This window comes from Corallococcus sp. AB018 (genome assembly GCF_003986945.1).
GTDB classification, from domain to species: domain Bacteria; phylum Myxococcota; class Myxococcia; order Myxococcales; family Myxococcaceae; genus Corallococcus; species Corallococcus exiguus.
On record NZ_RAWR01000054.1, the window covers coordinates 1 to 45863 of the forward strand.

Below are 45863 nucleotides of genomic sequence, written 5' to 3' on the forward strand. Positions count from 1 at the left end.
CCCCTCTCCCCCCGTCCGACGCAACCCCCGAGGACCTGCGCGCCGTCGAGGAGCTTGCCCAGGCCCGCAACGCCATCGTCGAGCAGATTGAAAAGCGCGTCGTCGGCCAGCGGGACGTGGTGGAGCACCTGCTGATTTCGCTCTTCAGCCGCGGCCACTGCCTCTTCGTGGGCGTGCCGGGCCTGGCGAAGACGCTGCTCATCTCCACGCTGGCGGACGTGCTCAACCTGTCCTTCAACCGCATCCAGTTCACGCCGGACCTGATGCCGTCGGACATCACCGGCACGGACATCCTGGAAGAGGACAAGACCACGGGCCGCCGGTCGTTCCGCTTCATGCAGGGCCCGCTGTTCGCGAACATCATCCTCGCGGACGAGGTGAACCGCACGCCGCCCAAGACGCAGGCCGCGCTCCTCCAGGCCATGCAGGAGTACCGCATCACCGCCGGCGGCCGCACGTACCCGCTGGAGCTGCCCTTCCTCGTCTTCGCGACGCAGAACCCCATCGAGCAGGAGGGCACCTATCCCCTCCCCGAAGCGCAGCTGGACCGCTTCATGTTCCTGGTGGACGTGGGCTACCCCACCGCCGAGGAGGAGGTGCAGATCGTCAAGAGCACCACCGCCGGCGCGCCGCCGAAGCTGGAGAAGATTCTGTCCCCCGAGCGCATCCTGGCCCTCCAGGAGCTGGTGCGCCGCGTGCCGGTGCCGGACCACGTGGTGCGCTACGCGGTGGAGCTGGTGCGCCACACGCGTCCCAAGGAAGCGGGCGCGCCGGACTTCGTGGCGAAGAACGTGTCCTGGGGCGCGGGCCCTCGCGCGAGCCAGTACCTGGTGCTCGCGGCCAAGGCGCGCGCCATCCTCAACGGCCGCTTCGTGGCCACGGTGGAGGACGTGCGGGCGCTGGCGAGGCCCGTGCTGCGCCACCGCGTGCTCCCCAACTTCACCGCGGAGAGCGAAGGCATCACGTCCGTGAAGCTCATCGACCAGCTCCTCACGGTGGTGAAGGGCTAGGCGCTTCCACCCCATGTCGCTGCTCGACGCCCAGACGCTGTCCCGCCTCCAGGGCGTGAAGCTGCGCGCCCGCGCCGTGATGGAGGGCGTGCTGTCCGGCCTCCACAAGAGCCCCCATCAGGGCCAGAGCGTGGAGTTCGCCGAACACAAGGAGTACGCCCCCGGCGACGAGCTGCGCCACCTGGACTGGAAGGCCTACGGCAAGTTCGACAAGTACTACGTCAAGCGCTTCGAGCACGAGACGAACCTGCGCTCGGTGATGGTCGTGGATGCGTCCGCGTCCATGGGCTACCAGAGCGGCGCGATGTCCAAGCTGGAGGTGGCCAAGACGCTCGCGGGCGCGCTCAGCTACCTGCTCGTGCGCCAGCAGGACGCGGCGGGCCTGGCCGTCATGGTGGGCGGCGCGTTCAAGGACGTCCCGCCCCGAGCCTCCGCCGGACACCTCAACGTGCTGCTGGACGCGCTGGAGCACACGGAGGCCAAGGGCCCCACGGACCTGGGCAGCGCGGCGGATCACCTCGCGGAGGTGCTGCCCCGGCGCTCCACGGTCATCGTGCTGTCGGACCTGCTGGATGAACGGCAGGAGGCGCTCAAGCGCATCCTGGCCCTGCGGCAGCGCAAGAACGACGTGGCGGTGTTCCACCTGGTGGACCCGGCGGAGCTGACGTTCCCCTTCGACGACCCCACCCTCTTCCTGGACATGGAGGGCGAGGGCCGCATCGAAGTGAACCCGCGTGAAATCAAGCAGAGCTACCTGGAGGAGTTCGGCGCGTTCCTCGCGGACGTGAAGGCGAAGTGCGCCGAGGCCGACGTGGACTACGAATTGGTACGCACCGACGAGCGGCTGGATGAGGTGCTGCTGCGCTTCCTGGGACGCCGAGGGAGGCGCCGGTGACGTTCGGCAACCCGTGGTTCCTGTTGGGCGCGCTGGGTGCGCTCATCCCCGTGCTGGTGCACCTGTTCGACCGGCGCCGGCCGAGGGCGCATCCGTTCGGGCCGCTCGCGTTCGTGTTGCGCAGCCAGAAGCGCACGGCGAGCCGGCTCAAGCTGAAGCGGCTGCTCCTGTACGCGCTGCGCACGCTCATCCTGCTGGCGATTCCCATCGCGCTGGCGCGACCGGAGCTCACCCGCGACGCGCAGGCGGCCACGGTGACGCGCGGCCCTGCGGCCACTGCGGTCATCCTGGACGCATCGCTGTCCATGCGCTGGTCGGACGGCACGGCGAACTTCGAGAAGGGCCGCGACGAGGCGCGCGACGCGCTCAAGGACCTGCTGCCGGAGGAGCCCGCGACGGTGATGGTGTGCACGGCGTCCCCGGAAGCGCCGCCGCCGCCGGGCTTCGACCGGGCACGGCTGCGCGCGTTGGTGGACGAGGCGAAGCCCACCTACGGCACGGCGGACCTGTCGCGCTGCCTGGACATGGCCGCGCGGTCGTTGGAGGAGAACCCGATGCCGGGCAAGCGCCTGGTGGTGGTCTCCGACATGACGGTGTCCGGATTCCGGCTGGAAGCGCCGCCGCCCACGGTGAAGGGGCCCACGGGCGCCATGGTGAAGCCGGAGGTCGTGCTGCGCGACGTGGCGTCCGGGCGCGAGTCGCTGGACAACCACGCGCTGGTGGACCTGCGGGTGGAGCCCGCGCTGCAGGCGGGGCCGCGCGCGTACCAGTTCACCTTCACGGTGCGGAACTTCGGCGCGAAGGCGGCCAAGGACCTGGAGGCCGCGGTGCGCGTGGGCGAGTCCACGCTGGCCAAGGGCTTCGTGGACGTGCCCGCGGGCGGCACGACGCAGAAGACGCTGACGGTGCGCTTCCCGCAGGGCGGCACGGTGGTGGGCCAGGTGACGCTCGCGCCGGACTCGCTGGCGGAGGATGACCGGCGGTCCTTCGTGCTGCCGGTGCCGCGCGGGTTGAAGGCGCTGGTGGTGAACGGCTCGCCGCACGCCACGCGCTACCGGGACGAGGCCTTCTTCGTGGACGCGGCGCTCACGTCGCCGGGCTCGCCGGTGGACGTGGCGGTGCGCGACGCGGAGGTGGGGCTGCGCGAGGACTTCAGCGCGTATGACCTGGTGCTGCTGCTCAACACGACGGCGCCGTCGGCGGAGGAAGCCCAGAAGCTGACGGCCTTCGTGGAGAACGGCGGCGGCCTCTTCGTGAGCGTGGGCGACCACGTGAACCCGGAGGCGTACAACCAGCGGCTGGGCACGCTGCTGCCGCGCCCCCTGCGCCTGGTGCGCACGAGCGCCGAGCGCGAGGACCCGGACGCGGAGACGAAGACGGCGAAGCTGGCGCAGGTGAAGGTGGACCATCCGCTGTTCGCGCCCTTCACGGGCCGCGCGGAGGAGGGGCTCATCGGGGCGCGCTTCTACAAGTACATGCTGCTGGAGGCGGACAGCCCGTCCGCGCCGGGCACCAGCCAGGTGCTGGCCACGTACGAGGACGGGGCGCCCGCGGTGGCGGTGGCGCGCCGGGGCAAGGGGCGCGTGGCGCTGTTCACCAGCACGGTGGACCGCGACTGGAGCGACTTCGCCATCCGCACGAGCTTCCTGCCGCTGATGCAGCGCTTCGCCGCGTACCTCACGGGCTCACTGGAGGAGCGCGAGGAGGTGCGAGTGCGCGTGGGCGAGACCGTGACGCTGCGCCCGGAGGGCACGCAGAAGGTGGCGGGCGTGCGCGCGCCGGACGGCAGCGAGCTGCCGGTGAAGGCGCAGCCGGACGGTTCGTTCGTGGCGGGGCCCACGGTGGAGCCGGGTGTGCACGCGGTGCTGGGCTCGGACGGGAAGCCCGTGGCCGCGCTGGACTTCGCCGCCACGCTGGATCCGGCGGAGAGCGACCTGACGCGCGTGCCGCCGGACACGCTGACGGCCTACTTCGGCGAGGACACGGTGAAGGCCTCCACGGGGGACGCGGACAAGCCCGCAGTGCCGCTGTGGACGTGGCTCATCCTGGCCGCGTGCCTGGCGTTCTTCTTCGAAGGCACCCTGCTCCGGAAGTAGCCCCGGCCGCTCCGCGCCCTGACAGGCAGCCGACGCTCGGGGAACGCATCCACTGCCCCATGGGCGGCGGGCTCTGCCACACTGCGCGGCCGTGAGCCCTGCTTCCGCCCTCTATCGCGACTGTGCCCGCCTCTTCATGGTGGGCTTCCCTGGCACCCGCATCGACGCCGACTTCGCGGCGCTGATGGACGATGGCATCTACGGCGCCATCCTCTTCAAGCGCAACGTGGGCACCGCGGCGGAGACCGCGGCGCTGTGCCGTGACATCAAGACGCGTGCGGGCCGGCCCTTCATCCTCTCCGTGGACCAGGAGGGTGGCCGGGTGGCGCGCCTTCGCGGTGAGCCCTTCACCGCCCTGCCTCCCATGCGTGAGCTGGGACAGCGCGGCGACGAAGCCCTGGCCGAGCGCGTGGGCAGGCTGCTCGCGCACGAGCTGCGCGCCGTGGGCTTCGACTGGGACTTCGCCCCCGTGCTCGACGTGGACACCAACCCGGCCAACCCCGTGATTGGCGACCGCAGCTTCAGCCGCGACCCCGTGGAGGTGGGCCGGCTGGGCGTGGCGCTCGCCAGGGGCCTGGAGGCCGGCGGCGTGGCGTCCTGCGGAAAGCACTTCCCCGGCCACGGCGACACGACGACGGACAGCCACCTCACGCTGCCGAAGCTGCCGCACGACCTGGAGCGCCTGCGCCGCGTGGAGCTGGTGCCCTTCCAGGCCTTCGCGAAGGCGGGGCTCGCGTCGCTGATGACGGCGCACGTGCTGTTCGACGCGCTGGAGCAGGGCGTGCCGGCGACCATGAGCCACCGCGCGCTGCACGACCTGCTGCGCAAGGAGCTGGGCTTCGACGGCGTGGTCGTCAGCGACGACCTGGAGATGAAGGCCATCGCGGACCACTACTCCGTGGCGGAGGCCGCGGTGCAGGGCACGCTCGCGGGCGTGGACCTGTTCCTCGTGTGCCACCAGGCGGACGTGCAGCGCACCGCCATCGAAGCGCTGGTGAAGGCGGTGGAGTCCGGCCGCGTCCCGCGCGAGCGCATCACCGAAGCGCACCGGCGCCTGGACGCGCTCGCCGCCCGCTTCGCGCACCCCGCCGAGGACCGGCTCGCCACGCTGGGCGACGCGGAGCACCGCTCGCTGGCGCAGGGCCTTGCCAGTGCCTTCACCGGCAAGGACCCCACGGAGGTCATGCTCGCGTCGCGTTAGTGGGTGGCCCTCCTGGAGCCCAGCTCGGAGCCCTGCCCCATGGGGCCCTGGAAGCGGTCCGCCCCGCCCCGGTCTCCGGGCACCGGCTCCTGGGGCGTGCTGAAGCCGGGGGCGCCAATCTGGTTCTGCTGGCCCATGTGGGCTCCGGTGCCGGCCGGTTCCGGCGCGGTCGCCTTCGCGTTCGTGGACTTGCTCGCGCCCGAGCCACCCGTTCCCGGCGGCGCGGGCTGCTGCGTGTTGGCGACGCCTTCGTAGCGACTCCCCGCGCGCGGCATCGTGGGCTTGTCACGGTTGCAGCCGGGGCCGACCAGCGCGGCCGTCGCGGCGCACACCGCCACCAGCGTCCAGTGATGAAGCGTTCTTGAGTGCATGGCCTGCTCCTCCCGGAAGCCATCACGGCCTCGACAGAAGGAGTGACCACCCCAGCGCCCCACCGGGAGTGGCGGGGCTGGAGGACGGACGCCCGTTGGCACGCTGGCCCGCGGGCGCCCCTGGACTTCCGTCCAACTACCGGTCGTGCAGGTAGACGGGCGGGCTGACGTAGGAGTACGGCGCCTCGAAGCCGCGCGTGGGCTCGTTCGCGGTGGAGACGTGCCAGCCGCCCAGTCCTTCGGCCGCGGGCGAGTAGGTCGCCCCGCCGAACAGGCCATAGCGGTGCGCCATCATGCCGCCCGCGTCGTCCCACTTGGAGTTGTCGGACTTGCCCGACTTCGCCGGCGTGCGCGGGTCGATGCTGGAGCCGATCTTCTCGATGGTGGAGTTGTAGCCCCGGTCCACCGTCAGCACGTGGGCGGGCAGCTTCGCGGCCGCGTCACCGTGGTGCGCGTCGGCGGGGTTCTCGTGCCCCTGCTGCTCGGCCACGTTGTAGACGGCCTCCGGCTGCGTCCCACGCTGCGCGAAGGCATTGCCCCGCGGCTCATCCGGCTGCTTGCCGCCCGTCTCCGGCAGCCCGCCACAGGCCGTGCCCAAGAGCACGCCCGCCGTCAGCGCCGCCGCTCCCATCCACCGCTGAATGCCTCGCTCGCGCATGTTCGTCGTCTCCGCCATCCCCGAGGAATGGTCATGCCGACCTCGCCTACCACCGGGCATCCACCCGAGGGCAGGCCCTGCCGGCCGCCCGCTGTCCGGCCCAAGGGCCGACAGGGCTTCATCGTGAACGGCCAGCCCCGCCCGGAAGGAGAGGAGCCAGCCACGGGCGCAGGCATACACGGTCCCGGCCTCCCTGTCCCGCCAGGAGTGCGCCGGCGCCCGCCCCGCTTCAGGCGCGCGCGCCCTTCCGGGCCGTCTTCGCCGCCGGGGCCTTCTTCGCCGCCGGTTTCTTGACAGTCACCGGCTTCGCCGCCGCAGGAGCCTTCTTCGCCGCAGGGGCCTTCGCCGGAGCCTTCACCGGAGCCTTCGCCGGAGCTTTCGGGGCCGAAGCCGCGTCGGAGGACGCTCCGCCCTGGAGCGTGGCCAGGACCTCCGCGACGTGGCCGGCCACCTTCACCTTGGGCCACACGCGGACGACCTTGGCGTCCGGGCCAATGAGGAAGGTCGCGCGGATGAGGCCCATGAACTTGCGGCCGTAGAGCGACTTCTCCCCCCACACGCCGTACGCGTCCGCCAGCGCGTGGTCCGGATCCGCCAGGAGCGAGAACGGCAGCCCCTGTTTCGTGGCGAACTTCTGGTGGGACGCGACGCTGTCCGGCGACACGCCCAGCACCACCGCTCCGGCCTTCACCAGCGCGGAGTGCTCGTCGCGAAAGTCGCACGCCTCCGTGGTGCAGCCGGGGGTCGCGTCCTTCGGATAGAAGTAGAGGACGACGTGCCGTCCCTTGAACTGCGAGAGGGAGACGGTGGCGCCGCTCTGGTCGGGGAGCGAGAAGCCGGGGGCCTTGTCACCTGCTTGGGGCATGGGCATGTGTCGGCTCCATACCCAGACCCCGAGGGCTTCTCAACTCCGCGCGCGTCAGGGACTTCAGCGCGCGCCCTCGTCCGGCGCATGGACCTCTTCGCCCGGCGGGTGGTCGTGGGCCTCCAGCCGGACCAGCTCCGCCTGGCAGCTCTCCAGCACCTTGCGCAGCACGCTGCGCGTCGCGTCCGTGTTGGCCTCGCCCATCTTCTTCGCGAGCGATTCACACGCGGCGCGCTTGGCCTCCACGTCGCTGGCGCCCTTGCCCGTCGCACCGGGCCGGGCCAGGGGGCGCGGTGGAATCTTCTCCTGGGCGGCCTTCAGCGCGGCCAGGCGCTTGTCGGCCTCCGGACGGGCCTTGGAGTCCTTGGGGACGGCCTCGAACTGGGCGGCGACCTCCGTCCACGCCGGGTCCTGGGCGCCGAGGTTCTTGTTGATCAACTCCTGGTAGCGCGCCTCGGCCTGCTTCAGCTGCTCCGGACCGGGGTCGGTGGAGCAGCCCGACAGTACGAGCAGACCCGCGAGCAGCAGCGCGGCGGAAGTTCGGGGATGGGCAATGCGCATGGTGTGGGACGTCCTCCTGCTGGCCACAGGGTTAAACCACGGCTAGGGTGCGCCGTCGTGGCTCCCATCCTGCTCGCCTTCCTGCTCGGCCTGACTCAAGGCCTGCTCCACGCCCTGGGGCCGGACCACTGCGCCGCCATGGCCACGCTCGGCACCCTGGGTGGCGGCCGGCGCCGCGTCGCCATCATGACGGCGCTGCGCTTCGCCCTGGGCCACGCGGCCATGCTGGGCGGCATCGCGGCGGTGTGCCTCTTCGCGGGCGTGGGCCTGTCGGAGACCTTCGAGCGGTGGGCGGAGGTGTTCGGTGGCGCGGTGCTGGTGGCGCTGGCCGTCACCGCCCTCATCTTCCCGCACAGCCTGGACCACGGCCACCCGCACCTGCCCGGCCACGACCGCGAGCCGCACGAGCACGTGCACACCGTGAGCACCGCCGCGGGCGCCTTCATGGCCGTGAGCGGCGTGCGGTCGCTGCTCATCGCGCTGCCCCCGCTGCTGGTGGGCGGCAGCATGAGCCTGTCCGCGTGGACGTACCTGCCCGGCTTCGCGCTGGGCATCCTCATCGGCATGGGCGCGGTGGGCCTGCTGTTCGCGGAAGGCCTGTCGCGGGCGAACGCGCGCATCAGCCTGTGGATCCAGCGCGGCGTGGCGCTGGGCTCCGGCGCGCTGGGCCTGTTCTGGATCGGCTCGCGGCTCGTCTGAAGAAGCACCGCGGGCCCGGAAGCACTCCAGGCCCACTTCCAGGCACCGGACGCGCTACGAGCGCTTGTCCAGGATGCCCAGCGCCATCATCGACACCAGGAAGCCGTAGACGACGTGCTCCGGGCGGTTGGCGAACGCGAGCAACTCCGCCACCACGCGGTTGCCATCGATCTTCGGCAGCAGCTCCGCTTCCCAGCGCTCCAGCTCCACCTCGTTGAGACCGTAGGCGGGGGCGACGGCGGGGATGAGCCGGTCCTCGGGCTGGAGCAGGCGGCGCAGGCGCTCCGGCTTGTAGAGCTTCTTGATGCCCCGGACGATGAGGTTCGCCGGGTGCACGTCCAGCTTGATGGACTCCGCGGAGGCCTTCTCCTTGAAGCTCATCACGTACGTGCCCTCCTCCCAGGAGAAGAGCGAGTAGATGATGGCCTTCACCTGCTGGCCCACGTAGTACAGCCGCTCCGTGTCCTTGAGCAGGGCGCGCTCCACCAGCACGTCACCGGTGCGCCGGTGGCTCTGCGCGGCGACGGCGGACGCGTCCTGGAGCTGCTCGGGTTTGATCTTCCCCACGCGCACCAGGAACTGCCCGAAGCGGTCCGCCAGCAGGTTGGAGAGCGCGAACACCGGGGTGCCGTTCTCGAAGTAGACGACCTTCTTCACCTTGCCGCGCTGCACGCCCAGCTCGCCCGTCTCGCGCGACAGGTAGAAGGCGGTGAGCAGCGAGGGCAGGTTGTCCTTCAGCTCGCCGCGGCGGCTGCCCGGAGCGCCCGCGCCCACCGGCAGCGGATCCGGCGGGCGGCCCGGCGTGGGGGGCCGCACCTGGGTGGTGGACACCTTCTGCATGGGCGTGGCGGTGAGGTTGGCGCCGCGGATTTCGGCCGTGAGGTTGCCGCCGCCGGTGACCTTGATGCGGCCGGTCAGCTCCATGGCGTCCTGCGGGCCCTCCTCCTCCACGTCGATGTCCAGCTCCACCTCGAAGGCGTCGGCCATGGAGGCGGCGGGGACCTTCTTCTCCGCGGGCAGGACCTTGGCCACGGCCTCCAGCAGCTTCTGGGCCTCGAAGGGTTTCTCGAAGTAGCCGGCGGCCTGGTACTTCTGGCGCGCTTCGGTGGCGTGCTTGCCGCCCTTGAAGACGCCGGTGATGAAGAGCAGCGGCAGCTGGGGGTTGTCCTTCCGCAGCGTGTCCGCCAGGTGGTAACCCATCATGTCCGGCAACAGGATGTCCAAGACAGCACAGCCGGGGGGCTGGGCGCGGGCGGCCTCGATGGCCTGCTTGCCACGGCTGGCGCCCACCACCTCATACCCGGCGTCCTCGAACAGCTGCGTGAGGAGGGAGAGGAGCTCCTGGTTGTCGTCCACGACGAGGATTCGAGGCGCCATCGCGGGGGGACCGTAGCAGATTCGGACGCCGGGGCGGCCAGCGTTTCCAGGGAACCCCGGAAGGCCGCCCGCTGCAGACGATGGATGCAAGCGCCCCGCTGGGGCGTTAGGGTGTCGCCCGCCTCATGTCCTCCCTTCTCGCCCGCATCCCCCCGGCAGCGCTCCTGGCCGGACTCCTCCTGTTCTCCCCCCTGGTGGCGTTGGGCCAGGAGGGCCCGCAGCAGGACGCGGGCCAGCCGGACGATCCGAACTCGCCGGAAGGGGACGACAACACCGGACGCGTGCCCACGGACTGCCGCAGCACCAGCGACTGCGCGCCGCGCTTCAGCTGCAACGCGGGCAAGTGCAAGTACACCGGCATCCGCCAGGCGGAGACGCAGGGCTGTCTGCTGGGCCCGCAGGCCGCGCTGATGGTGCTGGGCGTGGCGGCCGTGGCAGGCTCGCGGCGCCGCCGGTAGCCGGCAGGCCCCCACTCCAAGGAGCGACGCGCGATGCGGCTGGGCCTGAAGGCAAGCAACCTCCTGGAGCGGGTGGCGGACTTCCTCAACCTGGCGCCCCAGCCCCTGGCGCACGCCTTCTTCGGGATGATGGCGTCGCGGACGCTGATGGCCGGGGCCCGGCTGGGCGTCTACGCGGCGCTGGCGGACGGCGCGGCGACGGCGGAGGCGCTGGCGGCGCGGCTCAAGACGAGCACGGAGGGCATGCGGGCGCTGCTGGAAGCGCTCATCGCCTGCGAGGTGGTGGAGCTGAGCCGGGGCCGCTTCCGGCTGGCCCCCCGTGCGCGGCGGTGGCTGGACCCGCGCTCGCCGCAGGCCATCACGGCGTTCCTGGAGTTCAACTACGCGCAGTGGGACTGGTGGGGGCAGCTGGAGAACGCGGTGAAGAGCGGGCAGTCGGTGGACATCCACCAGTTCGCTCCGGACGACCCGCGTTGGCGCGACTACATCCAGGCCATGTACCAGCTGGCGCGGCTGGCCTCGCCGGAGGTGGCGGCGGCCATTCCCCTGCCCCGAGGCGCGAGGCACCTGTTGGACCTGGGCGGCGCGCATGGCTGGTACGCGGCGGAGCTGTGCCGGGTGCACCGGGGGCTGAAGGCCACGGTGGTGGACCTGGAGGGCAGCGTGCGCGTGGGGCGGGACATCATCGCCCAGGCGGGGCTGTCGCACCGGGTGACGCACAAGGAAGGGGACGTGCTGACCGCGGAGCTGGGCGGGCCGTATGACGGCGCGCTGCTGTTCCAGGTGATGCACCACCTGACGCCCGCGCAGAACGTGGCGCTCCTGCGGCGCGTGCGCGGGGCCATGGTGTCCCGGGGCACGCTGGCGGTGCTGGAGTACCTGCGCGAGGAGCGGGACACCGAGGGCACGTCCGCGCCGCTCATCGGGTTGCACTACTTCCTCACGTCGGGAGCAGCGTCCTACACGCCCGCGGAGGTCGAGGGCTTCCTGGATGACGCGGGTTTCAAGGTCCAGAGCACGCGGCCCATCCGGCATCTGCCATTGCAGACGTTGATCATCGCGCAGCCGGACTGACGGTCCCGGCGCCGGCTTGTCAGACGGTGGAGGTAACTCCACACTCCAGGCATGGCCTATGGCGCGAAACCACTCGGGGGTCCGGCGACCCTCGCTGACATCGAGGCCCTGCCCGAGGGCGTGGTGGGCGAGATCATCGATGGGACGCTGTATACGCATGCACGGCCCCGGGCCGGGCACATGGACCTGGTGGGTGCGCTGATTGAAGGGCTGCGAGACCCCTTCCAGCGCGGCCAGAATGGCCCGGGCGGTTGGTGGGTGTTGGTGGAGCCGGGCATCCAGATGGAGGGGGCGCCGGAGTTCAGTCCGGACCTCGCCGGGTGGAGGCGCGAGCGAGTGCCCGTGCTCCCCGGCGGAAGATGCAAGATCGCACCAGACTGGGTCTGCGAAATCCTGTCGCCGTCCACGCGGGCGTATGACCAGCGAATCAAGCGGCCGTTCTACGCGCGCATCGGCGTCCAGCACCTGTGGTTCATCGACCTGGAGGTGCGCACGCTCACCGTGAGCGAGCTGCACGATGGGCGCTGGGTGGAGATGGGCGTGTACGGAGAGGACGACATCATCCGAGCAGCACCGTTCGACGCCATCGAGCTGCGGCTCGGTGAGTGGTGGCCGGTGACCGAAGCGTCCTGAGCGCCTGGCCGGCCTGCTTGTCAGACCGCGCTGCTAACTCCACACTTCGGGCATGGCCTATGGCGCGAAACCACTCGAAGGTCCGGCGACCTTCGCTGACATCGAGGCCCTGCCCGAGGGCGTGGTGGGCGAGATCATCGATGGGACGCTATATACGCAGGCGCGGCCACGTGTCGCGCATGGCTATTTCGGGCTAAGGCTCTTCCGGGAGTTGGATGAGCCCTTCCAATTGGGCGGGGAAGGACCGGGCGGCTGGTGGCTCATGACTGAGCCCGGTATCCGGGTGGGTGGCTCTCCGGAGTTCATCCCGGACCTCGCAGGCTGGCGGCGAGATCGGGTGCCCCTGATGCCCCAGGGGCAGTGGACGGATGTTCCCGACTGGGCGTGCGAAATCTTGTCACCGTCCACGCGGGCCTACGACACGCGCATCAAGCGGCCGTTCTACGCACGCATCGGCATCAAGCATCTGTGGTTCGTGGACCTGGACGCGCGCACGCTCACCGTGAGCGAGCTGCGGGACGGGCGCTGGTTGGAGATGGGCGTCTACGGCGAGTCCGATGACCTCATCCGAGCCCCGCCCTTCGAGGAGCGGGACCTGCGGCTGGGCTGGCTCTGGAAGTCCCTTCCGCCTCCGGGCTAACGCGGCTTCGGCCTGCGCGCGGCCCGCTCGCGTTCGAGTTGCAGCTCGCGTTCGACGACTTCGCGGTGGAACTTCGCGAAGTTCACGGGCTCCATCAGCCGCCGTCCCGGGTTCGGGCCCGCGTGTTCCAGGATGGCGTCAATCGCGCCCAGCGCCTCCGGGAGCAGCTCTTCTCGGAGCAACACGAGGGCACGGCCCATGAGCGCGGTGGACACCAGGGCTCGCATCCTCGGGTCCGCGTCCTCGCAGTAGCGCACGTCGATTTCGTCGAACGCCTCCAGCGCTTCGTCTACGTGCCCCAATCCATGGAGCGCGGTGGCCCGCCCCAACATCGCCACCGCGGTCTGCTCCACCAGGAACGGCTCGGTGTTTCCGTCGTACTCCTTCAGGAGCGCCTCGGACTGGCTCAGCGCTTCCTCGAAGCGCAGCCCCTGGTTGTGGGTGGCGACCACCACCGTTCGCGCCATCTCCACCGGGATGCGCAGGTCGGGCCGCTGCGCGAACGCCTTGAAGCGGCTCAGCATCCGCTCCAGCCAGTTGCGGCTCATGTCCTCCTGGTCCATCTCCAGGAGCACGCGGGCCCGGTACAACATCCCCCACGCGACGCCCTCCCAGAGCTCCGGCTTGCGCGGGCTCCAGAAGCGGCGCTCCACCTCGTCGAAGTGGACCAGCGCCTCGTTGAACATCCCCTTCTCCGCGATGGCCGCACCCCGGTGCCCCAGCGCCCGCGCCACCTGGACCTGGAGCGCCGGCACCTTCGACAACGTGAAGCGCCGGTACACCTCGTCGCAGAGCGGAATCGCCTCTTCCACCTCGCCTGCGCGGATGCACGCGCGCGCCCGGTCCATCTTCTCCTTCGCCTCCACCTCCGGCGGTACCGCGCCTTCAGCGTCCGGCATCGGCACGCCCGTCATCCCCCGACGCGAGCGGCGGCACGTCCCGGCCCTCGCCGAAGCCGAGCGCCCAGAAGCGCGGCCGCACCTCCTCCTTCAGCAGGAGCCGCAACAGCAGGTACTTCGCTTCGTCCTGGCCGTCCCACGCCATGGGGAAGGTGCCGTAGTGCATCGCCACGGACGTGCCCGAGCGCAGCACGTGGTGCGCCTTCAGCGCGTCCTCCGGCCCCATGTGCACCGGATGCAGGACGCGCGGACGGAACGCGCCGATGGGCAACACCGACAGGCGCATGGGCCCGAAGCGCTCCGCGATGCGGTCGAAGTGCGGCCCCAGCCCCGTGTCACCCGCGAAGAGCACCGGGCCTCCGGACGTCTCCAGCACGTAGCCTGCCCACAGCGTCTCCTCCTGGTCCGTCAGCCCCCGGTTCGACCGGTGCTGCGCGGGCACCGCCCACACCTTCAACGCCTGGGGCCCGCTCTTCGCGGACTGCCACCAGTCCAGCTCCTCCACGTGCTGGAAGCCCTCGTCCACGAGCAGCTCGCGGTTGCCCAGGCCCACGAGGAAGAGCGGATGGTGCGCGGCCTCCAGGCGCCGCAGCGTGGGCAGGTCCATGTGGTCGTAGTGGTTGTGGCTCACCACCACGACGTCGATGGGCGGCAGGTCCTCGAAGCGGATGCCCGGCGGCCGCACGCGCTTGGGGCCCACGAAGGACACGGGGCTCGCCCGCTCCGAATAGATGGGGTCCGTCAGCACGTTCACCCCGTCCGCCTGGAGCAGCACCGTGGCGTGGTTGATGAACGTCACGCGCAGCGCTCCCGGGCCCACGCGCTCCGGCGGCTTCGGGCCGGCGGGCTCCTCCGCGTAGTCGCGCCAGGGGCCGCGCCGCTCCTCCATCACGGCGGATATCAGCGTGAGTGGGGACAGCTTCGGCGCGTCACCGATGTTCTGGAACGACTCGCCGTTGAAGTGGTCCGTCACCGGACCCCGGTGCACGGTGCCGGCGAAGCAGCCGGTGAACAGCGACAGGGCCAGCACCGGCCACAGCCGCGTCACTTGATGACGATGGTCCAGTCGCATTCGAAGGGGTCTCCGTCGAGGGTGGGCAGCGCGTAGCGCGAAGCCTGGATGCTTGTGAGCGCCTGCGCCAACAGGTCCGGGGGCAACGTCGCTTCCCGCACCTCGCATTGCTGGGGCACGCCGCCCTGCACCAGCCGGCACGTCACGCGCACGTGGTGCTTGCGGCCTTCGCGCCAGTGCGCGAAGGCCTCCTGGAACACGGGGTCGTCCGGCGGGCCGCCGCGCACGCGCCGGGGCTCCTTCACGTGCTGGGACAGCCAGGAGCAGGCGTCCTTCACCTGTCCGTCACAGGCCTTGCCCATCAGGGACACCGCGCGCAGCCGCTCCGGGCCTTGCGCGTTCGTGGCCAGCAGCGTGAGCGCCTGGTCGAAGCACTGCTTCGCCGTGCGCACCGTGCAGTCTTCCGTGGAGACGGGAGGCGTGCCCGCGGCGAAGGCTCCCAGGGGCGCGGGGCGCATCAGGTCCTCCGCCACGCGTGCGGGGTCGCTTCGTCGCTGCCCGCATGCGGACAGCAGCACCAGCGAGAGGAGGAGGGAACGCCAGGTCATGGCGCCATCGTAGACGGCCCGCGCCCGGGAAGGGATGTCAGCGCGACTGGATGGTGGCTGGGGCTTCGTACAGCCACGAGTCCAGCGCAGCCAGCATCTTGGACCACCCCTTCTGGGTGCTGTCCTTCCACTTCTCGCCGTCCGGGCCCATCTCGTGGGTCAGGGTGAGCACACAGTCTTCTCCGTCAGGGACGATGTCCACCGTCACCCGGTCGTAAGCCTCCGAGTACTTCGGCACCGCGAAGGTGAACACCAGCCGGCGCGGCCGTTCGACCTCCAGGTACTCGCCCACATGCTCCACCGCTTCGCCGTCGCGCAGGTCCGACAAGCAGAACCGGCCGCCCACCCGCGCATTGATTTCCGCGCGCACCAGCGACCTCTCCGGCGCCGCGACAAAGAGCCAGCAGCTGGCCCTCACGGGATGAGTCCAGGCATCGAAGACGCGCTGGGCGGAGTCCTTGAAGCGGTGGGTGACGGTCAGCTTCACGGGGAGGGAGTCGCTCATCGGGTGCGTCCTTTCCATTGGGGAGGGCGGAGGCGCGCGGCTTCGAGTGCCCGGGCCAGCGTGCGAGTCCCTTCGCGGAGCGCGTCCGGGCGCACGCCGCCGAAGCCAAAGATGAGGCCGGACTCGCGGCGTCGGCCAAGGAAATAGTCGGACAGGGCCGCGACCTCCACGCCCAGACGCGCGGCCTCATCGCGCACGCGCAGGTCGGACAGTGGGGAGGCAAGGGATGCGCACACCTGCATGCCGGTGTCACAGGGACGAGGCGTGAGGACGCCCGAGCAGTCTGCGTGCAGGGCTTCGAGCAGGGCTTCGCCACGCTCCCGATAGGCCGCGCGCATGCGGCGCAGGTGACGGGCGAAGTGGCCCTCCACGAGGAACAGCGCGAGCGCGGCCTGCTCCAGCGTGGAGGCGGGCGCGGGCGCGGCGGCGCGAGCGGCGGAGAAGACGTCCACGAGCGAGGGCGGCACAACGAGGAAGCCCAGGCGCAGGCCGGGGAACATCGACTTGCTGAACGTGCCCACGTAGACCACGCAGCCGGCGTCATCGAGTCCCTGGAGCGCGGTGAAGGGACGGCCGCGGTGGCGGAACTCGCTGTCGTAATCGTCCTCGATGATCAGCGAGCGGGTGCGTTCGGCCCACTGGAGCAGCGCCATCCGCCGCGCCAGGCTCAGCGTGACGCCCAGCGGGTATTGGTGCGAAGGCGCCACCAACGCGACCCGGGCCCGAGGCGCGTGAGCCAGGCCCTCGCCCACGTCGAGTCCGTCCCCATCCACGGGGATGGGCACCGGCCGACCTCCAGCGGAGAGCACGGCGCGACGGGCGCCGGGATAGCCAGGGTTCTCCACCCAGACGGAGTCACCCGGATTCAGCGCGAGCCGGAGGACCTCATCGAAGGCCTGCTGGGTGCCCGCCGTGATGAAGACCTGCTCCGAGGAGCAGCGCACGCCCCGCGACACGGACACATGGATGGCGACGGCTTCGCGCAGTGGCGCATGGCCCGAAGGGTCACCCCCGTCGAGCAACCCCGTGCTCGCGCGAGCATGGACGCGGGACACCGTGCGGGCCCAGAGCGCGGTGGGGAACAGGTCCAGCGCGGGCACACCCGGCCGGAACGCGCGAGGCGCGGCCCCGAGACGCGGAGCACCGACCGGAGAGGCCTTCAACGCCCGTGTGGAGGCAGCAAGCCGAGGCCCCTTCCCAGAGCTTGAAGCACGTGCGGCAGCAGCGAGCCCGGGTTCACGGCTCCGGTCTCCGGAGAGGATGGGCAGCTCGGGTGCGACGCGTGTGCAGGAACCCGCCTGGGCTACGAGGTAGCCCTCCGCAGTGAGCGCGTCCATCGCCTGGAGGACGGTGCTGCGGGCCACATCCAGCTCGGTGGCGAGCTGACGGGAAGAGGGAAGCCGCAGGCCGGGAGCCAGCGCCCCCGCGAGGATGCGCGCCCGGATGCCTTCGAAGAGCTGCTCATGGAGCGGCGTGGGACTTCGCGAATCGAGCCGCAAGAGGAGCGATGACGCGACGCCGGTGGAGGTCTTCAACTGGTATGGCCGATTCTGGCGGAAGTGGTCTTCATGACCCTACCAGTTCCCTGGCAAGAAGCCTCCATGCCGTCTCCGTCTCCCTGCTGCTCGGTCCTCGAACTGCGCCAGTACACGCTGCATCCCGGTCAGCGGGACGTCCTCATCTCGCTCTTCGAACGGGCCTTCATCGAGTCGCAGGAAGCCACCGGCATGCACCTCGTCGGTCAGTTCCGCGACGAGGACCGTCCGGACCGGTTCGTGTGGCTGCGAGGCTTCCGCGACATGGCCTCACGGCGCGAAGCCCTGGGCGCGATCTACGGCGGCCCGGTGTGGAAGGAGCACCGCAACGCCGCGAACGTGACCATGCAGGACTCCGACAACGTCCTGCTCCTGCGGCCGGTGCGACCGGACACGGGCCTCGTGCATCCAGGCACGCCCCGACCGCCACCGGGCGCGGACGCACGTCCGGACTCCCGGGTGGAGGTGACGCTCTGCTACTTGAAGGCTCCCGCCGATGAAGCATTCCTGACCTGCTTCGAACAGCACGTGCGCCCGGTGCTCACGGAGCTGGGCGCCACGCCGAAAGCCCTGTTCCAGACCGAGCCCGCGGAGAACACCTTCCCTGCCCTGCCCGTGCGCACGGGCGAGCACGTCTTCGCCTGGCTCACCGTGTTCCCGGATGCGCGCCGCCGATCCGCGGCGAAGGGCTGGGCGGAGCCACTCCAACCGTGGCTGAGCGCGCCGCTCGAACACCTGACGTTATCCCCCACCGCGCGCTCCGAGCTGCGCTGAAAGGATCCGCTCCATGAAGCCTCTTCCTCCCTTGCCCACGGGCGACGTGCACGACTTCGACTTCCTCATGGGCGAATGGACGTGCGTGAACCGGAAGCTCAAACAACGGCTGACAGGCAGCGACGACTGGGACGTGTTCACGTCCAGGATGCGCTGCCAGCCCCACCTGGGCGGCCTGTCCAACGTCGAGGAGACCGTCTTCGAGCGGGGCTTCTCCGGCATGGCCCTGCGCCTGTTCGACGCACGGGAGCGCCGCTGGTCCATCCACTGGATCGACAGTCGCCACGCGGTGCTTCAGCCCCCCGTGCACGGAGGCTTCACTGGAGACCACGGCCGTTTCTATGGCGAGGACACCGAAGGAGGCCGACCGGTCCAGGTCGTGTTCCACTGGACCCGCCTGGACAACGACCGGGCGCGCTGGGAACAGGCCTTCTCCTTCGACGGAGAGACCTGGGAGACCAACTGGGTGATGGAGTTCACCCGGACGACGGCCACCGGCTGAACACCACCGTGGCTGGACTTCCCACCAGGACGTCCGCTTGGATGCGCGTGCGTTCCATCCTGTCCCGGGGGTTTCCGTCTCATGCGCCGACTGCTCGCCGCTGTTCCGCTGTTCGCCCTGGTCGGCTGCTCCTACGTGGGAATTGGTCCGACGCCCACAAGGAGCCGGCTCTCGACCCAGCCCACTGGATCCGGCCCGGTGGTCATCCGGGTGGGCAAGACGGAACCCGAGCCCCTCAAGACGCCGGAGACCGGGGAGTCCACTCCGTCGAAGGAAGCCTCCACCGCCGAGGCCTCCGACTCACCCGGCGCGACGCAGTAGCGGCTCGCGGGATTGTGAACGGACCGACGCGGAATCGGTTCGACAGACCGTGGCGCCTCGGGAACCATCCGCGCTCCGCCGCCCGCCACCTGAAGGCGGGCCGTGCTCCGGAGCCACCCGATGAAGCCCCATGTCATCTGCCACATGATCTCGTCCATCGACGGGCGCATCGTCGTCAAGCACTGGCCCGACCCGGCATCGATGCGCGGTGAATACGAGCGCACCGCTGACACCTTCGACGCCGATGCCTGGATGTGCGGCCGCATCACCATGGAGGACTTCGCCGCGGAAGGGGACGTGTCCAAGCCCGCTCCGGCATCTCCCCTGCCCCGCACGGACTTCGTCGCTCGCAAGGACGCGGAGTCCCACGCCATCGCCCTGGATGCCCACGGCAAGCTGAACTGGGAGTCCGGCGCCATCGACGATGATCACCTCGTCGTCGTGCTCACGGAGTCCGTCTCCGACGCGCACCTCGCCCACCTGCGCGAGCGCGGTGTCTCCTATGTCTTCGGCGGCAAGCAGGACATCGACTTCGCCCGCGTGCTGGAGAAGCTCGGCGACACCTTCGGCATCAAGACCGTGCTGCTGGAGGGCGGCGGTGGCATCAACGGGTCCTTCCTCGCCGCGGGCCTCATCGACGAGGTGAGCCTCCTCGTGCACCCCACCGCTGACGGCCTGCCCGGCACTCCGACCCTCTTCGACCGGCCCCAGGGTTCCACCGGCGCGGGCGCCGCGCTGGAGCTCACCCACGTGGAGCGCCGCGACTCCGGCATCGTGTGGCTCCGGTACCGCGTGCGGCGCTGAGCCTTCCCTGTTCCCTCTGTCCAGCGCGTGCGGCCCCCGACAGAGGCTCAGGGAGCGCGCAGCAGCGTCGCGGACTCGTAGAGGCTCTGCTGCTGGAAGACACCCGCGGCGGACGTGTCCTTCTCCAGCTTGGACTGCACGCCCTTGGGCAGCTGCGCGTAGAGGTCCTGGCCCAGCAGTCCTTCAATCTGGTCCACCGGCACGCGCGACTGCTGGAGCAGCGGGAGGATGTCCTCCTTCTTGGACGGGCCCTCCTTCGCGTTCGGCACCATGTACGCGAACATCGACAGGTTGCCGTTGGGCAGCTCCAGGAGCACCGTCTTGAAGTTGTGCGTGGGGACCGCGATCTGCCGGTCCGCCTTCGAGCCCGTCGTCTGGAGGGACTCGGGCGGCAGCGGCTTGCCCTTGTCGTCCAGGTACAGGTTGCCCGTGACGATGTAGGCCTTGCCGCCGGTCTCCTTGATCATCTCCGACACGCCGCGCTCCAGCGTGCGCCACACCTGCTGGTTGTGGTTGCCGTGCTGGGGCGCGATGTTGGTCATGTAGTGGCTCTCGTTCATCGCCGCCTGCGTGGGCGAGTCCTCGGCCGGCTTCATGTGTCCCCGGTCGAAACCGGTGTTGTTGTAGTCGGAGTCCACCACGCCGCCCTGCTTCAGCTCCGGGTCGCGCACGAAGGTGCTGTTGAGCCGGCTGACGTCCGCGGGCGTCTCCTTCACGTCCGCCGCGGACAGCATGTAGCTCACGAACGTGGGCACGTTCTTGTCCGTGTCCATCAGCGTGCGCGAGTACTCCTTCACCAGGTTCAGGCCGGGCGTCGCGCCGCTTCCGCCCACGCCCTGGAGCGGATCCACCTCGCCGGCCACTTCCGCCACGCGGCTCTGGAAGGTGGCCATCTGCTGATCCGGCACCCACTGCGTGTTCGCGGCAGTGCCCGTGCCCTTGGCCTGGTTCGCCTTGGACGCGTTGATGTAGGCCGTCAGCTCGTCCGCGGAGAGTTCACCATCGCCGTTGCCGCCCAGGAGGTCCGCGCGCTTCGCCACGGACTGCTGCCAGGGGCTTTCGAAGCTGTCCACCTTCGCGGACTGCGCGCCCCCCTGAAGCTTCGCGTCGAGCGCCGCGCGCTGCTGCTGGATGGCCGTGGACGTGAGGAACTGCGCGTCCGTGGGCGCGGAGAGATACGACTCCAGCTCCGCCGCGGACACCTGGCCGTTCGAGGCCCGGCTTCCATCAACGCCCTCGTCCGCCGCGTGCAGCAGGCGCCCCTGCCAGCTTTCGTCCGTCCAGCCGAACTTCTGCTGGAGGTCGGAGATGGCCACCTCCTTGGTGGCGGAGCGCTTCCAGCTGCCTCCCGTGGGCGCCACGACATTCGACGCGGGCGCGCTGACGGGAGCATCCGCCCCAGCGGGCACCGCGGTGTTCGCGGGCGCGGCGGTGGGGACAGCCGCGTTCGCGGGCGTGGGACGCGGGGTGGAGACTCCCGTCGGGATTCGCAGCGACATGCGGTGAACGTCCTCGGGGCCGGCGGGGGTGACGATCGGGGAGGGCCCCTGTTCTTCATCGTCGGAGTGACGCGGCACCCGGTTGCGTCACTCCGCCCTTTTTCTCAGCAGGCAGGGCGTTTTTCGGTCCGGCTGGACCCGGCTGTCACTTAATGCCGGACTTCGAGGGGGGCGGAGGGCGGTGTCCGTCGGGCCGGGCGTGCTGGACGGCGTGGACGATGCGGGCTTCGGCCTGGAGTTTTTCGACGACGGCGGCAGGCAGTCGGGCGCGCTCGGCGGCGACAGCGAGGGTGATCAGGAAGGCCTCGCTGACGGGCCCCTGCGTGGAGGCGTTGCGCTCGGCAGGGGTGAAGGCGTGGGCGTCCACCACGGTGCCGGAGGCGGTGCGCACCTTCACGGGGCGCTCCTCGGTGGCCAGGGCGAGCGCGGTCTCCAGGCGGGCGAGGACGGGCCAGGACTCGGTGGCGACGGGGCGCAGGCGCCCGGACAGCCGGTGTCCGGGAGCATCCACCAGGCGTGCGACCCGGCCGCCCCAGTTGGGCACGTGCACGTCATAGACGACGTCCACGTCCAGGGCCTCGGCGAGTTCGCCCTCGGGGAAGTCGGGCACGGGGGGCAGGCCGTGCAGGTGCCGGCTCGCCGCGGCCGGAGCCAGGTCGAGGGAGAACGCGAACCAGGGACGCGAAGCCGCGGGGCCAGATGCCATGGGGACGAGTGTCCCCGGCGCGCGGCGGTGGAACAAGGGCCAGGCCGTGCGGATCCGCGTCCGGGTGCCGGGGGGTCCGGGCTTTCCAGGTCACGTCACCACGGCGGCGAGGATGCGCTCGAAGAGCCAGGGGGCTCGGCCCAGCAGGCGCACCACGGGCCTGCGCAGACGCGGGCGGCGCGCGAGCATCAACAGGCCGTGCGTGGTCCAGGCGTACTTGCGGAACACCTGCTGGAAGGTGTGCTCGTAGGGCAGCAACGTGTCGCGGCCCGCGCCCTTCGCCAGTGCGTCCGGGAGCAGCGCGCCCAGGGACTCCGCGCAGGCGAAGGCGAGCGTGAGCCCTTCGCCTGTCAGCGCGTCCACGTAGCCGGCGGCATCACCGACGAGGGCGAAGCGATCCGCGATGCGCGTGCGGGCCACACGGGCCAGGGGTCCGGCGCCGCGTGGCTGGGAGTCCGGCGCCGCGCCGGTGAGCTTCTCCGCGAGGCGGGGGAAGCGCTCCAGCATCGCGTCGAAACCCACGCGGCCTGGCACCGTTCCGTCCTCCCAGAGGAACGCGATGCCCACGCGCTCCGCTCCCGCGGGCGTCACGTACGCCTCGACGCCGGAGGCGAAGTGCACCTCCACGTAGGGTGTCCAGGGCACGCGCCGGAAGTGGCGCCGCAGTCCGTAGCGCCGGGGCACGTCCTGCTCCACGTCCAGGTCCTCGGCCTTGCGCAGCGGTGAGTTCAAGCCGTCCGCCGCGACCAGGAAGCGCGCGGACACGCGGCCCACGGGCGTCTCCAGCGTCACCCCGTCCGGCGTGCGCACGTGCGACACGACATGCGTGTGCTCGCGCAGGTCGACGCCCACCTCGCGCGCACGGGTCGCCAGCGCATGGGACAGGGCCAGCCTGCGGACTCCCAGTCCTCCAGGCGCGGGCAGCTTTCCCTCCGCCGTGCTGCCGTCCTCCTGCACGTAGCGGATGCCGACGAAGGGAGAGCTGTCGCTCCGGTCCAGGTGCGCGAGCGCGCCCAACCGCTCCAGCGCCGCGAGGCCGGAGGGCATCAGGCCTTCACCGCACGCCTTGTCCACGGGCGTGGACGCGCGCTCCAGCACCACCGTGTCCAGCCCGCGCCGTGCCGCGGTGATGGCCACCGCGAGACCGGCCGGGCCTCCGCCCACCACGACCACGTCGTGACGCTTCACGTGTCCAGCCACATCACGAGTCGTGCTCCGCGCGCACCATCGCCAGCGCGCTCTTCGCCATCTCCACCGCGAGCCCCACCGCGCCCACCTTCTTCGGCGCCGTCAGCTCTCCGGCCAGGTAGCGCCGCAGCGCCTCGCTCCTGCGCAGCTTGCCGCTGGACGTGCGCGGCAGCGTCCCCGGCTCCAACAGGCGCACCGTGTGCGGCTGCACGCCCGTCGCCTCCACCACCGCCGCGCGGATGTCCGCCTCCACGGAGGCCACGTCCGCTCCCCGCTCCGCGCGCTCGGCCAGGATGAGCAATGTTTCGTCCTCGCCGCCCTCGGGCGTGAAGCCCAGCGCCACCGCGCAGCCCGTGCGCACGCCGTCCACCTTGAGCAGCGGATCCTCGAAGGCCTGCGGCGCGTGGTTCGCGCCCCGGATGATGACCAGGTCCTTCGCGCGGCCCGTCAGGTACAGCTCCCCGTCCGCGCTGAAGCCCAGGTCCCCCGTGTCCAGCCAGCCTTCCTCCACCAGCGCCCGCGCCGTCGCCTCCGCGTCCTCGAAGTAGCCGCGCATCACCGACGGCCCCTTCGTGAACACGCGCCCCACCTGGCGCTCCGGCAGCACCGCGCCGTCCTCGCCGCGCACCTGCACCTCGAAGCCCGCCACCGGCGTGCCCACGCTCACCAGCGTGCGTGCCCCATCACGCGCCTGCCCTTCGCGCGCCAGCACGTCCGAATCCACGCCCAGCTCGCGCGGCCCCCGGCCCGCAGGGGGGAACGTCACCGCCAGCGACGCCTCCGACAAGCCATACACCGGCCGCAGCGCCCGCGCGGAGAAGCCCCACTTCTCGAACCGCTCCGCGAAGCGACGCAGCGTGTCCGCGGACACCGGCTCCGCGCCGTTGAGCGCGTGCAGCCACCCGGACAGGTCCACGCCCTGCAGGTCCGCGTCCTTCACCCGCTTCAAACACAACCCATAGGCGAAGTTCGGCGCGGGCGACACGAAGCCCCGATGCCTGGACAGCGCGCGCAGCCACAGCGCCGGCTTCACCAGGAACGTCTCCGGCGGAATCAGCACCAGGCTGCCCGGGTAGTACAGCGCCGCGAGCACACAGCCGATGAGCCCCATGTCGTGGTACAGCGGCAGCCAGCTCACGCCCACCGGCGTCACGCCCGGGGCCACCGGCATCGCCGCCTCCAGCGCCGCCACCTGCGCCAACAGCGCCCCGTGCGTCAGCGCCACCGGCTTCGGCTCCACCGTCGAGCCAGAAGAGAACTGGATGAGCCCCAGCGCGTCGGGCCCCATCTCCACCTCCAGGTCCTCGTCGCCGTGCATCACCGCGTCCACCGTGTGACAGCCCAGCCTGGGCCGCGCCTGCTCGATGCTTGGGCCCAGGAGCAGCCGCACGCGAGTGTCCGTCAGCACCACCACCGCGCCCGTCAGCTGGAGCATGCGCGCCGTCGAGCGGTGGTACTCGTCCAGCCGCCCCAGCCGCACTGGCGGATACAGCGGCACCGGCACCGCGCCCGCCAGCAGCGCGCCGAAGTACGCATCCATGAACGCGGGCGACGTGGGCAACAGCAGCGCCACCCGGTCTCCCGGACGCACGCCCAGCCGCGCCAGCCCCGCCGCCGCGCGCTTCGCCCGCCGGTAGACCTGGGCCCACGGCAGGGACGTCTCGTGCTCGGCGGCGTCCACGAACACCAGCCCCAGCGACGTGTGCGACGTCGCCTTCAGCATCGCGTTCACCGTGGCGTGCTTCAGCGCCGGCAGGGGCGGCCCCTTCACGGATGCACTCCCACGTCCGGCTTCGCGGCCTCGACCCGCGCCGCCACCAGCCGCGCCAGGTCCTCCACCGTCCGCACGCCCTGCGCGTCCTCTTCCGACAGCAGCACCCGGAAGCGATTCTCCAGGCCCACCGCCAGCACCGTCAGCCCCAAGCTGTCCAGGTGCAGGTCGCGCAAGAGGTCGTGCGCGGGCTCCACCGCGCCCTCGAACTCCAGCTCCTCCCGGGCGATGCGGCGGATCTCCGCCACCGCCTCCATCTCGATGTCAGCCACGGCGAACCTCCGGAATGAAGCGGGGACGGTCGGCGAAGGCCTCGGAGTACACCGCCCCGAGTGCCGCCTCCTCCGCGCGAATGCGCACGTAGAGCAGCGCCGCGTTGCCCACCGTGAACACCACCGCCGTCACCCACGCCCCGTGGATGAGCGGCACACAGAACAACTCCAACACCACCGCCACGTAGTTCGGATGACGCAGGAACCGGTACGGCCCGCCCGTCACCGGCGCCAGCCCCGGCACCACGATGATGCGCGAATTCCACCGGTCGCCCAGCGTCCCGATGGCCCAGTACCGCAACCCCTGCGCCACCGCCGCGCCCACCAGCGCCGCCCAACTCCACACGCCCCAGAAGGGACGCTGGAGTCCGAACACCTCCGCGACGCACGCGACGAGGAAGAGCGTGTGGAACACGACCATGAACCGGTAGTGCCCCTGCCCCGTCTCCACCCCGCCCCGCGCGAAGGCCCGCGCCGCGTTGCGCTTGGAGAGCACCAACTCCAACAGCCGCTCCGCGACGAGCAGCCCCATGAAGCCCGCGAACAACGCCTGCGTTCCGGTCACCATCGCACCAGCACCATCTCCGCGCAGAAGCCCGGACCCATGGCCATCACCACGCCCCAGTCGCCCGGCACCGCGTCCGCTTCTTCCAGCGTCTCACCCAGCACGAAGAGCACCGACGCGCTGGACAGGTTTCCCACCTGCCGCAGCGACTTCCACGAGCGCTCCAGCGCGCCGGACTCCAGCTCCAGCGCGGACTCGAAGCCCTCCAGCACCTTGGGGCCACCGGTGTGCGCCACCCAGTGCTTCACGTCCTGGCGGGCCAGCCCGTGCTCCGCCAGGAAGCCATCCACGTTGCCCCGGATGTGTTCCTTCACCAGCTGCGGGACCTTGGCGGACAGCACCACCTTGAAGCCCGTGTCCACCACGTCCCAGCCCATCACCCGCTCGGTGTCCGGGTAGAACACCGACCGCGAGCCCACCACGCGCGGGCCCGCGGCAGGGGCCTCCGCGCCCCGCAGCACCACGCACGCCGCGCCGTCACCGAAGAGGCCGGAGGCGATGATGTTGGGGATGGACAGGTCCTCGCGCTGGAGCGTGAGCGAGCACAGCTCCGTGGCGATGAGCAGCGCCGTCTGCTTCGGGAACGCGCGCAGGTAGTCCGACGCGCGCGCCAGGCCCGCCGCGCCCGCCACGCAGCCCAGGCCGAAGATGGGCGTGCGCTTCACGTCCTCGCGCAGGCCCATCCGGTTGACCAGCCGCGCGTCCACGCTGGGCGTGGCGATGCCCGTCACCGTGACGAAGAAGACATGGTCCACGTCCTTCGGTGTGAGCCCCGCGCGCGACAGCGCCTCGCGCGCCACCTTCTCCGACAGCTCCGTGGCCACGCGGATCCACGCGTCGTTGCGCTGCTGGAACGTCGCGAGCGCCGGGTACTCCTCCAGCGGCAGCGCCAGGTGCCGGCCGCCCACCTGCACGTTGCGGTGCAGGTCCTCCAGCCGCTCCAGGTTGAAGTGCTTCGTCGCCCACAGGTCGCGCAGCGCCGCGATGAGCTGCTCCTGGCTGGCGTAGTGCGGCGGAAGCGCGCGTCCCACCGCGCTCAACGAAGGGGATGGCGCGGGATCGTGACGGGTCATACTGGGCATGAAGTCCTGAGGGTCCCACCCGGGGAGTCGAGTCCCCAGGCATAATCAGCCGCGGGGCGGGATGCGATGGACTATCGCCAGAGCTGCCCGTCCCTGAACCCCACCGGCTGCCCGCACTGTTGCACACGCGACGCCCCACCGCCGGCTCCGCGACCGGAGGGTCCCTTTTTCGTCGCGCTCAGGCGATGGAGTCCACCACGCCCCCGTCGACCCGCAGCGCGGCGCCGGTGGTGGCGGAGGCCTGGGGTGACGCGACGTAGACAATCATGTTCGCCACCTCCTCCACGCTGGAGGGGCGGCGGAGGATGGAGCTGGGCCGGTTCGCCTGGATGAAGTCCACGGCGAGGTCCTCGAAGGACCGGCCCGACTTCTCGTGCTCCTCGCGGAACATCGTGCGGACGCCCTCGGAGAGGGTGGGCCCCGGCAGCACGGAGTTGACCGTGACGCCCGTCCCCGCCATGCGCTTGGCCAGGCCGCGCGCGACGGACAGCTGCGCCGTCTTGGTGACGCCGTAGTGGATCATCTCCGTGGGGATGTTCAGCGCGGACTCGGAGGAGACGAACACCACGCGGCCCCAGCCCTGCTTCTGCATCCCCGGCAGGTACGCGCGCGACAGCCGCACGCCGGACAGCACGTTCGCCTCGAAGAAGTGGCTCCAGTCCTCATCGGACACGTCGAAGAAGTCCTTCGGTCCGAAGATGCCCAGGTTGTTGATGAGGACGTCGCAGTGGGGGTGCGCCGCGACGAGCGCCGTGGTGGCCTCCGCCGTGCTCAGGTCTCCCGCGAAGCCCTTCACCGTGGCGCCCGGGGCCGCCTCGCGCACCGCCGCGATGGCCCGGTCCACCGCCGCCTGCGTGCGGCCGTTGACGATGACCGTGGCGCCCGCCGCCGCCAGCCCCTTCGCCGTGGCCAGGCCGATGCCGGCCGTGGAGCCGGTGACGAGGGCAATCCTTCCAGTGAGTTCGATGCGCATGGGGTGTCCCGGGAAAAGAGGAGTACGGCCTGAGGCTCCTGGGTATGCGGTCCGCGAGCCTCCGAAACAATGGCCACGCCGTGCAAACCAGCATTCGATAGTTTCGAACAATGGATCGCTTCGACGAGATGGAGCTGTTCCTCGACATCGCCCGGCGGGGCAGCTTGTCCGCCGTCGCGCGAGCCCGGGGCGTGGCGCCTTCCACGGTGACGCTGGGACTCCAGCGCCTGGAGGCACGGCTGGGGGTGCGGCTGCTCGCCCGGTCCACGCGGCGGCTGTCGCTGACACCCGAGGGCGAGGGCTACCGCGCGGACTGTCAGCGCATCCTCACCGACCTGGCGGAGAGCGAGGCGGGCGTGGGCGGGCGCGAGGGTCCCCTCACCGGCCTCCTGCGCGTCACCGCCACCAACGACTTCGGCCGCGCGCGGGTGGCCCCGCTGGTGGACGCATTCCTCCGGCTCCATCCGGGGGTGCGCGTGGAGCTGGTGCTGAGCGACGGGGTGCTGGACCTCATCGAGGAGGGCATCGACGTGGCGCTGCGCTTCGGGCAGCTGGCGGACTCGCGGCTGACTGCGCGGCGCATCGTCTCCGGCCGGCGCGTGGTGTGCGCGGCGCCCGCGTACTGGGCCCGCAACCCGCCGCCTCGCAAGCCCACGGACCTGACGCGCCACAACTGCCTGGTGCTCGCGCGTCCGGGCGCGCCGCAGACGAGCTGGGCGTTCCGCGACGAGGACGGCCGCGTCTTCCACGTGCGCGTGTCCGGGGACCGGACCGCCAACGACGGCGGCGTGCTGAAGGACTGGGCCCTGGCGGGCGCGGGCGTCATCCTCAAGTCCACCTGGGACGTGGAGGCACTGCTCGCCTCCGGCCACCTGGTGTCCGCGCTGGACCGCTTCACGCTGCCGGACATCGACCTGCACGCGGTCCACACCGCCGGGCGCGAACCGGGCCGCCGGCTCGCGGCCTTCCTCGCGTTCCTGGACGAGCACCTCCACCTGCCCCCGGGGTCCGTGGGCGCGAGACGCCGCCGCGCGAGCCGGAAATCCTCTTCACTCGGAGTATGATGCGCGTTTCACCTTTCAGGGAAGACACGCCATGGCCGAGGAAGCCACCGTCCGGTTGTTGAAGCAGCAGTCCACGAGCAGCGCCTACGTCCACGTGGTGACGCCACCGAAGCCGCCCGCGGAGCTGATGGCCGCCCTGAGCAACGCGAACGTTGGCGCGGTCTGCGCGCTGCTCGCGGGAGGGGCGCACAGCACGGTCGTCACCGACGTCGCGCTGGACCAGGAGGCGGATGGCAATCGCAACCCCGCCCAGCGCAACCCCGCGGGGCTCCGGCAGAAGGACAGCCAGCAGAGGACCGTCGCGAATCACATCGCCAAGTGGGGCGCGAAGGTCGGCACCGAGTGGCGACTGTTCAAGCAGCCGAAGATCGAAGCGTTCGTGGTCAGCCTCTTCCAGGCGGTGAAGGCCGGGGCGGAGAGCGGCAATCACCTCTGGACGAAGTGCGCCGTCACCTTCAGTCGCGCGGACCTCTTCCACTGCCACCTGGTCTACGACGTCTCCGGACCCCAGCCGGACATCCTGTTCCTCTTCCACCTGAAGGAGTACCCAAGCAACATCGAAGCGGACAAGAGCCACGACGCGCACCTCATCGAACCGGACATCGCCGAGTTCACCTCCCATGAAGACGCGGGCTACCCGCGGCGCAATGCCGTCTACTCCCTGCGGATGAACCGGCTGTGGATCATCAATTACATCCGCCGCTATGACGAGGACCTGTTCGTCCCGGTCTACAAGGAGGAGCATCCCTACCTCCCGCTGCTGACGATGACTTCCCGGGGCGCGAGCATGCTGAGCAACGTCTACGGCAATCCCCTGGCCGTCGGCGGAGACCAACTGGGGGACGAGTTCGGGACCATCAACTACTTCCCCCGGGAGCTCGCCCATCCCATCTTCGCGGTGCGCGGACACTGAGCCCGGGCGGCGATGCCCTGACAGGCCGCCGCACCGTCCGCTCCTGAATCGTCCCCCAGCCCTTCTGTCCTGCCTGCAACGACAGACAGCGCTTCCGGCCAGCGTCGATTTCCCTGACAGGCCGGTAGCATCCGGGCCGTTCGCGCGCTGGGGGGATTCGATGAAGATGGTCTGTGTTGGCGGAGGCCCTGCCGGGCTCTATTTCTCGATCCTGGCGAAGCTGTCCAACCCGAAGCACGACGTCACCGTCGTCGAGCGCAACCCACCGGGCATGACGTATGGCTGGGGCGTCGTGTTCTGGGATGACCTGCTGGACGACCTCTTCCGCAACGACCCGGTGAGCGCGCAGCGGATCGCCCAGGCCGCGGCGCGCTGGGACACGCAGGAGGTGCACCTGCGGGGCCGGTACGCGACGCACATCGGCGGCTATGGCTTCGCGTTGGGACGGGACCGGCTGCTGGACATCCTCATCCGGCGGGCGAGGGGGCTGGGCGTGGACGTCCGCTTCGAGCACGACGTCACGGACCTTGCCGCGTTCATGGACGCGGACCTCGTCGTCGCCTGTGACGGCGTCAACAGCCGGCTGCGCCAGCGCCATGCCCATCACTTCCAGACGCACGTGGAAGAGGGACGCAACAAGTACATCTGGCTGGGCACCGACAAGGTGTTCGACGCCTTCACCTTCGCCTTCGAGGAGACGCCCGCCGGATGGCTCTGGTTCCACGGCTACCGCTTCAACAGCGAGACCAGCACCTGCATCGTGGAGTGCCAGGAGTCGACCTGGAAGGCGTTGGGCTTCGACGCGCTGGGACCGGATGAGACGCTCCGGAAGCTGGAGGGCATCTTCCAGAGCCGGCTCCAGGGCAAGTCGCTGTTCAACCAGCTGAAGGGCATGGGCCGGGCGCCATGGCTCAACTTCAAGCGCATCACCAACGAGCGCTGGTACCACGACAACGTGGTGCTCATGGGGGACGCCGCGCACACCACGCACTTCTCCATCGGCTCCGGGACGAAGCTGGCCATGCAGGACGCCATCGGGCTGGCGCGGCAGCTGCGAACGCAGCCGGACGTGCCCACCGCGCTGGAGGCGTATGACGAGGAGCGGCGCGCCTCCCTGCTGGCCATCCAGCTGGCGGCGCGCAGCAGCTCCGAGTGGTTCGAGAACGTCCCCAACTACGTGAACCAGGACGCGACCCAGTTCGCCCATTCGCTGCTGAACCGCCGGGGCAGCTCCGTGTGGAGCTACCTGCTGCTCATGGCCAGCCAGCAGCCCTCGCTGCGAGGCGCGCTGCGCAAGCTCCACTCCTCCAAGCAGTGGGTCCGCGAGCAGCGCCGGGGCCGCGGCGCGGTGGTGCTGGGGGCTCCACCGCCGGGCTAGGGAGACGTCGCGATTACAGGAATGAAGTCGTGTACCACGCGGGAAGCAACGCACAGGCGGGGGGTATGATGCCGAAGCGTTTCGCCATCTTGATGGTCGGCCACTGGGGCCCACGTCCGCGACTGAAGCGCTCACTGCGCTCGGAGTGCGAGCAAGGCCCGCAGCTCCGCCATTCCCTCCTTGCTGGTGTCAGAGGCACCGCTCTCTCCGGTCGCAGCATACGGTCTCCCTCGATGGTTGCGAGTCCCTCCGCCTCGATCCTGGCCAGGACCTTCAACACCGCGATGGCGAACACGGCGCTCGCGGCTCGATTCCGGCCCGAGCGCCATCGCGTCTTCAACGACGTTGAAGCGGAGTCGACAAACAGCGGACTGGCGCTCAGCCAGCAGATAGGTCGAACAGGATCGGAACCGCGGCCGACGCGTTCGGGAGGAGCGCTCCCCCTCTCAGGACCGTTCCTCCAGACTTTCCTCGCACGGACGAGCGACCGATGGCCTCGATCCTGACAATTCTTGCGGATGCGCTGCGCGAAGTACGCACGGGAGAGCCGTCCCCTGCCCCGGCCGTCCTCGACGCCATACCAGACAACCCTCTCGGCATTACGGTCAACAACTGGGACGACATCGAGGAGTTCCTGCAGGCCTGGGACGCTCTCCAGGAATCCGTCCGCGACACTCTCATCGTCCGGATGACACAGCAGCGGCTGCCACGTCTCGCCGAAGCCCTTGTCCTCCTCGGCGTCATCCGTGTGGCCTACGTGCCGGGCTCGAACCCGGTGCGCGTGCAGTCATTCACCATCGACCAGGAGCGGGTCAAGCAACTCTTGCGCACCCACGGCGCAAGCGCCGACGACTTGCAATGGTGGCTCACCAAGGCCACCAACCCGAAGAAGCTCAAGTCCCTCATCGTCCTGCTTGCGACGGCGCCGAAACTGCTCCTCGCACTGGAGTATGTGAATGACGGCTTCCAGTCGCTGCCCGGCGGTCCACAATCAGCAGGCTTGGGGGACGTAATCGATGCGCTGGCGAATTCACCGGCAACCATCACCCTCCCGACGACTGTCCATACGGCTCGGACGTTCGAGGAACTGCTGCATGCGGTCACCCACCCGCCAGCCGAGACTTTTGGCCGCGTCTCTGCAGAGGTGAGCGAACTGAGCCCGCCGAGTACGGTCGCGCTGAAGTTCCGGGTCAATGACGTCGCCTCTCTGGCGGCGACGTCCGTCGATCTCGGCAGCGGCTGGACCCTCTCATTCACCCCGGGCGCACCGGACACGGGCGCAGGCAGCGACTACCACCTCGAATGGAACTCGACGTCCGGTTGGAATCAGGCCGTGCGCTCCAGCACCGACTTGAGCCTGGAGATGAAACGCGGGCTGGGTGGAGGACCGGATGTCGTCATTGGCGATGAAGACGGTACACGCCTCGAGATCGGTCGAATCAGCGCGGCGGTGCGGCTGTCGAAGACGCCTGGCGACACATTCTTCGCCCTTGGAGTTCAGCTCGACCAGGTGATGCTGGCGCTTGAGGTGCCGTCTGTCCTGCGGATGCTCGGCGCCGTCGCTTCGCTGCCCGGAAGCCTGCGGTTCAAGAGTGACCTCTCTATTGGCTATTCTCAGGGCGCAGGGTTGCAGGTCCGGACCGGCGAAGCTGGCGGCGACGGCTCGCTTGCGGTCCAGTTCGTCCATCCGCTCAACCTCCAAGTCGGCGGAAGCGGCGCTGGCATCAAGATCGAGCGGGTGGCCGCTCGGCTGAGCAAGTCGCTCGACACGCGCGACTTTCGCATCGAACTGCGGACGAGCGCCACCGCGGAGATCGGGCCGCTGCGGCTCACCGCCGACGGCGCCGGTGCTTTCCTAGGCATCACCGGGGGCGGTGCAGCCGCCGGGGCGCTGGCGCCCACCAGAATCGGCATCGTGGTCGACGCAGGGCCTGTCCGCGGCGGTGGCTTCCTCGAAGTCCAGACACAGAGCGGGCTCAACAGCTATGCCGGCGTGCTCTCTCTGAGGCTGCTGACGCTCGACGTCTTTGCCTTCGGCATCCTGAAAGAGCGCGAGGGCGGAGGGCTCTCCTTCATCGCAGTGCTGGGCGCGCGCTTCCCGGCTGGCATCCAGCTCGGCTTCGGTTTCATGATCACCGGAGTCGGCGGGATCGTCGGCATCCACCGCGGCATGGACCTGGAGCTGCTGCGCGATCGCCTGGCGAGCGGGGCGGCCGGCAATGTCCTCTTCTGCGACGACCCAAGCCGAAACGCACCGGTGCTCCTCGGCGACCTCGAGAAGTTCTTTCCGACGCGACACGGCTCTCATGTCGTCGGACCAACGCTGCAGCTGAGCTGGCTCTCCATCCTCCGGCTCGATGCCGCACTCGTCATCGAGCTGCCGGGTCCGCGGGCAATCGTCCTCGCAGGCTCAGCACGGGCGACGATCGGTCTTTCGAAAGACCTGGCACTGATGTACCTGCGGATGGACTTCATAGGCGGCATCGATGCTCAGGCCGAACTCATCTTCTTCGATGCTGCGCTGGTCGATTCGCGCGTCCTCGGCATTTTTGACATCACCGGGAACATGGCGTTCCGCCTGTGCTACGGCGCCAGAGGCTATTTCGCGCTGAGTGTCGGCGGCTTTCATCCCAGCTTCAACCCGGCTCCGATGAACTTCCCGCAGCTGGCGCGCGTCGGCACCTCGCTGTCGCTGAGCGTCGTTGCAGACATCTGGATGCGCACGGAGATGTATCTCGCATTCACCAGCAACACCTTCCAGCTCGGCTCGGCTGTCGAGGCCAGGCTGCGTCTTGGGCCCTTGCGCGCCCACGGCTGGTTCAAGTTCGACGCGCTCATCCAGTTCAAGCCGTTCTACTTCCAGGCGGACATCGACGCTGGGTTCGAGATCACCTTTGGGGACGTGTCGGTCGCCAGTGCCCGCGTCCAGGGGCAGCTGTCCGGGCCGGGGCCAATCACGCTCCGGGCCCGCGCTTCGATCAAGGTTCTCTTCGTCCGTGTCTCCGGCAGCGCGACGTTCCGGCTCGGGCCTGGTGGCGGCGAGAGCGAGAAACGGCTGCCTTCGGCACGGGAGGACCTGGTGGCCGAGCTCAATGTTAGGAATATGCGGAGTGAGGGCGATGATCCCGATGTCTTCCTGAGGCGAGACCGCTTCCTCCAAGGGGAGTCCGTCAACACCGGCGTCCTGGTGCTGCCGAACAGCAGGGTCGTCTGGGAACAGAAGCTGGCACCCCTGAATACCGACCTGCAGCGCTTCCGCGGGCAATTGCTTGAGAATACCGAGCACTACTCGGTGTCCTGCCCCGACCTTCCCTTCGAAGACGAGTTCGACCAGTTCGCGTTCGGGACGTTTGCAACACTCGCTCCGTCGGAGGCACTCAACAACGCACTCTTCCAGCCGCGTCCATCGGGGTTGAAGAGCGAGATGGGTCTCCTCATCCCGGCTCTTGGCAAACAACCTTCTCTCAATTTGGACCTCACCATCGTTCCCGACCTCCGCAAGCTCAGCAGCGTCGCCCTCGATCTCGCGAGCCACTTCGTGCCCGCGCTCCTGTCGAAGATGGCAGAGCAGCGCAACTCCGTCCCACCGAGCGACGGTGGGCCCGGCAAGGTGACGGTTCGCGGCGAAACATGGAAAGCGGTCGCGCGGGTGGGTGGCACCCTGCCAGGCAATGACGCCGTGTCTCCCGCCCAGGCTTTCCTGCAGGCTCGCCAGGCGAAGGGGTTCGCGGCATCCGTCACCGACGGCAAGCTCGACCTCACCGGCGTCTAACGGAGAAATGTCATGGCCGAAGCCCCCCTGACCTTCTACGCGCACCAACAGACCCGGCTCACTGCGCTCATCAAGCGACAGGTGGACGGGCGCGGTGTGGTGCCTCTCACCCTGCATCTGAAGAAGAAGGGGTCCGCGGAAACAGAGGACGCAAGGACGCTTGACGTTCACCTCGCCGGCCCGGGAGACGTCACGGGCCTGCAGCCAGGTTCGGTCATCCTCATGGCCCCGCCGCCTTACGCGCGCGATGCCGAGACGACCAAGCTGGTGCATGCCGACTTGCGGGCGTCGGACCTGCCATGGCGCTACTCTCCTGACGAGAAGCAGCCCATTCGCCCATGGCTCGCGCTCCTCGTTGGCACGCGTGACGAATTCAGCGTTGCAGGCAATCTCCTGACGTTTGCACCTGGCAAGGCCGAAGCCGTGCTGAAGGCGTATCCGTTCGCCAATGCGGAGCGCTGGGCGCACGTGCAGGAGACACCGAATGGGACCGGTGAGCCGCGGAGGATCTCCCGGTTGTTAGGGCTCCGCGGACAGTCGCTCGACGGATCATCGGGCCTGCTTCCTCAGACCGAGTACATCGCCGCGATCGTGGGAACGTTCGACGAACACGGCAAGCCGCAGTGGGGTGGCCCGTCATTCCCCAACACACTCCCGGTCTACCATTCCTGGACCTTCTGGACGGGCGAGGAGGGCGACTTCGAGACCCTGGCGACCGCCATCCAGCCGCGCGAGGCATTGGGCTTGGGGAGAGTCGACCTCCGCCTGCCACGCGTGAATGACCCGGCGACTGGCAAGCCGTTACTCCTGTCGATGCGCGGCGCCATCGGCTCTCTGGAGAGCGAGTCGGCTCCCCCGGCTCCCGCCATAGCCGATCTCGCGGCGTTGCAGACACCCGCGATCGACAAGCCACCGCCCGGCCATCCGCCCCGCACCATCATCGGACTCCCAGACTACGGCCGCCCCTGGCTGAAGGATGGCGATCTGGCTGAGTGGCGCAAGAACCTCAACGGCGACCATCGCCTCCGCGGCACTGCCGGGCTTGGCGGGTGGATCGGCCGCGAGGCGCAAGAGGACCTGGTCGGCGCGGCCGTCCAGCAGATGGGAGAGCTGAATGCCGCCCTGCAGCGGATTGCCCAGCTGGCGATGGGACTCGAGGTGGCGCGCACCCTGTGGAAACACCGACTTCCGGCGGACACCGGCCGGCGGCTCCGCGTGTTCGGTCCGGCCACCGCCCGCATGGAGACGTCCGCGGGCAGCGTTCAAGCCGCGACCACTGGCGCCGACAGTCCCCTGCCGCAGGCGTTCCTGACGAGCGCGGCGATGCGTGTCCTCCGCCGCGGAACGGCGCGCACGCGCGGCGCCGACGGCAAGCCCGACGGTTCGTACCGCTCGGCCGGCGCCCTTGCTGACGCCGCCAACCGCGTTGTCGCGCCGCCAGCCCCCGTCCCGGCATCCCCCTTCGACATGGACGGCGTCGCCGCTGCCATGGACCTCCCGCGCCCGGACGACCTCGTCGTCACCGGGCCCATCCCCCCTCAGGTCTGGAATCTCTCCGACCGTTTTCTCGGGCGGATTATCGACGACATCTGGCCGAACAACGAGTTCATCCCCGAGCTCCGTCGCCTGCTTGGAGAGGACGAACTCGCCGGGTTCACTTGCGACGCCATGACCGTCCTCCTTCGCATCCTCCGTCACGGCCATGAGCCAGCGTCACGGGCCATTTTCTGCGAAGCACTCCTCGCCGGCAGGCTCGAGGCAGCTGGTCTCGGACAGGGAGGCCTCGGTGGCATGGCAGGCACTGATGCCTTCTCGGAGGTACCCTCGGCCCAGCTCGGCTGCCTCCTGTCGTCCGTCGCGCCACCCATCGATCCGCGAAGGCCACGCAACCTCGGCCTGCTGGTCGACCGAATCGGCGAGATGCTGGACCCCAATCGCCCGCGCCCACCAGGCTGGCGACGCGTCGAGTCGACAATCCAAGGCCTTCGATTGGACATTCTCGGGCCGCAGGAGATGCCTGTCAGCATCAAACTGCCGACCTGGACGCTCCTCAATCGCCACGACAAGGAGTGGCTGCTGCCCGGAGTCGGCGCCCTGGAGAAGCACTCCGTCATCGCGCTCAAGACCAACCCGCGCTTCATCGCGGCATTCATGGCGGGCCTCAACAGCCAGTTCCTGGCGGAGATGCACTGGCGCAATCTGCCGGTTGATCGCACCTGTACGCCCCTCCTCCAGTTCTGGGGCCAGCTCGACTACGCAACGAAGCAGCGGCAGCCGGACATCCTTCCGATCAACAAGTGGGATGCGGGCAGGCCACTTGGCGACAAGAGCCACCAGTGGACTCGGCCGGGAGATCCGACCGGCCGCGAGGACGTGGTGATCGTCTTCCGCACCGACCTCTTCCGACGATATCCGGGGACCCTCGTCTATTTGAGCAAACGCACGGGTGACGCATTGAAGCTGGGCCCTGACCTGCGTGCCGCGGAGGGGGAGGCGCCGCAGGCCCGTACGGATCTCGGCCCCATCTACCAGGGCGAGCTCGAGCCTGACATCGTGTTCTTCGCGTTCGACATCGACCCCGACACTCTCGAGCAGTACCAGCTCGTCCTCGATGAGCCTCCGGCCGAGCTGCGGTTCCGCAACAACGAGCCTCTGGCGAGCGGGGACACCAACGGCGCGGATGTGGCCGTCAAATGCATCGACAAGCACACCCGCGTCGCCTTCGTCGGCAGCCACCTGGCCGCGCAGGGCCTGCGATGCCCTGACGAGCACACAGGCTGACGGGCCCGGCGCCGATCGCGCCGCCGCCCAGCCGGTCAACACGTCTTGAGGAACGGCCCCGCGCAGGCCGGGAGGGGAAATGGAAAAGCCACGCTATGTAGAACAGCGCCTCGCACGGCTGGACGCCGCACATTCGGCGGCGCTCGCCATGCCGGATGCGGCCCTCGCGGCAGAGCTCCAGTCGGAGCGCGACCTGCTGCAAACCGCACCCGGCTGGGAAGTCTCGGACCGAACCGTCCGGGAGCAGGGGCGGCAGGCACTCGGGAGATGGTTCAGCCTGGGCCAGGGAGCCCGCGCCAGGATCCTGAGCGATCCCACACTGCGCGCTCTCGGCGAAGAAGCACGCACCACGGAAGCGCTCGACTTTCTGCTGGACGTTGCTCCGGATGGTCAGCCCGACGAGGTGTGGCTCGGGAGATTTCGGGAGGCGCTCATCGCAGCGGGCGGGGTCGATACGGGGGCCGCGGCCTTCAACGAGGCGCTCTTCGCCGGCTACCGCGACTGGTTCCTTGCGGGGCCGCACCCGCACCCGTATCCATTCGACGATCTCGTCGTGGTCCTGCCAGTGCGACTGGAGACCTACTTCCCCGAAGCAACCAAGCTCTGGCTGCGCGTGCTTCCGGATGAGGCGTCAATCCGGCGCGACGTCCCAACGGTCGAAACGGAGGAGGAGCTAGCGCTCAACACGTTCTGGTCCGAAGCGCTGAAGGCGAATGGTTTCGTCGGGTGGACCCGGCCGCCCTTGGAACTCTTCGATCTTCCCGAAACCCGTCTGGCCTGGGAGCGGCTTGCCGCCCGGGTCACGCCGCAGCGGGCGGCATGGCTCATCCCGGCATTCCCGCCGACGCCTGAGTCTCTGGCCGCCGGTCGGCCAGTCGCTGCGGTTCCGAAGGAGCGACGCGTAAGCACCAATCCTGTCGCCAACCGCGTCGCCGGCTTTCCGGAGTCGATCGAAGTCTGGGCCGTATGGGGTGACGATCCAGCCCTGCGCCTGCTTCAGCCCTCAAAGCCAGCGACGCGAATCGATCCGGAGCTGCTCGTCCTTGACACGGAGCGGATCAAGGCAAGCCACCGGCACTTCATGCGCGAAGCGCTCCCCGCCACGAAGCGTGCGTGGTGGATGGACTGGGACGCCGCCAAGGACGTAGGTCTTGGGCTGACCTTCGATTTGCCCGCTGGATGCACATCGGCCACGCTCCGGTCGCTCTACGTCACCGGCCAGAGCGACGAGTCGCCGGCCGAGCTCTTTCGTGCCCATGCCGACGCAGGCGAGTTGGCGGTTCTACCGCTCGGGATGCCCACCAACGCAGTCGCGGGCAGCCAGACCGAGCTGGCTCCTTCGAACGACGACCCGGGCACCTGGCGGCGAGTGGCCAGCCGGAGGCTCGCGGAGATGGCGGGGGCCAAGGTCTCGGAACTGACAGCCATTCTCGGCGGCGCTCTGACGGGGAATAGGGATGCGCTCCCAGCCCTGCCTCGGGACCAGGACCTGCTTCGGGAAGAGAAGCCTGAGTTGAGCCACATCCTGTCGCGGGCACTGTGGCCAGCGCTCCGTGGCCACCAGTGGCGCGACATCTTCGGAAGGCGCGGGGAGTCCGAATCCCTGCGACGGTGGGCGCAATCCAATCTGGCGCCGGAGGGACCGTGGTGTCCCATCCGCATCGGCGACCAGCCGTATGGGTTGCTGCCGATCTCGGACCTCGACAACTGGCGGGTGGAGGCCGATCCAACCGATGACGCAGCCCACGTCGAGGAGTCGTTGGTACTCCAGCTGCGTCAAATGCGAGATGCCTGGGCCCAAGCCGCCAGGCGCACCGGCACCGTCCGTGGTCGTGATGCAGCCGGGCTCCTGGACCTCATCGGCAAGGACGCCATGGCCCGGCGCTATGTGTATCGATGGTTCCTGCCGGCTGAGTTCTTCTCGATTCCCTACATCCTCGAGGGTCACCTCGAGCCTTCCGCCCTAAAGCTGTTTCGAACCCTGCACGACACCTACGCGCGCTTCGATGCGAAGCTCGCGACCGGCAAGCCTCAGCGCTTCTATCTCACCCGCGGCGGGCCGAGCGACCTACAGCTCCCATTGATCTGGCCAACCAGCTTGAGTGGGAAACTTCGGCTGAAGGAAGTGACCGACAGTATCGCGGAAGGCATCATCGCAGGGAGAGCACTCGCGCCCTTCGGTGGCGCGATTCCGCGCAGCCTGCTCGTCAGACTGCTGATTCACTCCGCATTCACCACTAACGGCGCCCTCGGTCAGGAGCAGGAGGAGCGGCGCCCCGGCGGTCAGCAGCTCTCTCTGCTCAACCCACTGGTCTGGCCGCAGAACAAGGCCACCGCGGTGGAGGAAGCGCGGAGGCTGTTCGAGTCCAGAGAGCAGACGACGCAGAGCGATGTGCTGACGCACATCGCTCGCGTCGCTAGCATGCTTGATGACCTGCACGAGCTCCGCAGGCTGCCCGACTCCGCCACAGCGGACCAACGCGCCGAGCTTCCGCGCAAGGAAGCCGGTCTGGAGAGGGCACTGCGGGCGACTCTCGACACAGCTGCCCATCGCATCGACCCGTGGATCACTGGTATCGCGGCGCGACGGGCCAAGGCGACCGAGAACTCGACCAGCGCCCATTACCGCCTTGGCATCTATGGCTGGCTCGACGGACCCTTTGTCGGCTCGCCAGGACCGACCGATGGCGGCCTCCTGCACACCCCGTCACACGCGCAGACGCTGACGGCGGTGATCCTGCGCGACAAATACCTGACCAGCCGCCTCGAGGGCGATGCGGATGCGGCGAACCCCTGGGCGATGACCCTGGACTCGCAGTCGGTGCAGCTGGCCGAGGAACTCGCAGAAGAAGTACGGATCGGCGTCCACCCGTACGAGGCGCTCGGGCGCCGCGTCGAACAGGCGGTCGGCACATGGGAGCGTGTCGATGATCTGCGCCAGAAGTTTCCGCTCCGTCCGGATGCCGTGCCGCAGGACCCCAACACGGTGTGCGACGGGTTGGCCGCACTGCACAGTGCAACCCTTCAGCAGGGTGCCGGCAGCCTTTATGAGCAACTCGACGATGACGGGCGGACCAGGATTGATCTTCTTCGCCGGGCAGCCGACGCCTATGGCGACCTGCTTGTTGCCGAGGCTGTCCACAGCGTCGTCAGCGGCCGGCCGGATGCGGCCAACGCGGCCATGGAAGCAGCATCCGGCTTGGGAAAACCTGCCGGGCTCGAATTCGTCCAGACGCCGGAGAGTGGCATCGCGCTCAAAGCGTCTGTCCTGTCGGTATTGCCCGCCGTCGACGATGGCCCTGCGACCGGGCCTGCGGCATTTGCTGATGCGTCGTCCGCAGCGTGGATGAACGGGGCGCTCGCCACGGGCTGGAGCTGGCAGGTCGCCTGGGGGAAGGCTGGCGCACCAGCGGACGGAGTACCACCCGATGCGACCGACACGGTCTCGCTTGCCGACATGGCCCTCACGCCGGCCGACGCCGCGCTTCTCCCCGAGGACATCCTCAACGGCATCGCCGTCGCGCTCAGTCGCGTGCGGCTTCCGGCCCTCATTCCCGGCCTCGATGCTACGGGAGCTTCGGCGGCGCGTGCCAAGGCCACTGCCCCGACGCGGCACCGCCAGGCGCGTGGCCTCGTGAGCCTTCTCGGCGGGCCGCCGGCCACGGCTGAAGACTTCGCACCCTCGGGTCCAAGCAAAGAACCAGCCCAAGTCGACTGGATGGCAGGGGTGAACTCCACCATCGCCGAAGACCTGCGGACCCGCTATCAAGGATTGCAGGCCAGAGCCAATGAGCTCCTGGCACGACTGGACGTCCCGGGGCTCGACGTGCTTCGCGAGTCGCTCCTGTGGGGCCTCCTCCCCGAGAGTTCACCCGACACAACGGCCACCGCCCTCGCCCTTCTCTACGGTGACGGCGGTGGCGACGGTGCGCTCATGGCGTCGCTGGTCAAGGTCGCTCGCGAAGCGCTCGATCGCCGACTCAAGGCCGCACCGTCGGCCGAACCATCGGCAACCCAGGCAGGAACCGACCTGGCCGAGCGGAACCTCCACCGGCCGCAGGAGATCGCCCGGGCCATCGCCGAGCTTGGCTCGGCCGACGGGCACATGATCGTCCTCGCGCATATCCAACGCGAATCCTTCGCCGCGCATTGCGCCCTGGCGCCGGACGCAGAGCTAGAGACCGACTGGCTGACCACGGTCGCAGCCGTCCGCCGCGACCTCGCCCGGGTCGAGGCCTGGAACCTGGAGACGGGTATCGACCCCACCCTTCCGGTTCTGGCGCCGTTCAGCAATACACCTGGCGACCCCTGGCAACTGAAAGCAGCACGCAAAGCCATCAAGGCTCGCTCTGAGGGGGTAACGCCCGGGGGCCAGCAGACCCAACCATGGGCTCCGCACCTCGTCGCAGCCTTCGGTGCTCCGTCATGGACGGCGGCGACGACCATCGCTGTCGGCCTCGTCGACGGCTGGACCGAGACGGTTCCTACACTCCGCCGCTCGACCCGCGCTGCGTTCGGCTTCAACGCGCCCGCCGCCCATGCGCCGCAGGCGATCCTGCTCGCGGTTCCGCCCGTGGCCAGGACCTGGCTGTCGCCGGAAACACTGGCGGCGATCGTCGCCGATGCGCGCACCCTGAGCCATGCACGGGCAGCGAGACTGGAAGACCTCACCGCCGACTACCAGCAGCAGTTGAAATCCAATCCCGGCGAACCACCGGTCCCGTACCAGGACCTCAGGGCCACCATGATGATGCCGACGCAGCTCGACACGGGCATCGTCCTCACGGACTGACGCAAGGGGGATGGACGATGCCTTTCGACCAATATCACCGGTTGGAACCCAAGCCTGGCGAGCGCGACCTCCAGGAAGGATTTCACGCCGCCGTCTTCGATCCGTTGTGGTTCCTGGCCAGGCAATGGCAGATGGGCGAGCACCAGGGCGAGAATGCCACCTCGCCCGTCGCCGTCCGCTATCGCCTGCGCCAGAGTGCCATTCGTGCGCCCGACGGCTTCGACGGCGATACCCGCTTCGACCCGGCAATCACACCAGCCGAGGCCATCATCGAGTCCGAACTCGACGACTGGTGGACGATGGGCCGCCGTATCCGCATCGGCGCGGCGATTGCCGAGCGCGCCCATATCGACCCCGAGGCGCTAGAGAGTCGCCCATTTCTCTTCGACCACCCTCCGTCGCCCTATGACCGCTTTCATGGACGGTTCGACGGACGTGCGCTTTGGCGGGCCGGCATCGGCCAGGACCTGGCCGGTCCAGGAGAGAGGCCACCGTCGGAAGGGCCGTTCACGTGGCAGTCCGAGGCGCTCTCCTATGAGGCCTCCTTCCCCTCCGGCGTCGGCAGGCTCGACATTCCCAGACACCGCGGAGGGCGGCTCGACTGGCATTCCGCGGAAACACCCCCTGACACGATTCCAGCGCAGCCGGACGGCGAGCAGCAGGAGCACGTGGTCTTCGCGACTCCGTTCGAATATCCAGGCGCACCGCATGGCCGCTGGTGGCAGATCGAGAATGCGGCCGTCGACATCGGCGGGTACCCACCCGACCCGGCGCACTTCCCCACCATGCTGCTGGTGGACCTGATCTTCTCACACGGCGACGACTGGTTCGTGTTCCCGGTCGCCGCCAACGCGGCCAACTTCGTACAGCTCGACGTCGAAGTGTTCGATTCGTTCGGGAACCACTACCACAACAGCCCAGGAGACCAGCCGCGTTGGCCGGGATTGATGGAGCCGAAAGACTGGTCGCTGTTCCGGACCACCGGACAGCCGCGCGGACTGGCGTTGTGGCTGACTGCAGCAACCCCGCTCGAAGGGGGCGTGCTGGAAGAAGTGCAATTCGGCCTGGATGAATACAGTAACCGCCTGTGGGCGGTCGAGCGGCGGATCGACGGCCAGGATGTGATGCAGAAAACGGAGCCTTCCATCACGACACCACGCCTCAACGAAGGAATGCCGTCCGCCGATCGAACCAAGCCGCGCGAGTATGCCTACGTCCCGTCGGACGGCGTTGCTCCCTACTGGCACCCCTACGAGATCGAGGAGGTCGCCGGCGCTCGGCGCTTCGTCCTGCACGGTTTCGCCGACCTGTCGCGAGCGACACCCGTGCCGATGCCGTATCCACAGGCCGAGGTCCTGCTCGCGGGAACGCCAGCAGCGCGCGAGCTGCACCGGGTGGATCCGGCGACAGTGCCGGCCAACGGGCTCACGATCGAGCGCCGATGGATGCTCGCCCGCGATACCTGCGGCAGGCCGGTCCTCTGGCTCCAGCGCCAACGGAAGCCCCGGCTCAGTCCACCCGGCCGCACCGTGCGTTTCGACGTCCTGGAAGAGCTGCGCGCGCCGTAATCAGCCACGCCCTCGGAGGGTCCCGCATGCACCCAGCATATCTCCTGATTACCAAAGTCGTGTGCAACGCCAGCGATGACACTTTCGGTGCCGATGACCTATACGGAGTCCTTGGCAATGACACATTCACCATCGGGCAATTCCAAGCGGGCGACCAAAAGGACCTCACCGTCGAGAGGCTCATCCCACCCGGCGTGAACGACCTCACGATCGCTGAGAGCGACTTCCCCGATCAAGACGACGTTCTGGGCACCATCGACCTACTTCAGGACATGGATGTCGAACGTGTCATTGGCATCCTGGTTGGAGATGCACGATACGACATCACATTCCGGGTCATCAGCGAGGCGGATGATGCAACCGAGGAGCGCTGCCCCGAAACTTGTCCGACGTGCGGGGACGGCTGCCGGAAGCAACATCCCCACGGCGGCACGGTGCATTGGTGCGGGCGGCACGAGTGGGGCGCCAACTAACACTGCTGCGTCAGAAGTAGGCAGAGGGGAGCGGGCAAGTGAGGGGTGTGCGCCCTGACCACTATGCGTTGTCCGCCATCCGCCCTGCTCATGAAGTAGGCATGGACTCTTCATGGATGCCGCCGCGGTGCAGCCGCACCAACTCTCTCAACCTGTCCATGTCGACTCTCCGGTAGCTCATCCGTGCGAGTTCCTGGGCGCACCGCGGGGCTGCGCTCAATGGCACGCGAGGATGCACGGAATGACCGGCCGGGTAGGCTCAAGACCCACCTACTGGCCGCGTTTCTTCCTATCGTTTCTTGGGTGAATGGACCGCCGTCCCAACTTCCTTGGCTCGCGATCCGCATGGTCGACCCCGCTACGAACAGCTTGGGTGACCCGACCGCGATCCCGGTGAGTGTCAAGGTAGTTGTCGCGTGAAAGGATTCAGCCGATCCACTGTCGCGCCCCCTATTTGAAACCGACAGGCAATCTCTGCCCACGTCCCCTCGTGCGCCAGGTACGCCTCAAGAATGCGTTGCCTCAAGTCCATAGAGAGTGGAGCTCATGACCTCAATTTATGGGCTCCAGAGCAGACCTTCTTGCTTCGATGCCGTGGGGCGGACCACTCCAGGGCTGCGCTTCTTGCTTCGCTCGATCAGCCTCTCTGAGCACCGTTGTAGGGGCCGTCCCTGATTAGCGCAGCCAAAGAAGCATGGACGCTACGTGCAGGACGGCGAGGTAACTGGTCGCCGTCTTGTCATAGCGGGTGGCGACAGCACGAAAGCGCTTGAGGTCGAGGAAGAAGCACTCCACCCGGTAGCGTAGCCGGTACAGGGTGCGGTCTAACGGCAACGCCCGCTTGCGGCTCGGGTTCGAATGGATGACAGGCTTCATCCTGAGCTTTCGAACGTTGGCGCGAATGCGGTCGGCGTCATAGCCGGTATCCGCGATGAAGGCAGCGCCCTCGGCGTGCACCAGAAGTTCTTCGGCCATTGTGGACTCGTGCCGCTGGCCGGGCGTCAGCGCAACGTGGAGCGGCTTACCTCCCGTCGTTGTGACGGCGTGAACTTTCGTTGAAGAACCTCCTCGAGAACGCCCCAAAGCATTGCTTCGGATCCCCCTTTTCCGCCCGCGGCGTCCTGATGCGCCCGGACGACCGATGCGTCAGCGAGGGAGCCGAGTTCATCCACATCGAGCTGCAGCGCCTTGAAGATGGCTTCCCAGCGCCCAGTCTTCGCCCAACGGTGAAAGCGGTTGTAGACTGCCTTCCAGTGGCCGAACCGCTCAGGCAAGTCCCGCCATTGCACGCCGGTCTTCACGCGCCACACCACGGCGTTGATGAAGTCACGGTCCCCTCGCTTCGAGCGAGGGCCGCTCCTGGCACCCAGCAGGGGCTCAATGCGGCTCCACTCGGCATCGCTCAGTTCATGTCGGCGCACAGCCCGCGTTGAGCATACCTTGAGCCTGGCCCGGTTCCGTGGACACCCGAGATGTGATGGAAGGAGCACGGGATGTCCGCGACTGACGAAAAGCAGAGGAAGCCCCGCAGGCCGCGCCGGGAGTTCACGGCGGAGTACAAGGCCGGG

At 69.1% G+C, this 45863-nt stretch carries 39 protein-coding genes and 1 pseudogene; 21 read left to right on the top strand and 19 right to left on the bottom strand.

Translation table 11 applies throughout. The features are described from left to right. The 4 genes from D7Y11_RS13650 to nagZ form a co-directional block, all read left to right on the top strand. Window positions 1-1010 (top strand): MoxR family ATPase (locus tag D7Y11_RS13650; protein WP_199735517.1); only part of this gene is annotated, 1010 nt, incomplete at its 5' end. Between the two features lie 13 nt (window positions 1011-1023). Beyond that, the gene (locus D7Y11_RS13655; protein ID WP_120580093.1) at window positions 1024-1905 is read left to right on the top strand and encodes a DUF58 domain-containing protein; all 882 of its coding nucleotides are present in this window, start codon (window positions 1024-1026) and stop codon (window positions 1903-1905) included. Continuing rightward, window positions 1902-4001 (top strand): BatA domain-containing protein, encoded by a 2100-nt coding sequence (locus D7Y11_RS13660; protein WP_126933908.1) that lies wholly within the window; start codon window positions 1902-1904, stop codon window positions 3999-4001. The genes D7Y11_RS13655 and D7Y11_RS13660 overlap by 4 nt, the downstream gene beginning before the upstream one ends. A 91-nt stretch (window positions 4002-4092) precedes the next feature. Beyond that, window positions 4093-5202: a beta-N-acetylhexosaminidase gene (gene nagZ, locus D7Y11_RS13665; RefSeq protein WP_120580091.1), complete on the top strand. Its 1110-nt coding sequence runs from the start codon at window positions 4093-4095 to the stop codon at window positions 5200-5202. Here the strand turns inward: nagZ and D7Y11_RS13670 are convergent. The 4 genes from D7Y11_RS13670 to D7Y11_RS13685 all read right to left on the bottom strand — a co-directional run bounded on the left by D7Y11_RS13670 (window position 5199) and on the right by D7Y11_RS13685 (window position 7657). Beyond that, window positions 5199-5573 (bottom strand): hypothetical protein, encoded by a 375-nt coding sequence (locus D7Y11_RS13670; protein WP_158641938.1) that lies wholly within the window; start codon window positions 5571-5573, stop codon window positions 5199-5201. The two genes, nagZ and D7Y11_RS13670, sit on opposite strands and share 4 nt — an antisense overlap. Window positions 5574-5709: 136 nt before the next feature. Next, entirely contained in the window at window positions 5710-6231 is a 522-nt protein-coding gene (locus D7Y11_RS13675; RefSeq protein WP_126933910.1) for a hypothetical protein, read from the bottom strand. A 229-nt stretch (window positions 6232-6460) separates the two neighbouring features. After that, window positions 6461-7102 (bottom strand): thioredoxin-dependent thiol peroxidase, encoded by a 642-nt coding sequence (gene bcp / locus D7Y11_RS13680; RefSeq protein ID WP_126933911.1) that lies wholly within the window; start codon window positions 7100-7102, stop codon window positions 6461-6463. Window positions 7103-7159: 57 nt separating this feature from the next. Next, complete coding sequence (locus tag D7Y11_RS13685; RefSeq protein ID WP_126933912.1) at window positions 7160-7657, bottom strand: hypothetical protein; 498 nt, start codon at window positions 7655-7657, stop codon at window positions 7160-7162. 57 nt (window positions 7658-7714) lie between these two features. Here D7Y11_RS13685 and D7Y11_RS13690 point away from each other — a divergent pair, with 57 nt between their 5' ends. Beyond that, window positions 7715-8356 carry a hypothetical protein gene (locus tag D7Y11_RS13690; protein WP_120580086.1) on the top strand — a complete coding sequence of 214 codons (642 nt, stop codon included), beginning with the start codon at window positions 7715-7717 and terminating at the stop codon, window positions 8354-8356. A gap of 54 nt (window positions 8357-8410) precedes the next feature. On the opposite strand, the gene D7Y11_RS13695 is transcribed toward D7Y11_RS13690, so the two are convergent. Next, the gene (locus D7Y11_RS13695) at window positions 8411-9733 is read right to left on the bottom strand and encodes a response regulator (protein ID WP_120580085.1); all 1323 of its coding nucleotides are present in this window, start codon (window positions 9731-9733) and stop codon (window positions 8411-8413) included. Between the two features lie 125 nt (window positions 9734-9858). On the opposite strand from D7Y11_RS13695, the gene D7Y11_RS13700 reads away from it, so the two are divergent. The 4 genes from D7Y11_RS13700 to D7Y11_RS13715 are packed head-to-tail and all read left to right on the top strand — an operon-like array spanning window position 9859 to window position 12538. Further along, the gene (locus D7Y11_RS13700) at window positions 9859-10191 is read left to right on the top strand and encodes an MXAN_6627.5 family MYXO-CTERM protein (protein WP_126933913.1); all 333 of its coding nucleotides are present in this window, start codon (window positions 9859-9861) and stop codon (window positions 10189-10191) included. A gap of 33 nt (window positions 10192-10224) precedes the next feature. Beyond that, window positions 10225-11265, top strand: a complete 1041-nt coding sequence (locus tag D7Y11_RS13705) for a class I SAM-dependent methyltransferase (RefSeq protein WP_121752837.1) — start codon at window positions 10225-10227, stop codon at window positions 11263-11265. A gap of 51 nt (window positions 11266-11316) precedes the next feature. Beyond that, a complete protein-coding gene (locus D7Y11_RS13710; protein WP_126933914.1) occupies window positions 11317-11898 on the top strand; it encodes a Uma2 family endonuclease in 582 nt (193 codons plus the stop codon). Window positions 11899-11950: 52 nt separating this feature from the next. Further along, on the top strand, window positions 11951-12538 hold the full coding sequence (locus D7Y11_RS13715; protein ID WP_121752839.1) for a Uma2 family endonuclease: 588 nt from the start codon (window positions 11951-11953) through the stop codon (window positions 12536-12538). On the opposite strand, the gene D7Y11_RS13720 is transcribed toward D7Y11_RS13715, so the two are convergent. Genes D7Y11_RS13720 through D7Y11_RS13740 form a run of 5 tightly spaced genes read right to left on the bottom strand, consistent with a single transcriptional unit; the run spans window position 12535 to window position 17097 of the window. Continuing rightward, complete coding sequence (locus D7Y11_RS13720; RefSeq protein ID WP_148139205.1) at window positions 12535-13437, bottom strand: hypothetical protein; 903 nt, start codon at window positions 13435-13437, stop codon at window positions 12535-12537. The genes D7Y11_RS13715 and D7Y11_RS13720 overlap by 4 nt on opposite strands. Beyond that, complete coding sequence (locus D7Y11_RS13725; RefSeq protein ID WP_126933916.1) at window positions 13424-14509, bottom strand: MBL fold metallo-hydrolase; 1086 nt, start codon at window positions 14507-14509, stop codon at window positions 13424-13426. The genes D7Y11_RS13720 and D7Y11_RS13725 overlap by 14 nt, the downstream gene beginning before the upstream one ends. Beyond that, entirely contained in the window at window positions 14482-15057 is a 576-nt protein-coding gene (locus tag D7Y11_RS13730) for a hypothetical protein (RefSeq protein WP_126933917.1), read from the bottom strand. The genes D7Y11_RS13725 and D7Y11_RS13730 overlap by 28 nt, the downstream gene beginning before the upstream one ends. 37 nt (window positions 15058-15094) lie before the next feature. Beyond that, a complete protein-coding gene (locus tag D7Y11_RS13735; RefSeq protein WP_120575873.1) occupies window positions 15095-15562 on the bottom strand; it encodes an SRPBCC domain-containing protein in 468 nt (155 codons plus the stop codon). Beyond that, window positions 15559-17097, bottom strand: coding sequence for a PLP-dependent aminotransferase family protein (locus D7Y11_RS13740; RefSeq protein ID WP_126933918.1), 1539 nt, complete (start codon window positions 17095-17097; stop codon window positions 15559-15561). Before D7Y11_RS13740 ends, D7Y11_RS13735 begins: the two co-directional genes overlap by 4 nt. A gap of 66 nt (window positions 17098-17163) precedes the next feature. On the opposite strand from D7Y11_RS13740, the gene D7Y11_RS13745 reads away from it, so the two are divergent. From D7Y11_RS13745 to D7Y11_RS13760, 4 genes are all read left to right on the top strand, one after another. Continuing rightward, entirely contained in the window at window positions 17164-17871 is a 708-nt protein-coding gene (locus tag D7Y11_RS13745) for an NIPSNAP family protein (RefSeq protein WP_126933919.1), read from the top strand. A gap of 13 nt (window positions 17872-17884) precedes the next feature. Beyond that, a complete protein-coding gene (locus tag D7Y11_RS13750) occupies window positions 17885-18373 on the top strand; it encodes a hypothetical protein (protein ID WP_126933920.1) in 489 nt (162 codons plus the stop codon). Between the two features lie 81 nt (window positions 18374-18454). After that, complete coding sequence (locus D7Y11_RS13755) at window positions 18455-18694, top strand: hypothetical protein (protein WP_126933921.1); 240 nt, start codon at window positions 18455-18457, stop codon at window positions 18692-18694. Between the two features lie 120 nt (window positions 18695-18814). Next, on the top strand, window positions 18815-19498 hold the full coding sequence (locus D7Y11_RS13760; protein WP_120575877.1) for a RibD family protein: 684 nt from the start codon (window positions 18815-18817) through the stop codon (window positions 19496-19498). A gap of 47 nt (window positions 19499-19545) precedes the next feature. On the opposite strand, the gene D7Y11_RS13765 is transcribed toward D7Y11_RS13760, so the two are convergent. The 8 genes from D7Y11_RS13765 to D7Y11_RS13800 all read right to left on the bottom strand — a co-directional run bounded on the left by D7Y11_RS13765 (window position 19546) and on the right by D7Y11_RS13800 (window position 27554). Next, on the bottom strand, window positions 19546-20997 hold the full coding sequence (locus D7Y11_RS13765) for a DNA/RNA non-specific endonuclease (protein ID WP_120575878.1): 1452 nt from the start codon (window positions 20995-20997) through the stop codon (window positions 19546-19548). 145 nt (window positions 20998-21142) lie between these two features. Next, a complete protein-coding gene (locus D7Y11_RS13770; RefSeq protein ID WP_120575879.1) occupies window positions 21143-21703 on the bottom strand; it encodes a gamma-glutamylcyclotransferase in 561 nt (186 codons plus the stop codon). Between the two features lie 90 nt (window positions 21704-21793). Then, window positions 21794-22891 (bottom strand): NAD(P)/FAD-dependent oxidoreductase, encoded by a 1098-nt coding sequence (locus D7Y11_RS13775; RefSeq protein ID WP_126933922.1) that lies wholly within the window; start codon window positions 22889-22891, stop codon window positions 21794-21796. 13 nt (window positions 22892-22904) lie between these two features. After that, window positions 22905-24662 carry a fatty acyl-AMP ligase gene (locus tag D7Y11_RS13780; protein WP_126933923.1) on the bottom strand — a complete coding sequence of 586 codons (1758 nt, stop codon included), beginning with the start codon at window positions 24660-24662 and terminating at the stop codon, window positions 22905-22907. Then, complete coding sequence (locus tag D7Y11_RS13785) at window positions 24659-24934, bottom strand: acyl carrier protein (protein WP_121762402.1); 276 nt, start codon at window positions 24932-24934, stop codon at window positions 24659-24661. The genes D7Y11_RS13780 and D7Y11_RS13785 overlap by 4 nt, the downstream gene beginning before the upstream one ends. Beyond that, a complete protein-coding gene (locus D7Y11_RS13790; protein ID WP_120575882.1) occupies window positions 24927-25502 on the bottom strand; it encodes an isoprenylcysteine carboxyl methyltransferase family protein in 576 nt (191 codons plus the stop codon). The genes D7Y11_RS13785 and D7Y11_RS13790 overlap by 8 nt, the downstream gene beginning before the upstream one ends. Continuing rightward, the gene (locus D7Y11_RS13795; RefSeq protein WP_169821482.1) at window positions 25496-26581 is read right to left on the bottom strand and encodes a type III polyketide synthase; all 1086 of its coding nucleotides are present in this window, start codon (window positions 26579-26581) and stop codon (window positions 25496-25498) included. The genes D7Y11_RS13790 and D7Y11_RS13795 overlap by 7 nt, the downstream gene beginning before the upstream one ends. A gap of 178 nt (window positions 26582-26759) precedes the next feature. After that, window positions 26760-27554, bottom strand: coding sequence for an SDR family NAD(P)-dependent oxidoreductase (locus tag D7Y11_RS13800; RefSeq protein ID WP_120575884.1), 795 nt, complete (start codon window positions 27552-27554; stop codon window positions 26760-26762). 110 nt (window positions 27555-27664) lie between these two features. Between D7Y11_RS13800 and D7Y11_RS13805 the strand changes: the two genes are divergently transcribed. The 8 genes from D7Y11_RS13805 to D7Y11_RS13840 all read left to right on the top strand — a co-directional run bounded on the left by D7Y11_RS13805 (window position 27665) and on the right by D7Y11_RS13840 (window position 44295). Then, complete coding sequence (locus D7Y11_RS13805; RefSeq protein WP_120575885.1) at window positions 27665-28618, top strand: LysR family transcriptional regulator; 954 nt, start codon at window positions 27665-27667, stop codon at window positions 28616-28618. 31 nt (window positions 28619-28649) lie between these two features. Further along, entirely contained in the window at window positions 28650-29531 is an 882-nt protein-coding gene (locus D7Y11_RS13810; RefSeq protein ID WP_121752847.1) for a hypothetical protein, read from the top strand. A 160-nt stretch (window positions 29532-29691) separates the two neighbouring features. After that, the gene (locus tag D7Y11_RS13815; RefSeq protein WP_121752848.1) at window positions 29692-30909 is read left to right on the top strand and encodes an FAD-dependent monooxygenase; all 1218 of its coding nucleotides are present in this window, start codon (window positions 29692-29694) and stop codon (window positions 30907-30909) included. Between the two features lie 490 nt (window positions 30910-31399). Then, the gene (locus D7Y11_RS13820; protein ID WP_126933924.1) at window positions 31400-34681 is read left to right on the top strand and encodes a DUF6603 domain-containing protein; all 3282 of its coding nucleotides are present in this window, start codon (window positions 31400-31402) and stop codon (window positions 34679-34681) included. A gap of 12 nt (window positions 34682-34693) precedes the next feature. After that, entirely contained in the window at window positions 34694-37462 is a 2769-nt protein-coding gene (locus D7Y11_RS13825) for a hypothetical protein (RefSeq protein WP_126933925.1), read from the top strand. Window positions 37463-37541: 79 nt separating this feature from the next. After that, window positions 37542-42254 carry a hypothetical protein gene (locus D7Y11_RS13830; protein WP_126933926.1) on the top strand — a complete coding sequence of 1571 codons (4713 nt, stop codon included), beginning with the start codon at window positions 37542-37544 and terminating at the stop codon, window positions 42252-42254. Window positions 42255-42271: 17 nt separating this feature from the next. Then, a complete protein-coding gene (locus tag D7Y11_RS13835; protein WP_126933927.1) occupies window positions 42272-43822 on the top strand; it encodes a hypothetical protein in 1551 nt (516 codons plus the stop codon). A gap of 26 nt (window positions 43823-43848) precedes the next feature. Then, window positions 43849-44295, top strand: coding sequence for a hypothetical protein (locus D7Y11_RS13840; protein ID WP_126933928.1), 447 nt, complete (start codon window positions 43849-43851; stop codon window positions 44293-44295). A 675-nt stretch (window positions 44296-44970) separates the two neighbouring features. Here the strand turns inward: D7Y11_RS13840 and D7Y11_RS45335 are convergent. After that, window positions 44971-45863 (bottom strand): annotated as a pseudogene (locus tag D7Y11_RS45335) (IS5 family transposase); the annotation flags it as partial.

What these genes read in the sequence shown, in the direction of transcription:
- D7Y11_RS13655 (WP_120580093.1), top strand. Translation starts at nt 1,024, where the DNA reads ATGTCGCTGCTCGACGCCCAGACGCTGTCCCGCCTCCAGGGCGTGAAG.
- D7Y11_RS13670 (WP_158641938.1), bottom strand. Translation starts at nt 5,573, where the DNA reads ATGCACTCAAGAACGCTTCATCACTGGACGCTGGTGGCGGTGTGCGCC.
- D7Y11_RS13675 (WP_126933910.1), bottom strand. Translation starts at nt 6,231, where the DNA reads ATGCGCGAGCGAGGCATTCAGCGGTGGATGGGAGCGGCGGCGCTGACG.
- bcp (WP_126933911.1), bottom strand. Translation starts at nt 7,102, where the DNA reads ATGCCCATGCCCCAAGCAGGTGACAAGGCCCCCGGCTTCTCGCTCCCC.
- D7Y11_RS13685 (WP_126933912.1), bottom strand. Translation starts at nt 7,657, where the DNA reads ATGCGCATTGCCCATCCCCGAACTTCCGCCGCGCTGCTGCTCGCGGGT.
- D7Y11_RS13695 (WP_120580085.1), bottom strand. Translation starts at nt 9,733, where the DNA reads ATGGCGCCTCGAATCCTCGTCGTGGACGACAACCAGGAGCTCCTCTCC.
- D7Y11_RS13700 (WP_126933913.1), top strand. Translation starts at nt 9,859, where the DNA reads ATGTCCTCCCTTCTCGCCCGCATCCCCCCGGCAGCGCTCCTGGCCGGA.
- D7Y11_RS13705 (WP_121752837.1), top strand. Translation starts at nt 10,225, where the DNA reads ATGCGGCTGGGCCTGAAGGCAAGCAACCTCCTGGAGCGGGTGGCGGAC.
- D7Y11_RS13710 (WP_126933914.1), top strand. Translation starts at nt 11,317, where the DNA reads ATGGCCTATGGCGCGAAACCACTCGGGGGTCCGGCGACCCTCGCTGAC.
- D7Y11_RS13715 (WP_121752839.1), top strand. Translation starts at nt 11,951, where the DNA reads ATGGCCTATGGCGCGAAACCACTCGAAGGTCCGGCGACCTTCGCTGAC.
- D7Y11_RS13720 (WP_148139205.1), bottom strand. Translation starts at nt 13,437, where the DNA reads ATGCCGGACGCTGAAGGCGCGGTACCGCCGGAGGTGGAGGCGAAGGAG.
- D7Y11_RS13725 (WP_126933916.1), bottom strand. Translation starts at nt 14,509, where the DNA reads ATGCGACTGGACCATCGTCATCAAGTGACGCGGCTGTGGCCGGTGCTG.
- D7Y11_RS13730 (WP_126933917.1), bottom strand. Translation starts at nt 15,057, where the DNA reads ATGACCTGGCGTTCCCTCCTCCTCTCGCTGGTGCTGCTGTCCGCATGC.
- D7Y11_RS13735 (WP_120575873.1), bottom strand. Translation starts at nt 15,562, where the DNA reads ATGAGCGACTCCCTCCCCGTGAAGCTGACCGTCACCCACCGCTTCAAG.
- D7Y11_RS13745 (WP_126933919.1), top strand. Translation starts at nt 17,164, where the DNA reads ATGCCGTCTCCGTCTCCCTGCTGCTCGGTCCTCGAACTGCGCCAGTAC.
- D7Y11_RS13750 (WP_126933920.1), top strand. Translation starts at nt 17,885, where the DNA reads ATGAAGCCTCTTCCTCCCTTGCCCACGGGCGACGTGCACGACTTCGAC.
- D7Y11_RS13755 (WP_126933921.1), top strand. Translation starts at nt 18,455, where the DNA reads ATGCGCCGACTGCTCGCCGCTGTTCCGCTGTTCGCCCTGGTCGGCTGC.
- D7Y11_RS13760 (WP_120575877.1), top strand. Translation starts at nt 18,815, where the DNA reads ATGAAGCCCCATGTCATCTGCCACATGATCTCGTCCATCGACGGGCGC.
- D7Y11_RS13765 (WP_120575878.1), bottom strand. Translation starts at nt 20,997, where the DNA reads ATGTCGCTGCGAATCCCGACGGGAGTCTCCACCCCGCGTCCCACGCCC.
- D7Y11_RS13770 (WP_120575879.1), bottom strand. Translation starts at nt 21,703, where the DNA reads ATGGCATCTGGCCCCGCGGCTTCGCGTCCCTGGTTCGCGTTCTCCCTC.
- D7Y11_RS13790 (WP_120575882.1), bottom strand. Translation starts at nt 25,502, where the DNA reads ATGGTGACCGGAACGCAGGCGTTGTTCGCGGGCTTCATGGGGCTGCTC.
- D7Y11_RS13795 (WP_169821482.1), bottom strand. Translation starts at nt 26,581, where the DNA reads ATGCCCAGTATGACCCGTCACGATCCCGCGCCATCCCCTTCGTTGAGC.
- D7Y11_RS13800 (WP_120575884.1), bottom strand. Translation starts at nt 27,554, where the DNA reads ATGCGCATCGAACTCACTGGAAGGATTGCCCTCGTCACCGGCTCCACG.
- D7Y11_RS13805 (WP_120575885.1), top strand. Translation starts at nt 27,665, where the DNA reads ATGGATCGCTTCGACGAGATGGAGCTGTTCCTCGACATCGCCCGGCGG.
- D7Y11_RS13810 (WP_121752847.1), top strand. Translation starts at nt 28,650, where the DNA reads ATGGCCGAGGAAGCCACCGTCCGGTTGTTGAAGCAGCAGTCCACGAGC.
- D7Y11_RS13815 (WP_121752848.1), top strand. Translation starts at nt 29,692, where the DNA reads ATGAAGATGGTCTGTGTTGGCGGAGGCCCTGCCGGGCTCTATTTCTCG.
- D7Y11_RS13820 (WP_126933924.1), top strand. Translation starts at nt 31,400, where the DNA reads ATGGCCTCGATCCTGACAATTCTTGCGGATGCGCTGCGCGAAGTACGC.
- D7Y11_RS13825 (WP_126933925.1), top strand. Translation starts at nt 34,694, where the DNA reads ATGGCCGAAGCCCCCCTGACCTTCTACGCGCACCAACAGACCCGGCTC.
- D7Y11_RS13830 (WP_126933926.1), top strand. Translation starts at nt 37,542, where the DNA reads ATGGAAAAGCCACGCTATGTAGAACAGCGCCTCGCACGGCTGGACGCC.
- D7Y11_RS13835 (WP_126933927.1), top strand. Translation starts at nt 42,272, where the DNA reads ATGCCTTTCGACCAATATCACCGGTTGGAACCCAAGCCTGGCGAGCGC.
- D7Y11_RS13840 (WP_126933928.1), top strand. Translation starts at nt 43,849, where the DNA reads ATGCACCCAGCATATCTCCTGATTACCAAAGTCGTGTGCAACGCCAGC.